Annotated in this window: 39 protein-coding genes; 16 read left to right on the top strand and 23 right to left on the bottom strand. The window is 59.6% G+C overall.

Translation table 11 applies throughout. The annotated features are described in order from the left end of the window. Nucleotides 1-51: 51 nt before the first annotated feature. The 7 genes from RDL77_RS18995 to RDL77_RS19025 form a co-directional block, all read right to left on the bottom strand. Nucleotides 52-1,413 carry an FGGY-family carbohydrate kinase gene (locus RDL77_RS18995; protein ID WP_288194258.1) on the bottom strand — a complete coding sequence of 454 codons (1,362 nt, stop codon included), beginning with the start codon at nt 1,411-1,413 and terminating at the stop codon, nt 52-54. 6 nt (nt 1,414-1,419) lie between these two features. After that, a complete protein-coding gene (rhaM, locus tag RDL77_RS19000; RefSeq protein WP_288194259.1) occupies nt 1,420-1,743 on the bottom strand; it encodes an L-rhamnose mutarotase in 324 nt (107 codons plus the stop codon). Beyond that, entirely contained in the window at nt 1,740-2,741 is a 1,002-nt protein-coding gene (locus RDL77_RS19005; protein ID WP_288194261.1) for an ABC transporter permease, read from the bottom strand. Before RDL77_RS19005 ends, rhaM begins: the two co-directional genes overlap by 4 nt. Further along, nucleotides 2,738-3,736 carry an ABC transporter permease gene (locus tag RDL77_RS19010; RefSeq protein ID WP_288194305.1) on the bottom strand — a complete coding sequence of 333 codons (999 nt, stop codon included), beginning with the start codon at nt 3,734-3,736 and terminating at the stop codon, nt 2,738-2,740. Before RDL77_RS19010 ends, RDL77_RS19005 begins: the two co-directional genes overlap by 4 nt. Before the next feature lie 11 nt (nt 3,737-3,747). After that, nucleotides 3,748-5,268 carry a sugar ABC transporter ATP-binding protein gene (locus RDL77_RS19015; protein WP_223614769.1) on the bottom strand — a complete coding sequence of 507 codons (1,521 nt, stop codon included), beginning with the start codon at nt 5,266-5,268 and terminating at the stop codon, nt 3,748-3,750. 68 nt (nt 5,269-5,336) lie between these two features. Next, entirely contained in the window at nt 5,337-6,332 is a 996-nt protein-coding gene (gene rhaS / locus RDL77_RS19020; protein WP_223614770.1) for a rhamnose ABC transporter substrate-binding protein, read from the bottom strand. Nucleotides 6,333-6,376: 44 nt separating this feature from the next. Next, on the bottom strand, nt 6,377-7,189 hold the full coding sequence (locus RDL77_RS19025) for a DeoR/GlpR family DNA-binding transcription regulator (protein WP_223614771.1): 813 nt from the start codon (nt 7,187-7,189) through the stop codon (nt 6,377-6,379). A gap of 214 nt (nt 7,190-7,403) precedes the next feature. Here RDL77_RS19025 and RDL77_RS19030 point away from each other — a divergent pair, with 214 nt between their 5' ends. The 7 genes from RDL77_RS19030 (at nt 7,404) to RDL77_RS19060 (ending at nt 16,099) form a co-directional block, all read left to right on the top strand. Further along, a complete protein-coding gene (locus RDL77_RS19030; RefSeq protein ID WP_288194265.1) occupies nt 7,404-9,494 on the top strand; it encodes a bifunctional rhamnulose-1-phosphate aldolase/short-chain dehydrogenase in 2,091 nt (696 codons plus the stop codon). Between the two features lie 20 nt (nt 9,495-9,514). Beyond that, complete coding sequence (gene rhaI, locus RDL77_RS19035) at nt 9,515-10,807, top strand: L-rhamnose catabolism isomerase (protein ID WP_288194267.1); 1,293 nt, start codon at nt 9,515-9,517, stop codon at nt 10,805-10,807. 143 nt (nt 10,808-10,950) lie between these two features. Next, a complete protein-coding gene (locus RDL77_RS19040; protein ID WP_288194269.1) occupies nt 10,951-12,480 on the top strand; it encodes an ABC transporter substrate-binding protein in 1,530 nt (509 codons plus the stop codon). 87 nt (nt 12,481-12,567) lie between these two features. Further along, complete coding sequence (locus RDL77_RS19045) at nt 12,568-13,509, top strand: ABC transporter permease (protein ID WP_223614775.1); 942 nt, start codon at nt 12,568-12,570, stop codon at nt 13,507-13,509. Then, a complete protein-coding gene (locus RDL77_RS19050; protein WP_288194271.1) occupies nt 13,509-14,378 on the top strand; it encodes an ABC transporter permease in 870 nt (289 codons plus the stop codon). Before RDL77_RS19045 ends, RDL77_RS19050 begins: the two co-directional genes overlap by 1 nt. A gap of 2 nt (nt 14,379-14,380) precedes the next feature. Then, entirely contained in the window at nt 14,381-15,592 is a 1,212-nt protein-coding gene (locus RDL77_RS19055; RefSeq protein WP_288194272.1) for an amidohydrolase/deacetylase family metallohydrolase, read from the top strand. 9 nt (nt 15,593-15,601) lie between these two features. After that, entirely contained in the window at nt 15,602-16,099 is a 498-nt protein-coding gene (locus tag RDL77_RS19060) for a RidA family protein (protein ID WP_288194274.1), read from the top strand. A 2-nt stretch (nt 16,100-16,101) separates the two neighbouring features. Here RDL77_RS19060 and RDL77_RS19065 read toward each other — a convergent pair whose 3' ends face one another. Beyond that, nucleotides 16,102-16,935, bottom strand: coding sequence for an IclR family transcriptional regulator (locus RDL77_RS19065; protein ID WP_374042759.1), 834 nt, complete (start codon nt 16,933-16,935; stop codon nt 16,102-16,104). 113 nt (nt 16,936-17,048) lie between these two features. Here RDL77_RS19065 and RDL77_RS19070 point away from each other — a divergent pair, with 113 nt between their 5' ends. Together RDL77_RS19070 and RDL77_RS19075 are read left to right on the top strand one after the other, a co-directional pair. Continuing rightward, nucleotides 17,049-18,260 carry an aminotransferase class V-fold PLP-dependent enzyme gene (locus tag RDL77_RS19070; protein WP_223614778.1) on the top strand — a complete coding sequence of 404 codons (1,212 nt, stop codon included), beginning with the start codon at nt 17,049-17,051 and terminating at the stop codon, nt 18,258-18,260. Nucleotides 18,261-18,300: 40 nt separating this feature from the next. Continuing rightward, on the top strand, nt 18,301-20,151 hold the full coding sequence (locus tag RDL77_RS19075; protein ID WP_288194276.1) for an ABC transporter ATP-binding protein: 1,851 nt from the start codon (nt 18,301-18,303) through the stop codon (nt 20,149-20,151). Between the two features lie 4 nt (nt 20,152-20,155). On the opposite strand, the gene RDL77_RS19080 is transcribed toward RDL77_RS19075, so the two are convergent. The 3 genes from RDL77_RS19080 to RDL77_RS19090 are packed head-to-tail and all read right to left on the bottom strand — an operon-like array spanning nt 20,156 to nt 23,135. Next, complete coding sequence (locus tag RDL77_RS19080) at nt 20,156-21,352, bottom strand: ABC transporter substrate-binding protein (RefSeq protein ID WP_288194278.1); 1,197 nt, start codon at nt 21,350-21,352, stop codon at nt 20,156-20,158. A gap of 29 nt (nt 21,353-21,381) precedes the next feature. Next, complete coding sequence (locus RDL77_RS19085) at nt 21,382-22,401, bottom strand: N-acetylglucosamine-6-phosphate deacetylase (RefSeq protein WP_288194280.1); 1,020 nt, start codon at nt 22,399-22,401, stop codon at nt 21,382-21,384. After that, nucleotides 22,398-23,135, bottom strand: coding sequence for a glucosamine-6-phosphate deaminase (locus RDL77_RS19090; RefSeq protein ID WP_288194281.1), 738 nt, complete (start codon nt 23,133-23,135; stop codon nt 22,398-22,400). Before RDL77_RS19090 ends, RDL77_RS19085 begins: the two co-directional genes overlap by 4 nt. A gap of 124 nt (nt 23,136-23,259) precedes the next feature. Here RDL77_RS19090 and RDL77_RS19095 point away from each other — a divergent pair, with 124 nt between their 5' ends. From RDL77_RS19095 to RDL77_RS19110, 4 genes are all read left to right on the top strand, one after another. After that, nucleotides 23,260-24,438, top strand: a complete 1,179-nt coding sequence (locus RDL77_RS19095; RefSeq protein WP_288194282.1) for an ROK family transcriptional regulator — start codon at nt 23,260-23,262, stop codon at nt 24,436-24,438. A 79-nt stretch (nt 24,439-24,517) separates the two neighbouring features. Then, the gene (locus RDL77_RS19100; RefSeq protein ID WP_288194284.1) at nt 24,518-25,708 is read left to right on the top strand and encodes a glycine C-acetyltransferase; all 1,191 of its coding nucleotides are present in this window, start codon (nt 24,518-24,520) and stop codon (nt 25,706-25,708) included. Between the two features lie 10 nt (nt 25,709-25,718). Continuing rightward, the gene (gene tdh, locus RDL77_RS19105; RefSeq protein ID WP_288194286.1) at nt 25,719-26,756 is read left to right on the top strand and encodes an L-threonine 3-dehydrogenase; all 1,038 of its coding nucleotides are present in this window, start codon (nt 25,719-25,721) and stop codon (nt 26,754-26,756) included. A 103-nt stretch (nt 26,757-26,859) separates the two neighbouring features. Further along, nucleotides 26,860-27,966 (top strand): (5-formylfuran-3-yl)methyl phosphate synthase, encoded by a 1,107-nt coding sequence (locus RDL77_RS19110; RefSeq protein WP_288194288.1) that lies wholly within the window; start codon nt 26,860-26,862, stop codon nt 27,964-27,966. A gap of 14 nt (nt 27,967-27,980) precedes the next feature. On the opposite strand, the gene fae is transcribed toward RDL77_RS19110, so the two are convergent. From fae to RDL77_RS19135, 5 genes are all read right to left on the bottom strand, one after another. Beyond that, nucleotides 27,981-28,463 carry a formaldehyde-activating enzyme gene (fae, locus tag RDL77_RS19115; RefSeq protein ID WP_223614787.1) on the bottom strand — a complete coding sequence of 161 codons (483 nt, stop codon included), beginning with the start codon at nt 28,461-28,463 and terminating at the stop codon, nt 27,981-27,983. A 72-nt stretch (nt 28,464-28,535) separates the two neighbouring features. Then, nucleotides 28,536-29,276, bottom strand: coding sequence for an FkbM family methyltransferase (locus RDL77_RS19120; RefSeq protein ID WP_288194289.1), 741 nt, complete (start codon nt 29,274-29,276; stop codon nt 28,536-28,538). A 321-nt stretch (nt 29,277-29,597) separates the two neighbouring features. Then, nucleotides 29,598-30,863, bottom strand: coding sequence for a glycosyltransferase family 1 protein (locus tag RDL77_RS19125; protein WP_288194290.1), 1,266 nt, complete (start codon nt 30,861-30,863; stop codon nt 29,598-29,600). Then, nucleotides 30,860-32,983, bottom strand: a complete 2,124-nt coding sequence (locus RDL77_RS19130) for a capsular polysaccharide biosynthesis protein (RefSeq protein WP_288194291.1) — start codon at nt 32,981-32,983, stop codon at nt 30,860-30,862. The genes RDL77_RS19125 and RDL77_RS19130 overlap by 4 nt, the downstream gene beginning before the upstream one ends. Beyond that, nucleotides 32,980-34,242 (bottom strand): capsular biosynthesis protein, encoded by a 1,263-nt coding sequence (locus RDL77_RS19135; RefSeq protein WP_288194293.1) that lies wholly within the window; start codon nt 34,240-34,242, stop codon nt 32,980-32,982. The genes RDL77_RS19130 and RDL77_RS19135 overlap by 4 nt, the downstream gene beginning before the upstream one ends. Before the next feature lie 462 nt (nt 34,243-34,704). On the opposite strand from RDL77_RS19135, the gene RDL77_RS19140 reads away from it, so the two are divergent. Both RDL77_RS19140 and RDL77_RS19145 read left to right on the top strand, forming a co-directional pair. Then, entirely contained in the window at nt 34,705-35,907 is a 1,203-nt protein-coding gene (locus RDL77_RS19140; protein WP_288194295.1) for a Wzz/FepE/Etk N-terminal domain-containing protein, read from the top strand. Then, entirely contained in the window at nt 35,904-36,650 is a 747-nt protein-coding gene (locus RDL77_RS19145) for an ABC transporter ATP-binding protein (RefSeq protein WP_288194297.1), read from the top strand. Before RDL77_RS19140 ends, RDL77_RS19145 begins: the two co-directional genes overlap by 4 nt. A gap of 17 nt (nt 36,651-36,667) precedes the next feature. Here the strand turns inward: RDL77_RS19145 and RDL77_RS19150 are convergent, their stop codons facing one another. Beyond that, complete coding sequence (locus RDL77_RS19150; protein WP_223614794.1) at nt 36,668-37,426, bottom strand: bifunctional 2-polyprenyl-6-hydroxyphenol methylase/3-demethylubiquinol 3-O-methyltransferase UbiG; 759 nt, start codon at nt 37,424-37,426, stop codon at nt 36,668-36,670. Between the two features lie 53 nt (nt 37,427-37,479). Beyond that, nucleotides 37,480-38,289, bottom strand: coding sequence for an ABC transporter permease (locus tag RDL77_RS19155; RefSeq protein ID WP_288194298.1), 810 nt, complete (start codon nt 38,287-38,289; stop codon nt 37,480-37,482). A 274-nt stretch (nt 38,290-38,563) separates the two neighbouring features. On the opposite strand from RDL77_RS19155, the gene RDL77_RS19160 reads away from it, so the two are divergent. Then, nucleotides 38,564-39,625 (top strand): capsule biosynthesis protein, encoded by a 1,062-nt coding sequence (locus RDL77_RS19160; RefSeq protein WP_288194299.1) that lies wholly within the window; start codon nt 38,564-38,566, stop codon nt 39,623-39,625. Nucleotides 39,626-39,655: 30 nt separating this feature from the next. Here the strand turns inward: RDL77_RS19160 and RDL77_RS19165 are convergent, their stop codons facing one another. The 5 genes from RDL77_RS19165 to RDL77_RS19185 form a co-directional block, all read right to left on the bottom strand. Then, nucleotides 39,656-40,495: a lipopolysaccharide assembly protein LapB gene (locus tag RDL77_RS19165; protein ID WP_288194300.1), complete on the bottom strand. Its 840-nt coding sequence runs from the start codon at nt 40,493-40,495 to the stop codon at nt 39,656-39,658. After that, a complete protein-coding gene (locus RDL77_RS19170; RefSeq protein WP_288194301.1) occupies nt 40,492-41,472 on the bottom strand; it encodes a hypothetical protein in 981 nt (326 codons plus the stop codon). Before RDL77_RS19170 ends, RDL77_RS19165 begins: the two co-directional genes overlap by 4 nt. Beyond that, the gene (locus RDL77_RS19175; protein ID WP_288194302.1) at nt 41,450-43,771 is read right to left on the bottom strand and encodes a glycosyltransferase; all 2,322 of its coding nucleotides are present in this window, start codon (nt 43,769-43,771) and stop codon (nt 41,450-41,452) included. The genes RDL77_RS19170 and RDL77_RS19175 overlap by 23 nt, the downstream gene beginning before the upstream one ends. A 158-nt stretch (nt 43,772-43,929) precedes the next feature. Next, nucleotides 43,930-45,108, bottom strand: coding sequence for a Hint domain-containing protein (locus tag RDL77_RS19180; RefSeq protein ID WP_288194303.1), 1,179 nt, complete (start codon nt 45,106-45,108; stop codon nt 43,930-43,932). A gap of 54 nt (nt 45,109-45,162) precedes the next feature. Beyond that, nucleotides 45,163-45,867: an outer membrane protein gene (locus RDL77_RS19185; protein WP_288194308.1), complete on the bottom strand. Its 705-nt coding sequence runs from the start codon at nt 45,865-45,867 to the stop codon at nt 45,163-45,165. Nucleotides 45,868-45,933 lie beyond the last annotated feature (66 nt).

Here is a 45,933-nt window from a genome sequence, read left to right on the forward strand (position 1 = left end):
GCAGCCGGTGACGACTGAAAGGGGAACGCGGGCTTTTTCGGCCCGCCTTTTTCATGCGAGGTGGTCCCGCCATATTGTCGCATATGTGTCGAATGCGGCATCGAGCGGCTGCACGTTTCCGGTCTTTGCCTGCAGGGGGATTGTCGCGCCCGCCAGAAGGGCCGCGCCAAGGCTGGTTCCGGTTGAACCAGGCAGGGCGGCCACGTCACGCCCTGTCAGGCTGCGCAGGGCAGACAGATACACCGCATTGCGGGCGAAGGGACCTTCGACAATCGTGGTGCCTGCCGCCCCGATCAGCCCGAGGCTGACATGGGTCATCAGCGCGGCATAGAGCGATGCGGCGGCGGTGCGTTCGGCCGTTGTCCGGGCCTCGCCGTTCGGCCATAAGGCCTCCCGGTGCGGAAAGGGACCCGTTCCCCTGACAAGACTGGGCAGCAGCATGATGTGATCGCGGATGACCCGGTCGAGCGTTGCGGTATCGGGCGCGGCGGCATTGCCGCCGGTCAAAAGGTCAAACTCCCGGCCGCCCATGAACCGGGCCGAGGGCACCGGCTTGCCATAGGCGTCGACATTGGCAAGCGTGTCACGCTCCTGATCGAGCTTGTCCAGATGCCCGCCCACGGCAAACAGCACAACCCACGTGCCCGTCGAGACGACGGAAAATGGCGAGCTGCGCGTCATCAGATGCGGCAGCAGCGATGCATTGGAATCGTGAATGCCGCAAAAGACCGGCACAGATTTCTTGACGCCTAGTTGATGCTGATGAGGGGGCAGCAAATCGCCGATATGATCGAAGGCTGGGCGGATCGGCGGCAGGAGCGGGCGCAGGTCCAGCGTGTCGACAAGGCTGGAATAATCACCCTTGCGCGGATTCCACAGATCCGTATGGCAACCGAGCGACGTCACTTCATTGACCGCAATGCCGGTCAGCCGCCACACCCAGTATTGCGCATAGGTCAGGATGGCTTTGACATCCCGGAACCGTTCGGGAAACTGCGTCTTCTGGTAATGGATTTGCGCGCCGACATTCAGTCCGCCGGCCAGATAGGGCGAAGCGGTCTCGGCAAAGTCAGGCCGCAGGTCCGCATAGGCGCGGCGCACCGCGTCGGGATAGCTGTGTTCATAGTCGATGACGGGCATGGCCAGGCCGTCGTCTCCGAGCAGGGCTGCCGCGGCGCCATGGGCGGTGACGGATATCGCGTCGAAACCGGGTGTTGCGGCGAGTTCCGTCAGGGAGGCCAGAAAAAAGGTCCAGAGTGCGTCGATATCGTAATGCGGATAGGGGCCGCCGGTGACCACGCGGTTGGGCGTGCTGCGTGCTGCAAGTTCCACGCCGCTCGCCGGGTCAACGACAACGACTTTGGCGTTGGTCTTGCCGACGTCGATGACAGCGATATGGCGCGGCTTGTTCATGTCAGCTCAAGCCATGTGAAACAGGCAGACCAGATCGGTCTGCACCGGCGAATTGTCCGGGTTCGTCACCATGATATCGGCCATGTGCGCCCACCATTTTTTCATCACGGGATGACCGGGAAGATCAGCCATCCCATGTTCCTTCGGGCGGGTCAGGACACCGAACAGCGTGTGGGTGTCACGATCAAGGTGGATCGAATAGTTCTGCACGCCCGCGTTGTGCAGGAGATCGGCAAGTTCCGGCCAGATGGCATCGTGCCGCCGGCGGTATTCCTCTTCCATGCCCGGAAGGAGCGTCATCTTGAACGCATAGGTTTCCCGGGTGCTCATGCGTGTTTCCTGTGCCTGAAGCGGCGGATGATGATCGGCAGGGTGATGGTGATGATCAAGAGCAGGCCGATGAAGATCGACATGACGATGCCGGGCACGTTGAGCAGCCCGAGGCCGAATGTCACCAGCCCCATGACAAAGGCGGCAATGACCACGCCGCCGATGGTTCCCGAGCCGCCGAGGATGGAGATGCCGCCGAGAACCACCATGGTGACGATTTCGAGTTCCCAGCCTTGCGCGATGGACGGCCGTGTCGAGCCGAGGCGTGACGTCAGGCAGACCGCGGCGATGCCCGACATCAGCCCGGTCATCAGGAACAGCGTGAACTTGATGCGCTCGACGCGGATGCCGGAGAAACGCGCGGCAAACTCGTTGTTGCCGATGGCATAGACGCGACGGCCGAAATTGGTCGCATGCAGGAGAATGGCAAAGAGAATAGCCAGGGCGGCGAACAGGGCGAATTCAAAGGAAATGACCCAGAAGACATAGCCCTGGCCGAAATAGGCGAAAGAGGCGGGATAGCCGCCATAGGCCTTGTCGCCGAGAACGATATAGGCGATGCCGCGAAACAGGCTCATCGTGCCGATGGTCACGACAATCGACGGCAGGCGCAGCCCGGCGACGAGAATGCCGTTGATCACGCCGCAGCCGACGCCGACCCCGAGGCCGATGGCAACAAGGCCTGGCGTGCCCACGCCCATCTGGGCCGCTGCGCCCATGGCCGTCGAGGCAAGCGCAATGATCGCCGCGACGGACAGGTCGATTTCACCGGCGATGATCAGGAGCGCCATGGCGAAGGCCACCATCGCCTTCTCGGTGAAGTTGAACGTGGCGTCGGACAGGTTCCATGCATTGAGGAAGTAGGGCGATGCAAAGGAGTTGGCGATGAAGATCAGGATCGCGACAACCAGCAGCAGCGCTTCCCAGCTGGCAAACAGCCGCGTTGCGGAGGTGCCGAGCCGGTCCGGGATATGACGTTTTTCGCTGACCACACTCATGCGATACCCTCGATTGTTTCCGATGCCCCACGGTCACGCAGGATGATGCGGCCGCGCCGCCGTTCCTGCCGCGCATTGAAGATCACGGCGGCGATGATCACGCCGCCCGAAATTGCCATTTGCGAGAACGGCGAAATGTTGATGACCGGCAGGGCATTCTTGATGACGCCGAGAAACAGCGAGCCCAGCACCGCGCCCGCCACCGAACCGATGCCGCCGAGGGTCGAGATGCCGCCGATGACGCAGGCGGCGACGCTGTCGAGTTCGAAGCCTGCGGCGATATCCACATAGGCCACCGCATAGCGCGATACCCAGAGGTAGCCGCAGAGCCCGGCAAGCGTGCCCGATATGACAAAGGCGAAAAAGCGCGTGCGCCCGACATCGATGCCCGCATAGACCGCTGCCGTCGGATTGCCGCCGGAGGCGTAGATCGCCCGGCCGAGGAAGGTGCGCGACATCACGATATAGATGACGGCGACGATAACGATGGCCGTCCAGCCGAGCACCGGCAGACCGAGGAAAAGCTGGCGCGGCGTCTGCAGGAAAGGCTCGGTCATCTGGTGGGCATTGACCCAGCCGCCACCGGACAAAACGAAGGCCATGCCGCGATAGATGGTGAGCGTGCCGAGCGTCACGACAATCGAGGGAATGCCGAGCTTCCACACGAACAGGCCGTTGATCGCCCCGAGGACCGCACCGATGCCAAGCGCGATGAGAACGATCGGTGCCAGCGGCAGGCCGGGATGCGCCGCGTTGAGCATTGCAACCGCCATGCCGGTAAAGGCCACATTGGCCGCGACGGAGAGGTCGATCGATTTCGTCAGGATGACGGTCATCTGCCCGAGGGCCAGAATGATCAGGATCGACGTGTCGTTGAAAATATTCGACAGGTTCGACGGGCTGGCAAAGCCGGGCGAGCGGGAAGAGAAAACGCCGAGCAGCACGGCGATGATCACCACCAGCAGCATTTCGCGAAATTTGAACAGTTGCTTGATCATTCCGATCCTCACGCGTTGCCCGTTGCGGCGCGAACCAGCGTCTCGGCGCTCATGTCGGCCCGCTCGAAGAGACCGGCGGACAGGCCTTCGCGCATCACCAGCACGCGGTCCGACATGCCAAGGATTTCCGGCAGTTCCGACGATACCATGATGATGCTGAGGCCTTCGCCGGCAAGTTCGCTGATGAAGGCGTGGACCGCTGCCTTCGAGCCGATGTCGATGCCCTTGGTCGGTTCATCCAGAATGAGGATTTTCGGTTGCGTGGCGAGCCACTTGCCGATGACGACCTTCTGCTGGTTGCCGCCGGAAAGCGTGCCGACCGGCACCGACAGTGCGGCGGCCCTCAGGTCGAAGCGTTCGGCGTATTTTCGCGCCAGCGCCAGTTCTTCGGCGGCGCGCAGGAAACCCGAACGGGATGTCCGTCCAAGCGACGGCAATGAAATGTTCTGGTAGATCGGCAGTTGCAACACGGCACCATGGCGGCCGCGCTCCTCCGGCACATAGACGATGCCCGCATGGATTGCATCGCCGGGCGAGCGGATCTGGATCTCTTTGCCGTCCAGTTCCAGCCTGCCGCCGGACGGCCGGGTCACGCCGAACAGGGACTGGCAGATTTCCGAGCGGCCGGCACCGACCAGCCCGTAGATGCCGAGGATTTCACCCTTCCGAAGGGCAAAGGAAATGTCGCGGAATTCGGTGGGATGGCTGTAGTTCTCGACTTTGAGCACCGTTTCGCCGAGCGGGATGTCGACTTTCGGAAAGGCGTGCTCGATGGAGCGGCCGACCATGAGGCGGACAATGTCGTTCTGGCTGATCTCAGCGAGAACCCCGCTGCCCACGGCCTTGCCGTCACGGAACACGGCATAATTGTCGGCGATCTCGTAGACCTCGTCGAACTTGTGGCTGATGAAGAGAATGGCCTTGCCCTGCGCCTTCAGCCGCTTGACGATCTGGAAGAGGTCGTCCACCTCCTTGCGCGACAGGGCGGCCGTCGGCTCGTCCATGATGACGATGCGCGCGTCGACCGACAGCGCGCGGGCAATGGCAACAAGATGGCGCTGGGCGATGGACAGGTCCTTCAGACGGGTGCGCGGATCGATATTGCTTTCGAGCGAATGGAGGAGGGCAAGCGCCCTGGCGTTGACGCCCTTCCAGTTGACCAGACCCAGCGATGTCTTCGGCGCATGGCCGATGAAAATATTCTCGGCGACCGAGAGCTCGTCAAACAACACCGTTTCCTGATGGATGGCGGTCACGCCGTGATCGATGGCATCCTGCGCGTTGCCGAAGGTGACGGGCTTGCCGTCGATATGGATCTCGCCTTCGTCGGACTGGTAGATGCCGGTCAGAATCTTGACGAGCGTGGATTTGCCCGCACCGTTCTCGCCGATGAGTGCCGTCACCTCGCCGGGAAACAGGGCGATGTTGACGTCATTCAGGGCTTTCACACCCGGAAAGGTCTTGGAGATGGCCCGCATTTCCAGAATGGGGGTTGCAAGGGGTGATTCAGCAAGGGCTGCGGTCATCATGGGCAATACCGAAGGGTTAAAAAATGCCCGGCAGAAGGCCTGCCGGGCTTTGCGGCGCGATTGCCGGATCAGAAAATCTTGGAGAACTGATCGATGTTCTTCGCGTCATAGACGAAGGGATCAGCCATGGCCGCCTCGCCATTGTCGCCGATCTTGATCTTGCCCATGCGGCCGGCACTGATGTCGCTGCCGGGTTTGCCGTCGGTATCACCCTTGACCAGGTGATAGGCGATCTGCGTCGCGGAGTAGCCGAGATCGATCGGATTCCAGATGGCGAATTCCTTGGTGGCGCCTGATTTGATGGCGCCGGCCATTTCCGAGGGTAGGCCGAGGCCAGTCACGTAAACCGTGCCGATCTTCTTGGCATCGGATACCGCCTGCGAGGCGGCCAATACGCCAACCGTGGTCGGTGCAACGATCACCTTCACATTCGGCTGCGAGGTCAGGAGGCCCTGCGCTTCGCGGTAGCTCTTGTCGGCGAGGTCATCGCCATAGACTGTCGTCACAAGATTGAGGCCGGGAAAGTTCGGCAGCTGCTTTTTCATCTCGGCAATCCAGGTGTTCTGGTTTGTCGATGTGGTCGTGGCCGAGAGGATGGCGAAGTCGCCCTTGCCATCAGGCAGATGGGCAGCGGCAAGCTGCAGGCACATCTTGCCGATCAGCTCGTTCGACGATGGGTTGAGGTGGACGATGCGGCCGTCCTTGGCCACGGCGGAATCCCACGAGATCACCTTGATGCCGCGCGCCATGGCTTTCTTCAGAGCCGGTACGACAGCGTCCGGGTCGTTGGCGGAAATGGCGATGGCATTGACGTTCTGCGCGATCAGCGCATTGATGACCTCGATCTGGCCTTCGGCCGTCGTCGATGTCGGTCCGGTATAGATGACTTCGACGCCGCCCAACTCCTTGGCGGCTTCCTGCGCGCCCTTGTTGGCTGCTTCAAAGAAGCCGTTGCCGAGTGATTTGGCGACGAGACCGATCTTGATCGTTTCCGCCTGTGCATGCGATGCGAGCATGGCAAGGGCCAAGGCCGATCCCAGTGCGAGTTTCTTCAACAGTTTCATTTCATCCTCCCTAGATTGAAATACGCCGCTTCGGCGCCTGGTTTTTATGCGATCGAAGCGGAATCCCTTGATTTGTCCTGAGCTCCCACCTTTGCGACGATGAGCTCGACCCCGGCATCCTCCACCATCTTCCGGTCGGCATCCGCAATGCCGTCATCGGTGATGATTGTCGCGACCCGCTGCAGCGGACACAGGATCAGGCTCGACCGGCGCTCGAACTTGCTGGAATCCACCAGCAGCACCAGTTCATCCGCCTGATTGATCAGCTTCTGCTCGCCCTGAATGATCAGCGGGTCCGATTCCATGGCACCGAACGGACCGACCCCGACGGCGCCCATGAACATGCGCTTGCCGTAGAAATTGCGGGTCACGTCATTGTCGAACGGCGAGAGGATCATGCTCTGCTCGCGATAGATCATGCCGCCGGGAATAATGACCGTGCTCTTGGAGTTCTTCACCAGATGTTCGGCAATGGCGAAGGAATTGGTCATGATCTGCAGGCGGCGGGTGGCGAGATAGTGCACCATCTGGAATGTCGTGGTGCCGCCGTTGAGAATGATGGCGTCGCCCTCGTTGCACAGGCCCACGGCTTCACGGGCAATCGCCCGCTTCTTGTCGATGTTCTCGGCTTCGGAGACGCGAAATGGCCGACCGGCAAGCGCCGTCTGCTGCGGCGGGTGAATGGCTTCCGCGCCGCCGCGCACCCGGCGCAGCTTGCCCTGGACATGCATGGAGGCAATGTCACGACGGATCGTTGCTTCCGACGCTTCCGTCAGTTCGGCAATGTCCTGAATGGTGATGAACGGCTTTTCCTGAACGGCACTCAGGATAATTCGTTGGCGCTCACGTTCGTGCATTTTTCCCTCCACTATCGCAAACATTGCGCAAATAACACGGTGCTGTCAATCAACTTCAGTCAAAATTATTCATACTGCACTGCACAATTGCAATTTTATGATTGAATTTGATCATTTGTGATTGACAGCAAATCACTCCCTGCTTCATAGCTAGAGAAAATTCACATGGCTGCGGCGTGTTGTCAGGCCATCAGATCGTCTTCGGGAGGCAAGCATGGCGAACAAGGTCCAACTTCTGGATAATCGTTGGGATGATCAAAAGGCTGCCGCGCTGGATGAGCCCGGCAAGCTGCTCTACCGCTCCAATCTGCTGGGTGCCGACAAGCGCATCACCAATTACGGCGGCGGCAACACCTCGGCGAAAGTGACGCAAACCGATCCGCTCACCGCTACGCCGGTGGAGGTGCTGTGGGTGAAGGGATCGGGCGGCGATGTCGGCACGATCAAGCTCGATGGTTTCGCCACGCTTTATATGGAAAAGCTGGAATCGCTGAAGTCCATCTACAAGGGTGTTGCGGACGAAGACCGCATGGTGGGTTTTCTTCCCCATTGCACCTTCAATCTCAACAGCCGCGCCGCATCGATCGATACGCCCCTGCACGGTTTCGTGCCGTTCAGGCATGTGGATCACATGCACCCCGATGCGATCATCGCCATTGCCGCCTCGAAGAACTCGCGCGCGCTGACAAAAGAGGTGTTTGGCGACGAAATCGGCTGGCTGCCCTGGCGCCGTCCGGGTTTTCAGCTCGGCCTCGATCTCGGTGCCTATGCGGCGGCGCATCCCAATTCAAAAGGTGTCGTGCTGGAAAGCCATGGCCTGTTCACATGGGCCGATGACGCCAAGGAATGCTACGAGCTGACGCTCGATATCATCAACAGGGCGATTGTCTGGTTCGACGCCAAGACGGCGGGCAAACCCGCATTCGGCGGGGAGGCAACGGCGAGCCTCGACGCGCCCGCACGCCGCGCCATCGCCGCACGGCTCATGCCGGAAATCCGCGGCAAGATCGGTGTAGCCGAACGCAAGCTCGGCCATTTCGACGATCAGCCGGCGGTGCTCGAATTCGTCAATTCCCGCGACCTGCATCCGCTGGCGGCACTCGGGACCAGCTGCCCCGATCATTTCCTGCGCACGAAAATTCGCCCGCTGGTGCTGGATGTCGATGCGGCCAATCCGGACGCCGCTGTCGAAGCGCTCGATGCGGCGCTGGAAGCCTACCGCACGGATTATGCCCGCTACTACACCGCCTGCAAGCATGCCAATTCACCTGCCATGCGCGATCCCAACCCGGTGATCTTCCTCATTCCCGGCGTCGGCATGCTGTCCTTTGCCAAGGACAAGGCAACGGCGCGCATTGCCGGGGAATTCTATGTCAACGCCATCAATGTGATGCGCGGCGCGTCGTCTGTCTCGGACTATCAGGGACTGCCGGAACAGGAGGCCTTCGATATCGAATACTGGCTGCTCGAGGAAGCCAAGCTGCAGCGCATGCCCAAGCCGAAATCCCTGGCGGGCCGGGTGGCTTTTGTCACGGGCGGCGCCGGCGGCATCGGCCGCGCCACGGCAGAACGGCTGCTCGGGCAGGGCGCCTGTGTCGTCCTTGCGGATATCGATGCGGAGGCCCTGAAGGCCGCCCATCAGGATTTTGCCGCGCGCTACAGCGCTGATGCGGTGCGCGGTGTGCAGCTCAATGTGACGGATGAAGCGGCGGTGATCGCCAGCTTCGCCGAAGCGTCGATTGAATTCGGTGGTATTGATATTCTCGTTTCCAATGCTGGCATCGCCTCGTCTGCCCCGATAGAGGTCACCGAGCTTGCCATGTGGAACCGCAACATGGACATTCTGGCGACCGGCTATTTCCTTGTATCGCGCGAAGCCTTCCGCCTGTTCCGGCGGCAGAAGATCGGCGGCAATGTTGTCTTCGTCGCATCGAAAAACGGTCTTGCCGCCTCGCCCAATGCCAGTGCCTATTGTGCCGCCAAGGCTGCGGAAATCCACCTCGCCCGCTGCCTCGCGCTGGAGGGGGCGGAAGCCGGTATCCGGGTCAACACCGTTAATCCGGATGCGGTGCTGCGCGGCTCGAAAATCTGGAACGGCGAATGGCGCGAACAGCGTGCCGCCTCATCCAACCTGCAGGTGGATGAGCTGGAAGAGCATTACCGCAAGCGGTCGCTGCTCAAGCTCAACGTGCTGCCGGAAGACATCGCCGAGGCGATCTATTTCCTTGCCTCCGACGCGTCCGCCAAATCGACGGGCAATATTATCAATGTCGACGCTGGCAACGTGCATAGCTTCACGCGATAAAGCAGTCCGGGGAGGACATCATGGCTGAACTGCAAATATCCGGCGATCTGATCGCGTCCGAAAACAATAAGCGCGGTGCTGCGCACAGCAGCGATTTCGAGGCGCTGGGCGCGCATCTTGCCCGCCGCAACATCGATATCGAGGCGATCACCGCCAAGGTGGCCGATTTCTTCGTCGCGGTTCCCTCATGGGGCGTCGGTACCGGCGGCACGCGCTTTGCCCGGTTTCCGGGGCAGGGCGAACCGCGCGGCATTTTCGACAAGCTCGATGACTGCGCGGTCATCCACCAGCTGAGCCGCGCGACGCCGACCGTCTCGCTGCACATCCCCTGGGACAAGGCTGATCCGCAGCAGCTCAAAGCCCATGCGCAGGCGCTCGGCCTAGGCTTCGACGCGATGAATTCCAACACCTTTTCCGATGCGCCGGATCAGGTGCATTCCTACAAATACGGCTCGCTCAGCCATGCGGATGCGGCGACGCGCAAGCAGGCCATCGCGCACAATATCGAGTGCATCGAAATCGGTAATGCCATCGGCTCGAAGGCCCTGACGGTATGGATCGGCGATGGATCGAATTTTCCCGGTCAGAGCCATTTTGCCCGGTCATTCGAGCGCTATCTCGACGCCATGGCACAGGTCTACAAGGCGCTGCCGGATGACTGGCGCATTTTCTCCGAACACAAGATGTTCGAGCCCGCCTTCTATTCGACCGTGGTGCAGGACTGGGGCAGCAATTATCTGATCGCCCAGACACTGGGGCCGAAAGCCTTCTGCCTGGTGGATCTCGGCCATCACGCGCCGAACACCAATATCGAGATGATCGTGTCGCGGCTGATCCAGTTCAAGAAACTGGGCGGCTTCCACTTCAACGATTCGAAATATGGCGATGACGATCTGGATGCGGGTTCCATCGATCCGTACCGGCTGTTCCTGGTTTTCAACGAGCTGGTCGATGCGGAGGAGCGCGGCGTCGAGAATTTCCATCCCGCGCATATGATCGATCAGTCGCACAATGTGACCGACCCGATTGAAAGCCTGATCTCCAGCGCCAATGAGATTCGCCGTGCTTATGCGCAGGCCCTGCTGGTCGACCGGGCGGCTCTGGATGGCTATCAGGACGGCAATGATGCGCTGATGGCATCGGATGCGCTGAAGCGCGCTTACCGGACGGATGTCGAGCCGATACTCGCCGAAGCCCGCCGCCGGGCAGGGGGCGCCATAGATCCCATCGCCGCCTACCGGGCCAGCGGCTACCGGCAAAAGGTCGGAAAAATCCGGCCGGCCAGTACGGGTGGCAGCGGCGGCATTATCTGAACGGATTACCGACCGGTTGCATGATCAAGGCAGCGCCCCTCGCGCTGCCTTTTCTTTTTTGTTTGACAGCGCCTGATACATTTGGTCTTATTCTACTATAAAACATTATATAACATAATAATAGAATAACAAAGGGAACTGTCATGAAATCACTGAAACTCGCACTCCTGTTGGGTTCGGCGCTGGTTGCCCTAAGCCCTGCGGCCTTTGCCCAGACCAAGGGCGGCGTCATCAATGTCGCGACCATCGGCGAGCCGCCGACACTTGACGCCATGGCATCGACGGCCGATCTGGTCGGCATTGTTTCCCAGCACATTTTCGAGACACTCTACACCTTTGATGAAAACTGGAACCCGACCCCGCTGCTGGCGGCAAGCCTGCCGGAGATTTCGGCGGATGGCAAAATCTACACGATCAAGCTGCGCACCGGCGTCAAGTTCCATGACGGCACCGACATGGATTCCGCCGATGTCGTCGCCTCGCTGAAGCGCTGGACCCAGATCGCCTCGCGCGGCAAGCAGGTTGCGCCTCTCATCATATCCATTGACGCGGTTGATGCCTCCACCGTCCGCATCACGCTCAATGCCCCGCATGCACCACTGCTGTCGCTGCTGGCGTTCAACAATGCCGCAGCAATCATCCTCCCAAGCGAAAAGCAGCAGAACCCGATGACCGACCCGGTCGGCACGGGCCCCTACAAGCTGAAGGAGCGCAAGGCGGACCAGTATATCCAGCTCGTCCGCTTCGACGGCTACAAGTCTCCGGAAGGGCGCGAGAATGGTTATGGCGGCGCCCGCCACCAGTATCTCGACGAAATCCGTTTCGTTCCTGTTCCCGATGCCAATACCCGGGTCGAAGGCGCGATTTCCGGCCAGTTCGACTATGCCGACAGTCTGCCTGTCGAGGCCTATGACCGCCTGAAGGGCCAGAAGGTCACCGAGCCGGTGCTGCTGAAGCCCTTCGGCTGGCCGGTCTTCGTGCTGAACACGGCGCAGGGCCTGACCAAGAGCCAGGATATGCGCCTGGCGATCCGTGCTGCGCTCAACGTGGAAGACATGCTGGCCGCCGCTTTCGGCAGCAAGGACTTCTATGCGCTGAATGGATCGTTCTATCCGGCATCCTATAGCTGGGCGAGCGATGCGGGCGTCAAGGATGGCTATAATATCGGTGATCCCGAAAAGGCGGCGACGCTTCTGAAGCAAGCCAATTACGACGGCAAGCCGGTGCGTATTCTCACCAGCCGCCAGTATGAGTTCCATTACAAGATGGCACAGGTCGCTGCCGAATATCTGAAGGCCGCCGGGATCAATGTCGATCTGCAGGTGGTCGACTGGGCAACGCTGACGCAGCGCCGTGCCGACCCGGCACTCTGGGATATTTATATCAGCCACAGCCCGTTCCTGCCGGAGCCTGCCTTGATCGGCGCCCTGTCGACCAGTGCGCCCGGTAATTGGGATACACCGGCCCGCAAGGTGGCGGTGGATGCCTTCAATGCCGAAACGGACCCGAAGAAGCGTATCGCGTTGTGGGCGGACGTTCAGAAGGTGATCTATGCGGAAGCGCCGATCATCAAGATCGGCGATTTCAACGCGCTGTCGGCCAAGTCGCCCAAGCTGGAGCACTTTACCCCGGCGCCCTGGCCCTATTTCTGGAACGTGTCGCTCAAGCAGTAATCTGAAGCGTTCGGGCGCGGGCGGCCGCAAGCCGCCTGCCGCCAGTCGCTTCGTATCGTAGCTCCCGCAGCAGGATCCAACCGGCCCATGCTCCGTTACATCTTCCAACGCTTTATCGGCATGATTGTCGTGATGTTTCTGGTGGTGACCATCGTGTTCATCATCGTCCGCGTCACGCCCGGCGATCCGGCGGCCGTCATGCTCGGACCGGAAGCAACCGCTGCCGATATCGCGCAGTTGCGGACAGCGCTCGGGCTCGACCGCTCCATCCTCGTCCAGTACGTCTATTTCATCGGCCAGTTACTGCAGGGTGATCTCGGACGGTCGATCTTTCTCGACCAGCCCGTGCTGACGGCATTGGCGCAGCGCGCCGAGCCGACATTTTTCCTCACGGTTTTCTCGATCCTCATCGCCAGTGCCATTGCGATCCCCATTGGTGTCTATGCCGCCTACCGGCGTGGATCGATCTTCGATCAGGCTGCAACGGCACTTGCCATGCTGGCCGCCAGCATTCCGAGTTTCTGGCTCGGCCTGATCCTGATGCAGGTGTTTGCCGTCCGCTTCGGCATCTTCCCGGTCTCGGGCTATGGCGGACCGGACACGACGCTGGGCGAGCGGCTGTATCATCTCGTTTTGCCGGCTTTTGCCCTGGGAATCGTTTCATCGGCGCTGATCATGCGGTTTACCCGCGCTTCGATGCTGGATGTGCTGGGCGATGACTACATCCGCACCGCCCGGGCCAAGGGTGTTGTCGAGCGCAGTGTCGTGCTCAAGCACGCATTCAAGAATGCGCTGATCCCGATCATCACCGTCGTTGGCCTGACAGCCGCCGTGCTCATCTCCGGTGCGGTGGTAACGGAGACGGTGTTCGGGTTGCCCGGTGTCGGCAATCTCGTCGTCTCGGCTGTGCTGCGCCGCGATTACCCCGTCATTCAGGGCGCGCTCCTCATCATCGCCGGGCTCTACGTCCTCATCAATTTCGCCATCGACATGCTTTACCTCGTCGTTGATCCAAGGGTGCGCTACTGATGACCGATATCGTTTCACCCGTTCCCGCCAGCGAGCGCCGCAAATTCCTGCGCGTTCTCCTGCGGCGCAAGACCGTCCTGTTCGGCCTGATCGTTCTGGCAATCTTCATCACGCTTGCCATTCTCGCGCCGCTCATCGCTCCTTACGCGCCGAACAAGCTGTCGATCGTCAACCGGCTGAAGCCGCCGAGCGCCCAATGGATTTTCGGCACGGATGAATTCGGGCGCGACGTGTTTTCGCGCACGATCTATTCCGCCCGGTTGTCGCTGCTGGTTGGTTTTGCCGTGGTGGTGCTCGCCTCGCTCATCGGCGTGACCCTCGGTATTCTCGCCGGTTTCTTTCACAAGCTGGATGCGCCGATCACCCGGCTGATCGATGCGATGATGGCATTCCCCGACATCCTGCTTGCCATTGCGCTGGTTGCGGCGCTCGGTCCGTCGTTGACGACGGTGATCATCGCGCTCAGCATCGTCTATGCGCCGCGGCTTGCCCGCGTGGTGCGGGCCTCGACACTGGTCATCCGCGAACTGCCCTACGTGGAAGCCGCCCATGCGCTTGGCATTTCGACGCCGCATATCCTGACGCGCCACATCCTGCGCAATCTTCTCTCGCCCATCCTCGTCCAGGGAACGTTCCTGTTTGCCCATGCCATGCTGGCGGAAGCCGGCCTGTCCTTCCTCGGGCTTGGCGTCAGCCCTGAAGTGCCGACCTGGGGCACGATGATTGCCGCAGGGCGGCAATATGTCGGTCAGGCCGACTGGATGACCCTGTTTCCCGGCATTGCCATCGTCCTCTCCGTTCTCTCCCTGCAGATGGTCGGCGATGGCTTCCGCGACCTCCTAGACCCCCGCCTCAGAAAGGATCTCTGATCATGCCCCCCCCCGCCGCAACCGACGGCCGTTTGCTGCTGACCAATGTCAAGCCGGTTGCCTTTGGCCCCAATACACCTTCCGGCACCATCGATATCTTGATCGGTGCGGACGGAAAAATCGCCGAATTCGGCCCCTCCCTGAACGTCGCCGGCGATGCCAGGCGCATTGACATGAAGGGCGCCTGGATCTCGCCCGGCTGGACCGACCTGCATGCCCATGTCTGGCATGGCGGAACCGATATCTCGGTTCGCCCGCAAATCTGCGGTGTCGAGCGCGGCGTGACGACCATCGTCGATGCGGGCTCGGCGGGTGAAGCGAATTTCCACGGCCTGCGCGAATATATCATCGAACCGGCAAAGGAGCGCATCAAGGCTTTCCTCAATCTCGGCTCGATTGGCCTTGTCGCCTGCAACCGCGTCAGCGAACTCAGCGATATCCGCTCCATCGATCTCGACCGCACGGTCGCCTGCGTCAACGAGAACCGCGACCACATTGTCGGCCTGAAGGTGCGTGCCAGCCATGTCATCACCGGCTCCTGGGGTGTGACTCCGGTCAAGGTCGGCAAGAAGGTGGCAAAAATTCTCAAGCTGCCGATGATGGTGCATGTGGGCGAACCGCCTGCGCTCTATGACGAAGTGCTGGAGATTCTGGGACCGGGCGATATCATAACCCATTGCTTCAACGGCAAGGTCGGCGCCAGCATCATCGAAGACGAGGATCTGTTCGAACTGGCGGAACGTTGCGCCGGTGAAGGCATCCGGCTCGATATCGGCCATGGCGGCGCGTCGTTCTCGTTCCGCGTGGCGGAAGTCGCCATCAGCCGCGGCCTGCTGCCTTTCTCCATCTCGACCGACATCCACCTGCACAGCCTGAATTATTCCGTGTGGGATCTGGGAACGACGATGTCGAAGCTGCTGAGCGTCGGCATGCCGTTCGACAAAGTTGTCGAGGCCGTGACGCTCTCGCCGGCATCCGCCATCGGCCTGCCGACCGACAATCTCCTCTCCGTCGGCAAGCCGGCCGAGTTCACCATCTTTGAACTGGTCGATTCAGATCTCAGCGTCATCGATTCGCTGGGCTATGAAGCGACGCTGCACAAACTGTTCGAACCGCGCATGGTGGTTCTGGGCACCGAAACCATCGCGGCGAGCCGCTATCAACCGGTGAAGCCTGAGCTGGTCAATCACCGCCATACCCATTCATACCGCTAAGGAGCTCGCGTGAATCCCTCATCCAGCCCGGCTGTCGACGCCGGCACATCTCCTTACACCAGGCTGAAGGCGCTGGGCATCGTGCTGCCGCCGGCACCGCGTCCGATTGCCAATTTCGTTACCCACATTCAGGAAGGCAACATGCTGTACCTCTCGGGCCAGGGCCCGCGCGAGGATGACGGCTTCATGCATACGGGCAAGGTGGGCGATAACGTCAGCGTCGAGGACGCCTACGCCCACGCCCGGCTGACCGGCATCAACCTGCTGGCGGTCCTGCATTCCGCCCTGGGCGATCTTGGCCGCGTCAAGCAGGTGGTCAAGCTGCTCGGCATGGTCAATGCCGTGCCTGACTTTGCCGATCATCCGCTGGTGATCAACGGATGCTCCGATCTGCTGATCGACGTGTTCGGCGATGCGGGACAGCATGCCCGCTCGGCCGTGGGCTTCGGCTCGCTGCCGGGCAACATCACCGTGGAGATCGAGGCGATCATCGCCTTGAGGGACTAGGATCAGGAATGACTGCGCCAGCCCATCACCGTTTCGATCCGTTCGGCAGATGCCTTGACCTCGGCCGTATAGCGCTCGGGGTCATCGGCAATCTTCTGCTCGGGCAGAACGATGGAGATGGTGGCAACGCAGGTGCCCTTGTCGTCGCATACGGGCGAGGCAACACAGGCAACGGCGTAGTCGGATTCGCCCGCCTGGATGGAAATGCGCGATTGCAGCGCCTCGGCAGCGGCTTTCGACAGCGCTGCCGGTTCGATGACGGCACGGCCGGTGGGCGAGGATTTGGCGCAGCGCTTGAACAGATCCAGCCGTTCGGCTTCGGGCAGATGGCCGACAAGCAGGCGGCCGGATGCGGTCCAGTTCAGCGGCACGCGCGTACCGACGCGCGACGTGACATGGAAATGGCCGGGACCATCGGCCATGGCCAGAACCATCATGTGATCGCCGTCGCGGCCGCAAACCTGCACCGTTTCACCCGATACGCGGCTGAGATTGTGCATTTCGTGGTTGGCGACGTCGAGAAAATCCAGCGAGCGGGCATAGGCGAGTCCGTAGTGGTAAAGCCGTGCACCCAGCCAGACGGAGCCGTCATTGTTGCGGGAGAGAAGGTTCTTCTCAACCAGATCGTCAATGATGACATAGACGGTGGACAGCGGCGCGCCGATGGCCTTGGCAATGCCGTAGACACCGGCCGGACTGCCGGTTTCGTAGAGATAGTCCAGGACCTGCAAGGCACGGTCGATGCCGCTGACGCGGGAACGGCGGCCCGTCGCTTCCGGTTGTTCGGTTGTCTCAAGACCGGGGGCAGCGCCCATGTCTGATGTCTTTGCGTCCACGTTCAGGCTCCTGGCAGGCTCGATTGATGTTCAAACAGTTTATTACATTATAATGGCATATATGCCTAGAAAATGGAATGTGTTGCAAGCGGCAACATTTCGAGGAGATTAGCATGACAGACTCTCACAACCCCGACGATATTCGCGAAACGCTCGGGTTGCGACCCGTTATCAACGTGTCCGGCACGATGACCTCGCTGGGAGCGTCGATCGTGGTTCCGCAAGCGGTCGCCGCCATGACAGCAATCCTGCCGCAGTTCGTCGAGGTCAACGACCTGCAGAAGAAGGCAAGCCCGGTGATTGCCCGGCTGACCGGCGGCGAGGCCGGTTTTGTCACGGCGTCCTGCTCCGCCGGCATCAGTCTTGCGGTGGCTGCGGCCATGACGGGGAACGATCTTGCCGCCATCGAGCGCTTGCCTGACACCACGGGCCTGAAGGACGAAGTCATCATCCAGATGGGCCATGTGGTCAGCTACGGCGCTCCGGTCGATCAGGGTATCCGGCTCGCCGGTGCCAAAGCCGTCCTGGTCGGTCAGGCAACATCCTGCTACCCCTATCATCTCGATGGGGCGATCAACGAGCGCACCGCCGCTGCCGTCTTTGTTGTCTCGCATCACACGGTTCAGTACGGCCTCGTTGCCCTGCAGAAGTTTGCCGAAGTCTGCCACGCCCGCGGCGTGCCTGTTATCGTCGATGCGGCGTCCGAATATGATCTGAAGATTTTCCTGGAGCAGGGGGCCGACATCGCGCTTTACTCCGCGCACAAGTTTCTCGGCGGCCCGACCGGCGGTATCGTCGCCGGTGCCAAGGATTTCGTCCGCAACACCTTCCTGCAGAACATGGGCATTGGTCGCGGCATGAAAGTGGGCAAGGAGAGCATCCTTGGAACCATCGCCGCACTCGAAGCCTGGGAAAAGCGCGACCATGCGGGTATCCGCGAGCGGGAAACCGGCTATCTCAACCTCTGGCAGCAGACGCTTGCGGGCAAGCCGGGCGTCACGGCAGTCATCGAGCCCGATCCGACACACAATCCGCTCGACCGCCTGCGCGTCACCATCGAACCGCAGGCCGCCCATATCTCCGCCTGGGATCTTGCCGATGCATTGGCACAGGGCGCGCGCCCGGTGATCGTCCGGGACCACGAGGTCGAACATGGCTACTTCTATATGGACCCGTGCAATCTGCATCCCGGCGAAGAAACCATTGTGGCCAGCCGTCTGACGGAAGAACTCGGCAAGGCGCGCGCGTCCAATGCGATCATCTCGACCCCGGTTGAAAACCGCTACGCACGGCGCATGGCCGGTCTCATGCGCTGGCCCGACTGACCGGCGCATCGCCATCTGCCAACGGAAAGGATTTGTACTCATGGACAATCGTCAGCCTTCCCATCCCGGCAACAGGGGCAATGCCCCTGCGCCGGTCCTGTCGGTCGCCAATCTGACGACATCCTTCCAGTCCGACGGCAAGTGGCGGCCGGTTGTGCGCAATGTCTCGTTCGACGTGGCGCCGGGGGAGACGGTGGCCATCGTCGGCGAATCCGGTTCGGGCAAGAGCGTGACATCGCTGTCCATCATGCGACTGTTGCAGAAGGACAAGAGCCGCATCGAAGGCCGCATCATGCTCGGCGGAAAGGACATTCTTGCGCTTCCCGAAAGCCAGATGCGGGCGGTGCGCGGCAATGATGTCGCCATGATCTTTCAGGAGCCGATGACTTCGCTCAATCCGCTGTTCACCGTGGGCCAGCAGATCAGCGAAGCCCTGCTCTGCCATTCTTCCATGTCGCGGGCGGAGGCCAAGGCCGAAACGATCCGGCTTCTGGAAAAGGTGCGTATTCCCGCGGCGAAATCGCGCTTCGACGAATATCCGCACCGCTTCTCCGGCGGCATGCGCCAGCGCGTGATGATTGCCATGGCGCTGGCCAGCAAGCCGAAGCTGCTGATTGCGGATGAGCCGACGACGGCGCTTGACGTGACGATCCAGGGGCAGATTCTTGATCTGATCAAGCTGCTGCAGGAAGAGGAGGGCACGTCCGTCCTCTTCATCACCCACGATATGGGCGTGGTCGCCGAGATCGCTGACCGCACCGTTGTCATGTATAATGGCGAAGCGGTGGAAACCGGCAGGACCGAGGACATCTTTGCCCGCCCGCAGCATCCCTATACCCGCTCGCTTCTTTCCGCTGTTCCCATTCTCGGCTCGATGAAGGGACACAAGCGTCCGTTGCGGTTTCCGGTGGTGGACCGGGCAACCGGCACGTCGGATGTGCCTGTCGAGGCCGCCGACACCGTCAAATCGCAGGTAAAGCCACTGCTCGAGGTGAAGAACCTCACCACGCGCTTCAATATTCACTCGGGGATGTTCGGACAACTGGAAGGCCGCGTGCATGCGGTGGAGAATCTGTCCTTCACCCTGCAGCCGGGCGAGACCCTGTCGCTCGTCGGCGAGTCCGGTTGCGGGAAGTCGACGACCGGACGCTCGATCATGCGTCTGGTGCAGCCGCTAAGCGGCGAGGTGCTGCTCAACGGGGAAGACGTGCTGACCATGGAGCCGAAGCGGCTGCGCGATATGCGCCGCACCATGCAGATGATCTTTCAAGACCCGTTCGCCAGTCTCAACCCGCGCATCACGGTCGGCGCTGCGATTGCCGAACCCTATCTCGAACACAAGCTGGGAACGCGCGCGCAGGCAAAAGAGCGTGTCGCCGATCTTCTGGAGCGGGTTGGGCTGACCGCGGATATGGCAAGCCGCTATCCGCATGAATTTTCCGGCGGTCAAAGGCAGCGCGTGTGCATTGCCCGCGCACTCGCACTCGATCCGAAACTGATTGTCGCCGATGAATCCGTCTCGGCGCTGGACGTGTCGATCAAGGCGCAGGTCATCAACCTTTTGCTCGATTTGCAGGCGAGCCTCAACCTCGCCTATCTCTTCATCTCGCACGATATCGCCGTGGTCGAACGGGTCAGCCATCGCATCGCGGTGATGTATCTCGGTGAAATCGTCGAGATCGGATCGCGCGAAGCCATCTTCGAGAACCCGCAGCATCCCTATACGCGCAAGCTCATTTCAGCCGTGCCCGTGCCCGATCCGGCGCGGCGCGGCATCAAGCGGCCAGTCTCCAATGACGAGATCAAGAGCCCGGTGCGCACGCCGGACTTCATTGTGCCTGTGCGGCAATACAATGAAGTCTCGGCGGGGCACCTGGTTCAGGTGCAGTAAGCCCTTACTTCGCTTTCTTGGAACCGATCAGTTCATCCCATTTGCGGAAGGCAATGACCATCTTGTCGGGCTTCAGTGGCAGTTCGATCGGGTTGTTGGCGATCAGCCCGGCATATTCCTCCCGGCCGAACTGCTTGATCACGTCCTGGCTGTGCTGCGGTGCCATGGACAGCGGCACGCTCTTCACCGCCGGACCCGGATAGAGATAGCCCTCGTCATAGGAATAGGCCTGCGCCTTGGGGGTGAGCAGGAAGGCCATCAGGTCGAGGACGACCGCCGCCTTGTCGTCGGCAATGCCCTTGGGCATGCACATGAAGAAGGCGTCGGAAACCCAGTGGAACCCCTTGAGGGTGCCGATCTTTGCCGTTTCGGGCACGATGCCGAGCGCGCGCGGATTGATGTCCCAGCCGGTGGTGCTGATGATGATATCGCGCGATCCTTCGCCGAATTCCTTCATCGTCGCGCCGGTTCCAGCCGGATAATAATCGATGTATTGGCCGAGATCGGCGAGATAAGCCCAGGTCTTGTCCCAGCCATTGACCGGATCCTGCGGGTCCTTGTCGCCGAGAATATAGGGCAGTCCCATCATGAAGGTGCGGCCGGGACCGGAATTGGTCGGGCGGGCATACATGAAACGGCCCGGATTTTCCTTGGCATAGGCCAGAAGTTCTTCCGCGCTGGTCGGGACCTTCTTGACCCGCTCCGGATCGTATTCGATCAGCGGGCCCGAGGGGTAATAGTTGACGACGACACCGTAGCCGTCGCCCTGCGCCTTGTGCAGGGCGAGCGCGGCGGGTTCGTAGTTTTCCTCGATCCCCGGAAACTTGTCGGCGAAATCCGGCAGGATTTTCAGCCATGTCTCATTGGCAAGCCCGGCCGCCAATCCGTCGCTGCCGGTCAGAACGATATCGATATCGACGCGGCCCGCGCTCTGCTGCGCCTTGAGCTTGCCGGCGAGCTCCGTCACCGGCGCCTTGGTGAAGATGATCCGCGATGCCCGTTCCGGATAGGTCTTGGCATATTCCTCGAATGCGGGCTGGATCAGCGCCAGCGCACCGCCCACGTCCATCACGGTGATGACAACCGGTGCCGCGGGCAGGGCGGGTGTCTTGGCCCAGGCGGGCATCGCGCCCGCCATTGCCGATGCGGTCATGCCACCGAGCAGTACTCGGCGGTTGATTCGAAACTGGTCATTTCCCATTTGCATTCCCCTTATTGTTCTTGGATGTTTCAGTTGCAGTGTCTGATCTCGTCGCCGATGCGGACGCTGCGGATGGCCATGCTGTCCGACCAGTCGATTTCCGCATGCGGCAGGGTGATGTTGCGGGCGCGCAGGGCTGGTGCCAGTGCAACCAGCAATCGCGTCGATGCCATTTCAACGGCCTGTTCGAAGGACGCGATGCCCCAACGGATAAGGTTGCGCACCCCGTCATCGAGACAAAGGGACGATCCGGCCAGCCCCGTCGTTCCGGGCAGGCGCACGGTACCGTCTGTGGTGCGCTCGATGCGCATGTCGGCGAAATCATAGATGCCTGCGGGAACGGCGGCTGCGGCGACGGCGTCGGTCACCAAAGCGCAGCGTTCGAAACCCTTGGCCCGCATCAGCGATTTCAGCGCCTTGGGTGGAAGATGAATACCATCGGCAATGAAGGTCGCCAGCAGCCGGTCTTCCCCGAGTTGCGCGAACAGCGGGTTGTCGAGCTTGGGCATGATCTGCGGCAGGCCGTTGCCGAGATGCGTCGACAGGGTCGCGCCGGCCAGCGCCGCGGCCTCGACCATGGCGAAATCCGCAGCGGAATGGCCGATTGAAACCAGAATATCCCGTGCCGCCATGGCCCGGATGAAATCGAGGCCGCCGGATATTTCCGGCGCGATGGTCACGAGAAGAATCGGCCGCTTGATCGCGTCTTGCAGACGCGTGACCAGGGCAGGATCAGCCGATGTCATGGCCTGTGCGGGATGGCACCCGGAGTAGCCCTGCGCCGGATTGAGAAACGGCCCCTCCAGATGATATCCCGGGCACATCAACGGGCCGAGACGGCTGGCGTTGACGCAGCGGTCGAGCGCGGCAAAGCGTGCTTCCAGTTCATCGGGATAGGCGGTGATGATCGTCGGCAGGCATGTGGTGACGCCCGTTGCCAGCATGGCCTCCAAGGCGTGGTCCAGCGCCTCGGGCGTCAGGCTGGCGGCGTTGAAATCCACCCCGGCAAACCCGTTGACCTGGATATCGACGAGGCCCGATGTGATCATGACAGTTTCGACGCCGAGTCCGGATCGAGCAGCAGGATTGTCTGCGGATGGGTCTGGACGATCGAGGCGGGATGACGTGGGTCGACCGGACCTTCCAGCGCATCCTTGACAGCCTGTGCCTTGCGTTCGTCCGGCACGGAAAGGATAATGAGGCGGCTCTTGAGGATTTGCCGGATGCTCATCGAGATGGCCTGCTCAGGCACGGCCTCCAGCGACGGGAACCAGCCTTCACCCATCTGCTGCTTGCGGCAGGCCTCGTCCAGCGTCACGACGATATAGGGCTCTTCCGTATCGAAATCGGCGGGCGGATCGTTGAAGGCCAGATGGCAGTTTTCGCCGATACCGGCAAAGCAGACATCGATATCGTGTTCGGCGATCACGGCGCTGAGCCGCTTTGCTTCGGCCTGCGGATTGCCCTCGGCATTGACCGGATGAAACGTTACATTGCCACCGAGCGGTGCAACGAACCGCTCCTGCAGATATTTGCGGAAGCTGGCGGGGTGGGTGATGTCCATGCCGACATATTCATCGAGATGGAACGCCGTAACCCGCGACCAGTCGATATCCTCCGCCGCAACGAGATTTTGCAGCAGTTCAAATTGGCTGGCGCCCGTTGCGACGATGATCGACGCCTTGCCCTTTTGCGCAATCGCCTGGCGGATCGCCGCCGCGCCAAGCGCAGCGCCGGTCGCGCCGAGGACCTGCTTGTCAGATAAAATACGCGTATCGACCATGGGCTTTACCAACCTTCTTGCATATGCTTTTCACCGTGGCCGCCATTGTAAGCATAGCTGTCCATGGCACTGCAAGGTATTTTAGAATAATATTATTCAAAAATAAGAATGAGGGCGTTTCCGTATGATTCTGACGATTGACGAGACACATTATGACGATGCCCACCAGCGTGACTGCGCCCGGGTCGTAGCGTTTGTCTCCGACGGCGGTCAGCATTCCCGCCCCGGCATTGCCGAAGCGCTCGACATGACCTCCACCACCACGTCAAAAGTGGTGGGGGACCTGATCGCCCGCGGCCTGCTGGTGGAGACGGCGGGCGAAAAAAGCGGTCGGGGCCGCCCCGCCGTCCGGATCGGCCTCAACACGCAGCGTTTCGCAGCAACAGTCATTCACGTGTCGAGCCGTTCCTTGCGCGGCACGCTGGTGGATTTCGGCGGCCGGACGCTGGAACGCCTCAGTCTCGATATGCGGGCCGACGCCGACTGCGGCCAGATGACGGCCGCCATGCAGGATCTGGTCACGCTTCTGGCGGACAAGTGTCCGGCGGGAATGCAGCACATCGGGACATCCGTGTCCGTATCCGGCGTCGTCGATGTCGAAAGCCGCACCTGGCTGCTCACCTCGCGCTGGCCGAAGATCCGTGATTTTGACCTGGCGGCGGCGCTGGCGCCGGTCACCCCGGAGGTACTCGTCTGCCGGCACCTCGATGCCGAACTCAATGCCCGCATGCTGCAGGACCCGGTTTACGGCACCGACAATACATTGCTGCTGCACTGGGGCTGGGGCATCGGCCTGGCCTATAGCGTGAATGGCGATCCGTTCATCCGTGCCGGCGGACCGTTTGGCGAAATCGGCCATTGGCGTTTCAACCTGCTGGAAGACCGCCCCTGCGGTTGCGGCAATCATGGCTGTCTTGAAACGGCGGCGTCGCTCTGGGCGCTGCTGCCCCGGATGCTCGAACAATGGCCGTCCCTGTCCGAGAACGAGGAAGTGCTGGCCGGGCAAATGGCCCGGCGGCCCCTGCTCGACATGGAAGATATGCGCACCGGGGTCGACCTCATGGCGCGATCCCTCGCCAATGTCTGCCGCCTGCTTTTTCCCAAGCGGGTTATCGTGACCGGGCCGTTCATTGCCAATGCGGAGGTCTGGCAGGCGTTCGAACAGGCCTTTCAGGCGGAAGGCCTGATCGGAACGCTGGAACTGCCGGTCCTGATCGCGGACAAGTCAAGCGAGGAGTTCGCCATTCTCGGTGCCGTCCGGCCGCTGTTCAATCTGGGGCTTGAGACATTCATCCGATCGTGAGATGACACAGCCTGCGAATATCCGATTGCACCAACGCCACGGCCCCGCCGGAAGAACACAGCAGGACACCATACGGATCATGACCCAGCAATTCATCGATCACCTCACGAGCGAGCTGAAAGGCTTGAAGGAGTCCGGGCTTTACAAGTCCGAACGTGTCATCACCTCCAAACAGGCCGGGCAAATCGAGGTCTCCGGCGGTGCCAGGGTCCTGAATTTCTGCGCCAACAATTATCTCGGTCTTGCCGACAATGCAGAGCTGGCGGAAGCCGGAAAAACCGCACTCGACCGTTACGGCTATGGCATGGCTTCGGTCCGTTTCATCTGCGGCACGCAGGAAGAGCATAAGCAGCTTGAGTCGCGCATCTCCAGCTTCCTCGGGCTGGAAGACACGATCCTCTATTCCAGCTGCTTCGATGCCAATGGCGGCCTGTTCGAGACCCTTTTGGGTGAAGAGGATGCGATCATTTCCGATGCGCTGAACCATGCCTCGATCATTGACGGCGTGCGCCTGTCGAAGGCAAAGCGCTTCCGCTATGCCAACAACGATATGGCGGCGCTGGAAGAAGAACTGAAGAAAGCCGAAGGCAGCCGGTTCAAGCTGATCGCCACCGACGGCGTCTTTTCCATGGACGGCATTATCGCCAATCTCGGTGGCGTCTGTGATCTCGCCGAAAAATACGGCGCCATGGTCATGGTCGACGACAGCCATGCGGTCGGCTTTGTCGGCAGGCATGGCCGTGGTTCCGCCGAGCATTGCGGCGTCGAAGGCCGGGTTGATATCATCACCGGCACGCTGGGCAAGGCGCTGGGCGGCGCATCGGGCGGCTACACCTCCGGGAAGGCCGAAGTGATCGACTGGCTGCGCCAGCGGTCGCGGCCCTATCTGTTCTCCAACACGCTGGCGCCGGTCATCGCGGCAGCCTCGCTGAAGGTCTTCGACCTGATCGACCGGGGTGCCGGCCTGCGGGCGCGCCTCAGCGCCAATGCCGCGCATTTCCGCAAGGATATGAGCAAGCTTGGCTTCACGCTTGCCGGTGCCGATCATCCGATCATCCCGGTCATGCTGGGCGACGCATCGCTGGCGCAGGAAATGGCGGCGCGCATGCTGGACAAGGGCGTCTACGTCATCGGTTTTGCCTTCCCGGTCGTGCCGAAAGGCCAGGCGCGCATCCGCACCCAAATGTCTGCTGCCCACACCACGGAAGATGTCGCCCGCGCTATAGACGTCTTTGCCGAAGTCGGGCGTGATCTCGGCATCACCAAATAGGAAAAACACCATGTCGAACATGATGAAGGCACTGGTAAAGGCCAAGGCGGAACCCGGCATCTGGATGGAACATGTTCCCGTGCCGGAGCCGGGTCCCAACGATGTGCTGATCCGCGTGAAGAAATCCGCGATCTGCGGCACCGACGTTCACATCTACAATTGGGATCAGTGGGCGCAGGCGACGATTCCCGTGCCGATGGTTGTCGGGCATGAGTTCTGCGGCGAGATTGCCGATATCGGCTCGGCGGTCACCAAATACAAGGTCGGACAGCGGGTTTCCGGCGAGGGGCATATTGTCTGCGGCACCTGCCGCAACTGCCGGGCGGGCAGGGGGCATCTCTGCCGCAACACGCTGGGCGTCGGTGTGCATCGTCCCGGCTCGTTCGGCGAATATGTGTGCATTCCGGAATACAATGTCGTGCCGATTCCCGACGATATTTCCGACGAGATCGCCGCGATTTTCGATCCGTTCGGCAATGCGGTTCACACCGCGCTGAGTTTCGATCTGGTGGGCGAGGACGTGCTGGTCACGGGCGCCGGGCCCATCGGCATCATGGGCGCGCTGGTTGCCAAGCGCTCGGGCGCCCGCAAGGTCGTCATCACCGACATCAACCCGTCCCGCCTGGCGCTTGCCAAGCAGCTGGGCATCGATCACGTGGTCGATGCGTCGAAGGAAAACCTTGCAGATGTCATGCGCCAGATCGGCATGACGGAAGGTTTTGACGTCGGCCTCGAAATGTCCGGCGCCGCGCCGGCCTTCCGCGACATGATCGACAAGATGAACAATGGCGGCAAGATTGCCATTCTCGGCATTGCGCCGACCGGCTTCGAGATCGACTGGAACAAGGTCATTTTCAAGATGCTCAACCTGAAGGGCATTTACGGTCGGGAAATGTTCGAGACCTGGTACAAGATGATTGCCTTCGTGCAAGGGGGGCTCGATCTGAGCCAGATCATCACCCATCGGCTGCCGATCGATGATTTCCAGGCGGGCTTCGACGCCATGCGCTCGGGAAGCTCGGGCAAGGTTGTTCTGAGCTGGCACTGAAATACGTGCCCTGTTTCGCAATGACGCTATTTCATGGCGTCATGATCGGCGCGGACATGCGCCGATACATGTAGTTCATGGTGCATCCGGAGGTTTTTTGCCCATGACCAAGATGCTTGCCATTGTCCGCAGTCCTGAAGAGGCGGACATCGTCCTTCAGTGCGGCGCCGACATCATCGATGTACCGGCATCTGATCTGCAAGCGCTGCAGCCCTATGCAAAAGCCGCGCGCGGCAAGGCCGTGCTGTCCGCAACACTGCCAGAGGCGGCGCTCGCATCCCATGCCGGGGAACTGGTGGCCGCAGGACTTGGGTTCATCGGCATTCCGGTCGAAACGTCCACGCCGCTTCACGCCCTCCCCGACTTGCCCGCTCCGGCAAAGTGGATGGCAGTCGTTCATGTGGACCTGATGAGCGCGTTGCCCGACGTGTCCAGCCTGTCGTCCCAGGGCTTCGCCGTGATCATGCTGGATACGAGCAACGGATCGCGGCTTTTGAACCATGTGGCTCTCGCCCGAATCGATGCCTATGTCCGGGAGTGCCACGCGCTTTCGATCCTGGTCGGCATCGCCGGTGCGCTTGAAACGCCGGATATTCCGCGTCTTCTCAGTTTTCAGCTGGATATTCTGGGTTTCAGGCAAGCATTTTTCGAGAATGCCCATGCGGGCACGATCAACATTGAGGCGGCTTCGCAAATCCGCGAGCTCATTCCTGCGGAGCGGCAGGACAGTCTTGCGCCCGGTGTCGATTATCAATTGCTGGCGGCGCGCGGCTATTTCCCCGATCCGGCCGAAGAGGGGCTTGGGACAGACAAGATTTTCGTGCGTGATTTCGTCCTGCCCGTTCATATCGGCGCGTACAGTTTCGAGCACGGCATTGCCCAGAAGATGCGTTTCGACGTCACCGCCGATGTCCTGCGGGTAACCCGCAATCCCGAGGACATGCGCCACATCGTGTCCTATGACCTGATCATGGACGGTATTCGCGCCATCGTCGCGCGCGGCCATATCGAGCTGTCGGAAACACTGGCCGAGCGCATTGCTGCGTTCATCCTCGAAAATCCGCGTGTCACCCGCGTGGTGGTGCGGGCGGAAAAGCTGGAACTGGGGCCGGGGGGCGTGGGCGTCGAGATCGAGCGCAGGCGCGAGACACAGATCGCGCCGGTCCTGCCTGCCAACGCACCCGTATCGCATCGCAGGCGCGATCACTGATCATCGGGCGGCGGTTATGATTTCAGGCCAAGTATCTCCGCGGCCGTCGGCCGTCCGGTAACCGCGCGCTGAATGGCCTCTTTTGTGGCCTGATAGTTGTAGTCGTGTATCCTGCTGTCGTCGCGCGCCTGCCAGTGAATGAAAACACCGACGCAGATGAAGAGATTGTCGGCTTCCTCGAGCGGGATCACACCTTCCGCCACGCAATCGCGCACCGCCTTGGCAATACCCGATTGCGCCGGCCCGAACAGCTGCATGGCCTGGCCGGATCCGCGGATCGTGACCTTGTTGTACATCACCGTATTGGGCTTGCAGGGCAGGTTCGGTTCGATCACGGCCAGAACCGAGGTAAAACCATCCTTGTTGTTGGTCAGCGCGTTGCAGAACGCGGTTTCCACTGCGCTGCCGCGCGGGCCGATCAACAGGTCGATATGGGCAACCTCATTGCCTTCGCCGACCAGGGATTCGCCCACCATGACTCTGTTGATGATCTGCATGCCGATTCCTCCATCTCGCGCAGCTATAGCCCAAGATGCGGAAGCGGGGAAAGAATTGTATTCTGCGGCCCGTCAGAGTGTCAGATCGAGCGCTTTCAGCCGTTGCGCGACGTCCTGTTTGCGGTCGGGGTGGACGGCCAGGATGTTCGCCACATGGCCGGCCGGAAAGGCCATGCTTGTGGCGTGAGCGGTCGTCAACGGCCTGAGTGCCCCGGGGAGGACCTCCCACATGTCGTAACCCCAATCGGCCAGGTGTTCGAAAATCTTGCCGGGCGTTGTCTTTGACAGATTGGCAAGGAGCTCGCGATTGATCTCGACGAGGATCGTTGGCTTTGAAGCGCGAATTGTGGCCGCCGCGCCGATGAGAAACAGCCCTTCGGCTCCCTCGATATCGACCTTGATGGAGTCGGGTTTCAGCTTCTTTGCCAGGGCATCGAGCGTTTCAACCTTGGTGCTGCGCTCGCATTGCGCGCCACCGGAGCCGGGGACGAGACTCGTCGCTCCGGCATTGATCGTGTATTCGGCGCTGTTCAGCTGCATGGTGCCCGACGCGTCGGCCAGCGCAAGCTTGTGCAGCTTTATGGTTTTTGCAAGCCTGTTTTCGGCAATCGATTTGTTGAACAGATCCCACAGATACGGCAGTGGTTCAAACGCGACGATCTTGCCGCGGAAACCGGGTTTGGTGGCCAGCGACAATGAATAATATCCGACATTGGCGCCCACATCGACGAATATGCCGTCATCGGGCGTAATCGCCTTGATGATCTCGACGTCGAATTTCTTGTGCTGGCCACTGAAAATGCCGAAGCTCATGTAATACTGGCGAAGGTCCAAATATATCTTGAAGTTATTTTTTGTTTCGTAGAGTACCTCTACGCTGTCGCGCACGAAGTTCTCGAAAACAACATCCGCATGCCTGTGGTGAAATTCCGGGGATGAGAGGAAGCGCCGCCGGTGCTCTTCAAGTGATATATCCGAGACATCAAGCAAATTCTCGGAAATTAGTTTTATCTCTTCAGCATTTGCTTCGCGTCCAAGAATAAATTTGTAGCAACTCATAATGTCATTGTAACTCGTCATGACGCCTTCACATTTATTCGAATTGACCTGCTACGGAAATAGAAATTCTGCCTGCTAGCGTGCAGTCTGAACAGCACTTGCTAACAATTCATCCAATACTTGGAAATGCCCGTTCCAATCTTGTGGTGTGTGTCGTGATTTACTTCGGTATTCGCCGGCATGCGCTTCGATTGCCGCCCGCCAGCCAAGGCCGTCGCAGGGATCGAGCAGCGTTGCCTGGTCGCCGACAATTTCCTTGTGGGACGGAATGTCCGATGCGATGACAGGCGTTCCCGTCGCCATGGCTTCGGCAACCGGCATGCCATATCCCTCGACGAAGGAGGGGGCGAGCAGGGCAGCGGCACCGGACATCAGATCGGCCAACGCGGCATCGCCCAGATCCGGCACTTCGAGCACCATGTTGCGCAGCTGGGGGCACCGGTCCAACGTGGCAAAGACCTGCGCGTTTTCCCAGCCGCGCTTGCCCGCGATCACCAGGCGCGGCGCGCTGTCGCCATCGCGCTCGACGAGCCAGCGCCACAATTGCAGGAGCAGGATGTGGTTCTTGCGCGGTTCAATGGTTCCGACAATGACGAAATAGGGGTTTTGGGTGCGGGGAATGCCCGCGCGGCGGACCTGGCGAAAGCTGTTCTCGATGCCTGGAGGCAGAATCGCCATGGGCGGTGCCACGCGTCCGCGTTCGTCGGCAAATGACCGCAGCGAACGCGCCGTTGTCTGGGAATTGCACAGGATAAGACCGGCATGCCGCAGCACAGTCTCCATCCGCTGCAGGTGGCGCTGGGGCTCCTTCCTGCGGACAAATTCGGGATGGGTGACGGGGATGAGGTCGTGGACGTAGAAAACGCCGCTGCGGCGCTTTCCGTCAAGCCATGAAAAAGCGGCAGGCCTGTCGAGGTTCGTATGGGAGACATGGACGAAAGGGGTGTTCCGTGCCATCGGCCCGGCCGGAAACAGGGTCCGCAAGGCCTTTCCGGCGACCAGACCCCATTGTTTCACCTTTGCCGGCTTTGATCCGGCCGGGGCGGGCCTGATATCACACCAGGATATCCGTCCATCGATGGCCGCATAGAGCTGTTCCAGCTCGGCAGACTGCTTCGGGCTCAGCGCCGTGCCGGACCAGCGCGCGCTCAGGTCGTTTATCAATCCCGCTGCACGGCCCTCATTGATCGCAATCGGCTTGTTCCGCCCCATTTCGACAAAAAGCGAACTGCGTGCCCTGGCCCAATGGGCGTATTGCAGTTCAAAGCGATCAATCCCGGTCGGCGTCGAATAATGCGTGCGCCCGATCAGGCGGGAGATGTCCATGGCTATTGCGTTCATCGTGCCCACCCAATCCGGCGTAGTGACCGGCGCAACACGCCGGTCTTGTTGTGTCGCGTTGCGTGAATTTCATCGATAACGTCTTCCACCTCGCAGGGCAGGCCGGTGTTCCCGGAGAGATAGCGGGGATAGAGAATGAGAACGCCTGCCATGAGCGCATCGAGCGGCAGCGTACGGCGCGGGCGAAGCGGCGTGACGGCGTCATGGGTCAGGCCCCAGCCCGCGTAAAACGGCAATCCGTAGCACCACACCGGCCGTTGCCGGATCAGGGCTTCGAAGCCCAGCTGCGACGTGGCGACATGCACCTCGTCACTCGCATCAAGCAGGGTGTCGAGCGCGGCATTGCCGACGACAAGGTCGGCCAGCTTGCCAAGTGCGGCGGCATCGGCAAGGCCTTGCCGCTTTCCCGCCAGCAGATCGGGATGCTCCTTGTACACCACGAAGGCATCCGGGCGGCGCGTGCGCACCATCTGCAGCAATTGGAGGTTCGAGATGCCGCCGGTGAGGCCAAGCCGCAGGGAGGCATCGTCCGGCACCTGTCCGGCAACGGTGACGATGCGGCGGCCGCCGGCGAGCGTGCGGTAGTCGGGCGATGTGGTGGCGTCGAGATTGTATTTGCTGATCCCGTATTGAATGATCCGCTGGCGCAGGCGGGCCGCCCGGGCGAGCAGCAGCGGGTCGAACGATGCCGTGCGCAGCAACCTCTCCAGACCGCTTTCGCGGGTGGCATCGTAATAAAGCGCCTCCCGGTCGATACAAAGCGAGGAGGCGGGTGTCAGGTTGGCACCAAGCCCCGCAGACCGGATGAAACCATCTTCGATGCGCAGAACCGGCAACGGTGCGGGAAGGGCTTTCCCCCGATGGGGTTCGTCGGCATTCTGACCCCAGCGCACGAGACAGTCCGCCTGTGCCAGCTGTTTTTTCGTCGGCACGTCACCGCAGAAACTGACGCTGGACCAGGGCCCCTGCAGCAGACGCCGGATTGTTTGCCGCTTGTGGCGCGAGAAGCCCGCGCAGAGATAGTTGCCGCGCCGTTCCAGTGCGTGGTGCCGCCAGGCGACAAGCCGGTCGATGGCCTTTTCGGCTGTGGTTTGCCGCTTTGTCACGGGGTCGACATAGAGGGGGTACTGAAGCAATGTTGCCGCGACAAAAGCATCGAGACTCACCCGGTGTGTGCGGCGGTTCAAAGCGGCATTGGCAACCGGGCTGTCGGCCCAGTCCCGTGTCAGACCCCAGCCGGCATAAAACGGAACGCCAAACGTCGTGACGGGGATTGACCGCAACAGCGCGTCGAAACCGAACTGGCTGGATACCGTCCAGACTTCATCGACGACATCGAGCAAGGCATGCGGCGATACGTTCTCGTCGATAAAGCGGATATTGGGCCTTCCCGCGAGATGGCCGAGATACCCCCTGGCATAACCGGCAACACTATCCGGATGGCTTTTGACCAGGACCGTTGCCCCGGGCACGGCACAGGCTTCATTGGCCATATGCCGGAACGCGTGTTCATCGGCACCCGCTCCCCTCACCGAATGATCGCCGGCCACCTGATCGATGAGCAGGATCCGCCGGCCATGGGTTGCGGGCAGGGCGATCGGCCGGTCCGGGAAATGATTATACTTCGTCAGCCGGTGTTCAACGATCATGGCGCGCAGCGTGCGGGCGCGGGCGAGGTCCGGCCTGTCGGCACCCCACTGCAGCAATTCTTCCAGGCGCGATGGCCTGGCGGCATTGAAATAGATGCCGAGATCGTCCGCCACCATCGAAACCGGCGGCACCCCTGCCTTGCCAAGCCCAACCGACCGGAGAAAGCCGTCTTCCAGCGACCAATAGGGAATGCCGCGCATGGCGGCCAACCCCTTTCCCAGCCGGGCAAGCGGCTTTTCACCCCAGCCGACAACACCGTCGGCGCGGTTCCAGGCCATTTCCGCCGACCTTATCGCGGTGGCGCCGAGCGCTGGTCCAATGAGGGGAAATCGCAGCCTCGTCGGCAGAAATGCCAGCAGCTCGGCGCCCTGCGGCGGCAGCCAATTCGCCTGCTCCGCAGCTCCAATGGCCGCCGCGCCGGCGTTTGCCGGGCCTGTTGCTTGCAGGGGGAGTGATCGGGCGAAACTCATGGCGTTCCGTTCGGAGTGTCGGGCGACAGCGCGGGAATATCGACGGCGATCATCTTCAGGTCGCGCTGGATGCGTTGCACGACGCGTTTGCTTGTGGCTTCGGTCAGGTTGCGCAGGTAGAAACTGCCGTTGACGAGGCTTTCCTCGTGCATGCGCGCATTGAATGCCTTGACGGCGTCGCGGCGCGGCGGAACCGGCGATATCCAGAAGCCATCCATTCCGGCCGTGTCACCCGGCTCGCCGCCATGTCGGCGGCCCCAAACCAGATCGCGCTTGTTGTAGATTGCTTCGCCGAGGGAAAGCACGGGTTTGCCATGGTTCAGGGCCAGCAGCCCCGAGGTGCTGTTGACCGTTATCAGCCCAAGGGAGTGCCGTATCAGCAAGCCGATGGAGCCATCATCGACGACATGGACCCGCTCCGCGCAGCCGGCGATCCGCGCCAGTTCCATGGCAAATGGCCGGTAGCTCTTGTGGCCGCGGTCCATCGGATGCACCTTGATCACCAGATGGTGCGCCGGGGCGGCATGCCGCCGGAATGAGCGGATGCTTTCGGTGATGAGCTTTTCCATTGTCCAGCCGCGGCCATGCCGCAGCAGCTGCTGGTCGTCGTGGACCTGCAATGCAATGACGAAATACTGGTTCTCCAGATTCTCGATCAGATTGAGCATCATCGCGTTGTTCGCGGGATAGTGGCGTATTTTCCGGCAGAAATTCCGCGTCCAGAGAACAGCTTCCGACAGAATGCCGCGGCTGCGATGATGGATGTTGCCGCGAAAGAACACGGCACCAGCCGTCTTTGCCAGGTAGTAGCGGATGGCAAACAGGGTCATGGCGCGGAAAAGGTTGCCCTTGACGGGTTCTATCGGGAGCGACGACGATGCAGGCCGCGCCGGCTGGGGCCTGCGAAGGGGCGACAGCGCATTGTTGCCATCCCATTCGCAGGTAATGAAATTGGGGCGGATATAGCCTTCCTCAAAGCAGGAGACGGGCACGCCGGCGCGCAGCGCAACCATGATCGCCTGGCGGTGGTAGGGCCGGCTGTCGCCGAACAGGATGATTGCCTCCGGCCGCCTGCTGCGTATGAACGCGTCCAGCCAATCTGACCAGGCATCCATGGAACCGCAGAAGTTGAGCGTGCCGGGACCATGCGAAAACAGCCAGTCGCCACCGTTGAAGTTGATCTTGAGGACATCAAAGCCCTGTGTTTCGAATGTGCTGGAGAGGATGCGAAAGAATGGGCCGACGGGGCCCTGAAGCAACAGGACAAGGGGCTTTTGCGAGGAGATGCAACGGTTTGCCCGTCCGCGGATCGGAAAAGGAACGATTGTGCCAGATTGCCCGGATTTCTCCTCCACAGGTCGTCAAGCCCCTTCGCAATCGGTTCTGACTTGACGTTATGTCAGCAGAACCCAAAACAAACGCAATTTCAGGTAGTTATTTCATTCGGATTTTTGCGGCGCTATACTAATTCCGCCAGAACAAGTATATTTACGACAATAAGATGTGTATTTGTCTTTTCATTGTTGTTGATGAACATTTGTATTTTATCATATTTGATTATATCAATAGTTATATTCAGTTGTAATTGCAGAATATTTAGTTTCATTATATCTTGGCGTTGTAGTGGATGGCATCAGGCCGCTGGCGGAGATGAATATGAGTTTGGCATTATCCGGCAAACATTCTGAACCCGATGCCGCGACAACCCGGCGCTTCTTGGCATGACGCGGCTCAGTCCCAACGACGAATTCATCGACTACCTGACGCTGGTTGATCTCAGTCAGTCCGAAGCTGAGAAAGCGCGCAAAGACCATTGGACGATACGCCTGATGGCGCTGTTGCGCCGGCATGTGCTGCTTATCCTGATGGTCATTCTCCCGACGACGCTTGCCACGGTGTATTACGGGGTCATTGCTTCGCCCCAATATGTATCGGAAACGCGCTTTGTGGTGCGCAGCCCAAACAGAAATGCAGCGGGCCTGCTCAGCGGATTTTTGCAGAGTACAGGCTTCGTTCGCGCCCAGGACGACAGTTATGTGGTGATGGAATATATTGAATCGCGCGCCGCCGTTGCCACGCTTGAAGCGAAAACCGATCTGCGCGCGATACTGTCCCGGCCCGACATCGATTTTCTGACGCGCTTTCCCCGCATCTGGGGCGATGCGACGGAAGAGGCGCTTTACAAGCACTATCTCAAAATCATGAAAGTCGGTACGGATTCGGGCGGCGGCATCACCACCCTTGAAGTGCGCGCGGCGCGGCCTGAGGACGCGCAAAAGTTGACGGAAGTGCTGCTCGACGGCGCAGAAGCGCTGATCAACCAGCTCAATGAGCGGGCGCGCCAGGACGCCATACGCTACGCCAAGCTCGAGGTTGCCGACAGCGAAAACCGGATGGCGGAGGTGCAGAAGTCGCTGACGGAATTCCGCAACAAGGTTGCAATGATCGACCCCGGCAAGCAGTCGGCGGTCATGCTCGACATGATTGCGAAGTTGTCGGACGAGGTGGCCAAGAACAAAGCCCAGTACACGGCGCTGATCCAGCAGGCGCCGCAAAGCCCGCGGATTCAGTCGCTTCGCAGCAGCATCGATGCAATGGAGACGCAGATCAGCATGGAGCGGGCCCGGGTCGTTGGCGGGGATGCTTCCATGGCGCCATTGATTGCTCAGTATGAGCAATTGCTCCTGCAGCGCGAACTTGGCATGCGGATGCTGGAATCGTCATCGACGTCGCTCGAGAATGCAAAGATCGAGGCGCAAAGGCAGCAGCTTTATCTCGAGCGGATCGTTAATCCCAACCGCCCTGACCATGCCTTGTATCCAAGGCGCCTGTGGTCGATCCTGCTGACCTTCGTGATGTGCTTTGCCGCATTCTGGATCGTCCGTTTCATGCTCAACCAGATCAACGAGCACGCAGAGACATGAGCAATTCGGACACACTGACGTTCACCCATCCCGGTGGTGCTCCGCCTGCATTCACCGCCAATATCCCGTCACCCGACGGATTGCCGAAAGACGGCACCATCGGCGTGTATAACCTAGTCAAGGAATATCCGGTCCACGGCGGAACCCGGCGCGTGCTTGACGATATCACTTTCGAAGTGCACCCCGGGGAGAAGATCGCGATACTCGGCCACAATGGTGCGGGCAAATCCACGCTGGTCCGGTTGATTGCGGGCATTGAAAAGCCAACGGCCGGCCGGGTCGTACGTTCCATGTCGCTTTCATGGCCCATCGCCTTGAGCGGTGGTTTTGGCGGATCGATGACCGGATATGACTGCATGCGGTTTCTGTCACGCATCTATGACAGGCCGCTCGATGAGATACGCGACAGTGTCGAGACCTTCAGCGATCTCGGCAAATATCTGCAGATGCCGATCAAAACCTACTCCTCCGGAATGCGCGCGCGCCTCTCCTTCGGTCTGTCCCTTGCGATCGATTTCGACTGCTACCTGATCGATGAAGTCATCGCGGTTGGCGACCAGCGCTTTCAGCGCCGGTCATTTGACGAGCTGTTTGTGAAGCGCAGGGATCGAGCGATGATCATCGTTGGCCATACCCTTGATATCATCGCCGACCAGTGCAAATCGGCGCTTGTCCTGAAAAGCGGAAGAGGCCGGGTCTTCGACGACGTCAAGTTCGCGTTCAGTATTTATGCTTCGTTGTAGATGGTGCAGGCGCTCGTTCAATCGCGCCGGGCGATGAAGTAATAGGCATGAATACCCGTTGCCGACTGATCGTGGAGAAGATGGACATTCGTCATCTGGTTCTTGTGGAAGAGAGCCAAAACCGTATTCGCATCATAGTCATACATCTGGATGTCCGGATGGCTGTAATTATCCCGGTCAACGAAGACTGTCTCGTTCTTGTAGTAGTCGTTGCGAAAATACATGACCCGGTCATTGTAATACTCGGCCTTGTTCGCCGTCTTGAACAGCGGGATATGCAGTGAAGCAACCCCTCCGCTTTTCACACATTGCAACAGGTCGTTGATGATGAAATAGCCGCGACGCGGCTCAATATGCTGCAACACGATGTAGCTGTTCAACCAATCGACTTTGACACCTTCCTTGACGAGCGTTTCAGCACTTTCAACACATCGGACGTTATCAAGGCCATGACGGGCAACGTTCTGCAGGGTGATGGAGCGCATGGTCTCCGATATATCGATGCCGATGGCGTTCTTGGCCTGCTCGGCCAATGGAATGAGCAGCCTCCCGACGCCGCAGCCAAAATCGATGACGGATTCCGTTGGCGTCGTAAAACCGGGAATAAGACTTTTGATCTTTGCCCGAAGGTTCGCTACATCGGCGCGGCCCCTGGCAAAAAACGTCTGCAGATGTTTTTTTGTCAGTTTCTTTGATTTGAACTCGTCCTCGGTCAGCACCGCCCAATAGGCATTGTCTTGCGCCAGTTTTTCCCAATCTTCATTTGTATCGCGCATGGGATCCTCCGCTGTTGCTGGTCCGCGTGTTTGGTAAACGGCAGCCTCTGCTCTCATTCAAACTTGACGTGCCCTTTGACGCGTTCAATGAGGTAAAAGCCCACGGCATTTGTGAGCAGGCAAGCCGCAAAAATGTATGAGACATCATAAAAGGGCTTGATCGTATTGCCAAAAGTACCTGCCCGGAACATCTCGTAACAATGCACTGTCGGCACGTAAAGCGCCAGTTTCTGGGCTTCGTGGGGCAGCCAGGACACCATGAAGAACATGCCGGAGATAGGCAGCATCAGATACTGAAGCGGCGCGACCAGCTTTTCAACAACCTCAAATATTTCCGCCAGCGCTGCCAGAACGAGCCCGACGGAAAAGGCAAACCATGCCATGAACAGCCAGCCGGCCAGGACGAGGCCAAGATCGGCAAACGGTTCGATAAATCCTGCCAGATAGGCGCCGTGATAGACAACCAGCAGGGCGAAAGTGGTTCCGCCGATCTCCAGCAAAGCCCGGGACATCAGCGCATCGGCGAGGCCGATCTGCCGGTGGTACATCAAAGGCAGATTTTGACGGATACAGCTCACCATGTAGGACGAAACGTGCCGCCACAGGGTCAGGGGCATATAGCCGCTCAGAACGAAGGCAATGACTGTCAGCCCGTGCGCTTCATGACGCATCAGGGTCCACATCAACATGACGCCGCATGTCAGAATCATCGGTTCAAGTATCAGCCAGAGGAAGCCGATATTTTCGCGTCCATAGCGGGTTATCATCTCCCGCATGACCAATGCGCCCAAAACACGCCCCTGCGCGCGCAGGCCAGTAAAAAAACGGGATCTCGGGTTGTATTGAGGCAAGACAGCTTTCATTGAATGTCTTCTTCAAGTTGTATCCACTGAACGTCAAATGAAACTTTATACGTTCTTTTCATCGGTGCAAGGGCGATCTAAATACTTCACAAGTCATATATTTTAGACATATACTCTTTTTGTTTCAGTCTGAATGAAATGAGGCGTGCAATATTCAATTTCGTTGCTGCAAAGGATTAAAATCATAAATAGTCTGGCGCATAATTCTTTTGTTCCGTCCTCAAGGGGAAGAAAATGGGGCGCATTTGCCAGGCTTTGGCAGATACGGCTGCCCTTGGTCGTCATCGTGCTTCCCGTTCTGTTGGTCAGCGTCTACTACGCATTTGTCGCGGCGCCGATTTATGTTTCACAATCGTCTTTTGTTGTGCGTGTCTCGGCACCACCCTCGTCATCAAGTTTCGGCAACCTGCTGCAGAACAGCGGCATTACCCGATCCCAGGACGATACATTCTCCGCGCAGGAATACATCCGGTCCCGCGACGCCTTGCAGCGGATGAGTGACGACCTGCCCATCCGCACCTATTTCGATCGTCCGGAGGCGGATGTTTTTGCGCGCTTCCCGGCACCGTGGCAAACCGGCCTGTTCGAGGAGCTCTACCGGTATTTCTCGCAGCGGGTGCAGGTCATTCACAACGACACAACCGGCATCACCGTTCTCAGGACATCGGCGTTCCGGCCGGACGATGCCTATGAGATGAACCAGAAGCTGCTTGACCTCGGCAGCGAGCGGCTTCTGAAAATGAATGAGCGGGCGCGCGGCGATGCCATTCGCTTCGCCACCACCGAGGTGGGCAATGCCGAGCAGCGCATGATCGATGCGCAGAAGGCGATCACGCTTTTCCGCAACAGGGAATTGATGATCGATCCGGGGCAGAACTCCGTATCGCTGGTTGAACTGATGAGCCGGCTGAGCGCCGAGCTGGCCGCGTCGCGCGCCAGTCTTGCCGAGACGCGGGAAACCGCGCCGGATTCCAGTTCGATCCCTTTCATCACCAGCCGTATCAGCGCCTTGGAAGAGCAGCTGAAACTCGAGCAGCAAAAAGTTGCGGGAACGGACAGCTCCATCGCCCCCAGAATTGCGGATTATGAAGGGCTGATCCTGCAGCGGGAGTTTTCCAACAAGGCACTCCTGTCCGCGCTCGATTCGCTGAAGACAGCAAGGGCCGATGCCAGGCGGCAGCAGCTTTATCTGGAGGTTGTCGTGCCTGCCAATCGTCCTGACAAGGCGGAACTGCCGACGGCCATACGGAACATCACGATTGTTCTGCTGGTGACGTCCATCGGCTACCTGCTCGCCTGGCTGCTGCTCACCGCAATCCGGGATCACAGCAACTAGGGTGCATTGAACTGAACCGCCCGCCATCGTTCACGCGGAGAAGCAGGTGTATATCTCGCTGATGCAGGCTTGAATTTCGCGCTCATGCGATGAGGTTGCGTCAACGTAGCCGGAACGTTTGAATTGATGATTCCGCGCCCTGATGTAGTGGGTGAGCGCTGTTCGATAGTCGCCGGCAATCTTGTGCAGATGCCCGAGCTGAACCTCCACATCTTCCAGGCTGTCAGGGTTGAAGGCATTGGCATAATCGCGGTACTGGCCATAGAGCTTCAGCGCCGCGTCGAAATCTCCGTCTTCCTTCGTGACATTGGCGAAGACGGCAATCATGTCGGCCTGGCCATTGTCGACGACCAGTGCACGCAGGGCGGCGCGGGCCTGTGACCATTTGTTTTCCGCCACAAGCCGCATGGCATCGCGGCGGCTCTGGTCGAGGCCGGGGCGGCTGGAGCCGTTGCGCGCGATATTGACGTGGCGAGCGATTTCCCGATCATCGGGGGCAAGCTGAAGGGCTTTTTCATACCAGATGAACGCGGCCTTCAAGTCACCCCTGCGATTGAAGAGGTGGCCGAGCTGAACGTGAATATCGACATTGCGGGGATGCAGGCCCTGATATTTGCGGTAGGCCGTTTCTGCGCGATCGTAGTTCCCGAGTTCCTTTTCGGCGTGGCCAAGCTGCACGAGCAAGTCCGTGCGTGCCGGGCTATCGGCAATGGCGCGCCGGTAAAACGTCGCTGCGCTTTGCCAGTCACCGCGATTGCGGGCGGCATCCGCCTGTGCCCCGGCGGACAGCTGTGTCTCAACCGCAGCACCGTTGTCTGCCGGTTTCGGCTGGCGTCTGGCCGCTTGCCCGGAGAATGGCAGGCGGATCATGACTGTGCCTCGCGAACCATCGATATATCGCGCAGCCGTACCCACGACGTCTCGCTGTGTGTATCAACAATCTTCACACGCAGTTCAACGAAGCGGTGTTCGGCACGGATCTCGGTTGAAAGATTGCCGGTGAAAGAGCCTGCTATCGTCACTTCCTGAAGAATATCGAGGCCGGAATTGGCAACCAGCTGTATGGCCAGCTTGGCATTCATTTCCTGCACCAGATCGATCTGGATACGCCACGACCCCGTCTGAAAGCTGCGTTTCGGCCCGACGAGCAGCCAGCCAGGGCTAACCTTCCATCCATTGTCGACAACGTTGACCGGCTGGCGCAACAGGTCCGGCCCGATCATCCAGCCGGACCCCGGTACCTCGCGCACGAAAATCAGCGTCTCCTGACCATTCAAATCATAGGAGAGGCCAGCCGGCATGGTTCGTGCGGCACTGCTGTCGTCCTGCACGCCTTGCGCATGGCCCGATTCCGCCATTGTATCCCAAAGCGACACCCGGCCTTCGCGGCGGGCAATTCCAACAATCGTCTTGACGACCTCCTCGCGCGCCATCGTGCCCCGCCGCAGGTCGAACTCGAATGCGAGCCGCTCCTTGTCGGTGGGCTCGCGCCCGAGAATCTTGGAAAAACCGTACCGCAGAAATGCCACGTCGCTGTCGGGTGCAAAACGGGCAAAATTTTCAATCAGCGCGAACTGATCGGCGGGTCGCCGTATGACCTGTGCCGAGAAGTCGCCAATCTTCTCGGTGGTCTCGGGGGCAACGGACCGAAGGGCGTCGATGACTTTCATCCTGTTGGTTCCATTGCGAATGGCCTGCGCCAGATCATGCCGGTCGTCCGCGCTCAAATCCGTTTCTGCGAGGTTGAAGGCGGCGGCCCAGGCGTCGACGAATGCGTCGGCCGGCAAGGAAAAGACATCCTTGGGCAGGGCTTGCAGCGGTATCTTATGCAGCTCGGCGATTGTCATGTTTGCGTCCCAACATCTGTTCGATCATCACAACGTGCCGCGCAGCGACGCGCGGATAGGAATTCCATTCCGCCGCCTGCCGGCGGTCGGCGTCGCGCAAACCCAGAAGGTCGGGGTTCTGGGCGAGACTGACAAGAGCTTCGGCAACGCAATCCACATCCACCGAGCGCACGACATGGCTGATGGGCCACATGTCCCGCAACACCGATGAACGGGAGCACAGGAGGGGGCGATCCGCCGTCATGGCAATCCGCGCCGCGCCGGTCGCCGTCTCGGTCGAGGCGCCATAGAGAAAAGCCAGCAGGTTGCATTGGGCCAGCTCGTCGCTCAGCTCATTCTCGTCGATGAAATCAAAGCGGGCTGTTGCAACGTCATGCAGGTCAAAGTGTGTCAGGAGATTCTCGATCAGCACCCGGGATGCCCGGGACTCATCATTCGGAACCATGCAATTGAGCAGTTTGAGGCGCAGTCGCGGTTCGAAAAGCCGCGCTTTTGCAAATCCCTGCACCAATATGTCGATGTTCTTGTGCGGCATCAAAAAGCCGAACGAACCGATGGTGAATGCGGATGGATCTGGTTGCGCGCCCCCGCCCGTCGCCTCACGCACCCCGTGAGGAACAACAATGGCGTTGGGATGTCCCGCCTTGGCCAGGAGCCCCGCGTCTTCAGCGGAATGGACAAACACGATATCGAAGCTCTTCGTCCAGTCCAGATTGCCGCCGCGCAGCGTTTCCTTCACGCTGTGCATGGTTATAACGCGCAGCTTGTGGTTGATCTGCAGCAGGGTTTTCAACAACAGTTCCATGTCTGATGTTGAGAAGTGGCCGGGATGATGCTGCATCCACAGGACGTCGCCCTTTGCCTCCTCGATTTCCGCGATGAACCGCATGAGCGAGGTAAGATCATAGCCCCACGGCCGCGATGTGATATCCGCGGTTTCGGCCGTCCTGGCGGCTGCGCTGTCCGGCAAGGCATCATCGAGAATGCGGCGCGCATAGATATGCGAGAAACGGCCGGCCAGTGCCGGGGTGGAAAACAGGTGTCCGGCATAGGTCGCAAGGCCACACTGCTGTTGCCACGACGAAACGAGGTCGACAGTCCACGGCCGTTTGGGGGAGACGATCAGTTTTACCGGTTTGGCGATGGCCGCAAGAACCCTGGCAGCCACCGCATTCCATCCGGTATGTGCGTCCAGAAAACGTTGCGCATTTTTGCTGCGCATGCGTGCCTCCTCCTCATTGTCGAGCGCTGCGCGCATTTGCGCGCCAAGATGCAGGGTGGAAGGCTCGGCCCACAAGCTCAATGAACCCGATACATGGGCCAGCGACGGCGCCATGTGGTAGTCAACCAGCCATGCGGTGGAAGGGGTGCAGAAATCCACCTGGCCGCTGTAGCCGGTGGTCACGACGGGGATCCCCAGGCGCATTGCCTCCGCCAGGGGCAGGCCGAACCCTTCGCCCCTGCTTGGCGCAACGACAAGCGCTGCGGTCCGGTACAACGCAAGCAATTGCTCGGGATCGCAATAATCTTCGATCAGGATGACGGGTGGCGCCTGTTTCAGTTGCTCTTCGAAGCGGGCCATGACGGATTTGAGGATGTTGTCCGGATTGGGAAAGGTTTTGATGACGAGCTCAACCGGCTCATCGTGTTTGAATGTCCTGGCGTAGGCCTCGACAAGCACATCCACGCCCTTGCGCGGGAAGCAGGATGACACGTGCAGAATCCGTGCCTTGCCATGCGGCGGCAGCGGCGATTCCGCGGCAAGTCCGGCATGGGCCTGGATATGGTCCGTCCCGTTGCCGACAACTTCGACAGGAATGGTCAATCCGGATAGTACGAAGGCTTGTTTGACGAAATTGGACGTGACCATCAAGAGATCGAGATCGCGGTTGAAACGCGAGACAAGATATTGCGGTACTTCCAGCTCTTCCCAGGCAAAATTGACATAGGCGTTGAAGCGTCCAAGCATGTCATGGGTCGCCGGCGGCCAGGTGTTGCGCACGTGAATATCGAATGTTTCGCCGGCCGGATAATGGGCAAGCAGCCGGCGTCTGACGTCTGGCATGGCATTCAGGCGGGAATCGGTTTGCCAATCGGATTCGTGCGTGTAGCAGACGATTTCAACGCCTGATGCAATCAGTGCTTGTGCCAGGCAACGGTTGACGATGGCCAGGCTGTAGTCGCCCTTGAACACGCCATCAAAGAAAATGCGCTTGCCTGCAAACCTGACAAGCAAACCTCTCATATCGTCTATATTTGCATCGAGCGAATAAGGTGAAGTAAATAATTCACTGCGCATTCACTGCTCTCCAAGTATCTTTGAAGCTTATTCCATACTGAAAAATAGAATTTGTAAATGAAATATATTGTTTTTTACAAGAATATTATTGTAATATATAGTTAAAATTATAGATTGCAGCGATATATACCGCTGCAATCTGTATTTATGTTTTGGTATTAAGATGCTTTTGCTTCACTCGTGGTGTAGCCAAGAGCGGTTTCACGTTCGGCGATCAATGCGCGTGCTTGATCAACGGCAGGGCCCCAGTAAGCAAGAGGGAAGCTGGATTTTACTTCCTTGGCCTTTATCGACGTGAATTGCAGGATGCCTGGTTCGAGAAATGCTTTTCTGTTTCCAAGATCCAAATATGTCTCCGCTTGAGCACCTTCAGCCCAAATGACATCGTGTTCTTCAAGTTCGATATGGAAGTATTCAATCGGATCAAGAACAATTTCCTGGGTAATCGTCGTTCCGTTTATCAACAGCTTCGCAGGAATGAGCGAGCCGTTGATGAACATGCAATGATCTGGTGAAACGAAGAGGTCCCGATGCGGAACGTTGTCAGCGATGGCGCCAGCGTGGATATGCACCGGGAGTTCATCGCGTGGCTTATCCATCAGTTTCGGATCGACTATCCGCTTTCCTATCCATTTTACTTCTGTAGCACCATTGTTGAAGCTGAGGATCATATCGCCAACGCTCAAATACTCGACGGGAATTTCCCCCTCAGGAGTAGCCACACGCGTGCCTCGCACGAAGCAAGGGAGTGTAAAGGTCAACGTATCTGAAGTATCGCTGTACGTGTACTGCGCTCCAGCAGGAATAGTGTATTGGGCAAGCGTAATTAAGCCACCCAGTCCACCATGGAAAGTGATTACATTGCCGCTTTGCGTAACGCTGGATGAGCCCGTTACAGTTACCTGATCTCCAGCATTGGCATTGATGATGTTCGGCGCGGCGCTGAGGGAAAGTCCGAGTGCCGGTGGTGTGAAAACGAAGTGCCCTGTCCCGCCCGAGCCGAGAAAGTCAACGGTCGTATTCTGAATAAGATCTACGCTGATGAGGCCGGATTGCAATGTGAGCGTGGTTCCGGCGCCAATCAAATAATGAAATGTAGACCCCGCGGATACGCCAGCAAGGGCCGGGTTTACGGTGACGTTTGCGCCATTCTCCAACTGAATTGTCGTGTTGGTAACAACACCGCCGCCAACAAGGCTTGTAAGATTTACCGTTGCGCCATTAACGATCAGCGTTCCGCTCGATACAAGTCCAAGTTCAAGAGTATTGCTGGAATTCCAGCTACTATCGATAGTTGTTGTAGAATTGTTTATGAGATCAAGATGTATGAGAGCCATAGGACAAACACCTTCTGTTGAAAGTCAATTTATTGTGCTCAGCTGCTTTTCTGATCAGAACTTGTAGTTCAGGCCGACGCGCACGCTGTGGAAATCAGACGTTGCGTCTGTCGAAATAAAGTCATTCCCGACCGTGTGCGTGCCGAAATTGATGTACTGGTATTCGAGTTTGGCTGTCAGGTGGTCTGTGAAGGCATGTTCGATACCGGCGCCTGCGACCCAGCCGGCCCGGGTCTTGCTCTCGCTGGCGGCGTTGCCGATGCTGTCGGAAATCGAGTATTTGACATTGCCGTAAGCCAGGCCGCCCGTTCCGTAAATCATCGTGCGGTCAAATGCATAGCCAAGACGCGGACGAACGGTACCGAACCAGTCGACCTTTGAGTGGGCATTGAAGTTCAGGCGGCCAAGCGGACCGGAAATGCTGTCGCTGATGTCGCCGCCCTGGAAATCCGCTTCCAGGCCGAGAACGAAATTGTTGATCTGATAGTTGTAGCCGACCTGCGCGCCGCCGAGAAAGCCGTTATCCTCCAAGGTGCCGATGCTGCCGAGGAAGTTTCCGCCCTCGCGAAATCCAACGCGATCATTTCCAGAAAATGCATAGCCGGCGTTCACACCGGCATAGAAACCCGTCCAGGTAAAAGCCGGTGCCGTGAACACTGCTTCCGGGGGAGCTGTATCAGTGACGGCATCGGCGGCATAAGCATTGCCCGATAAAACAGCGGCTGCAAAGAATAGACCGATAGCACCAAGTTTCTGCATAACTTTCACCTTCAAAAGACCAACTTCGAGGTGAAGATTGCCATAGATTATAATTAAGATATATAC

The sequence above is a fragment of the uncultured Phyllobacterium sp. genome, from assembly GCF_902479695.1.
Classification (GTDB): Bacteria; Pseudomonadota; Alphaproteobacteria; order Rhizobiales; family Rhizobiaceae; genus Phyllobacterium; species Phyllobacterium calauticae.

Excerpts from the sequence above, each read along its gene's own strand:
- RDL77_RS18995 (WP_288194258.1), bottom strand. The coding sequence starts at position 1,413 with ATGAACAAGCCGCGCCATATCGCTGTCATCGACGTCGGCAAGACCAAC.
- rhaM (WP_288194259.1), bottom strand. The coding sequence starts at position 1,743 with ATGAGCACCCGGGAAACCTATGCGTTCAAGATGACGCTCCTTCCGGGC.
- RDL77_RS19005 (WP_288194261.1), bottom strand. The coding sequence starts at position 2,741 with ATGAGTGTGGTCAGCGAAAAACGTCATATCCCGGACCGGCTCGGCACC.
- RDL77_RS19015 (WP_223614769.1), bottom strand. The coding sequence starts at position 5,268 with ATGATGACCGCAGCCCTTGCTGAATCACCCCTTGCAACCCCCATTCTG.
- rhaS (WP_223614770.1), bottom strand. The coding sequence starts at position 6,332 with ATGAAACTGTTGAAGAAACTCGCACTGGGATCGGCCTTGGCCCTTGCC.
- RDL77_RS19025 (WP_223614771.1), bottom strand. The coding sequence starts at position 7,189 with ATGCACGAACGTGAGCGCCAACGAATTATCCTGAGTGCCGTTCAGGAA.
- RDL77_RS19030 (WP_288194265.1), top strand. The coding sequence starts at position 7,404 with ATGGCGAACAAGGTCCAACTTCTGGATAATCGTTGGGATGATCAAAAG.
- rhaI (WP_288194267.1), top strand. The coding sequence starts at position 9,515 with ATGGCTGAACTGCAAATATCCGGCGATCTGATCGCGTCCGAAAACAAT.
- RDL77_RS19040 (WP_288194269.1), top strand. The coding sequence starts at position 10,951 with ATGAAATCACTGAAACTCGCACTCCTGTTGGGTTCGGCGCTGGTTGCC.
- RDL77_RS19045 (WP_223614775.1), top strand. The coding sequence starts at position 12,568 with ATGCTCCGTTACATCTTCCAACGCTTTATCGGCATGATTGTCGTGATG.
- RDL77_RS19050 (WP_288194271.1), top strand. The coding sequence starts at position 13,509 with ATGACCGATATCGTTTCACCCGTTCCCGCCAGCGAGCGCCGCAAATTC.
- RDL77_RS19055 (WP_288194272.1), top strand. The coding sequence starts at position 14,381 with ATGCCCCCCCCCGCCGCAACCGACGGCCGTTTGCTGCTGACCAATGTC.
- RDL77_RS19070 (WP_223614778.1), top strand. The coding sequence starts at position 17,049 with ATGACAGACTCTCACAACCCCGACGATATTCGCGAAACGCTCGGGTTG.
- RDL77_RS19075 (WP_288194276.1), top strand. The coding sequence starts at position 18,301 with ATGGACAATCGTCAGCCTTCCCATCCCGGCAACAGGGGCAATGCCCCT.
- RDL77_RS19080 (WP_288194278.1), bottom strand. The coding sequence starts at position 21,352 with ATGGGAAATGACCAGTTTCGAATCAACCGCCGAGTACTGCTCGGTGGC.
- RDL77_RS19085 (WP_288194280.1), bottom strand. The coding sequence starts at position 22,401 with ATGATCACATCGGGCCTCGTCGATATCCAGGTCAACGGGTTTGCCGGG.
- RDL77_RS19090 (WP_288194281.1), bottom strand. The coding sequence starts at position 23,135 with ATGGTCGATACGCGTATTTTATCTGACAAGCAGGTCCTCGGCGCGACC.
- RDL77_RS19095 (WP_288194282.1), top strand. The coding sequence starts at position 23,260 with ATGATTCTGACGATTGACGAGACACATTATGACGATGCCCACCAGCGT.
- RDL77_RS19100 (WP_288194284.1), top strand. The coding sequence starts at position 24,518 with ATGACCCAGCAATTCATCGATCACCTCACGAGCGAGCTGAAAGGCTTG.
- tdh (WP_288194286.1), top strand. The coding sequence starts at position 25,719 with ATGTCGAACATGATGAAGGCACTGGTAAAGGCCAAGGCGGAACCCGGC.
- RDL77_RS19110 (WP_288194288.1), top strand. The coding sequence starts at position 26,860 with ATGACCAAGATGCTTGCCATTGTCCGCAGTCCTGAAGAGGCGGACATC.
- fae (WP_223614787.1), bottom strand. The coding sequence starts at position 28,463 with ATGCAGATCATCAACAGAGTCATGGTGGGCGAATCCCTGGTCGGCGAA.
- RDL77_RS19120 (WP_288194289.1), bottom strand. The coding sequence starts at position 29,276 with ATGAGCTTCGGCATTTTCAGTGGCCAGCACAAGAAATTCGACGTCGAG.
- RDL77_RS19125 (WP_288194290.1), bottom strand. The coding sequence starts at position 30,863 with ATGAACGCAATAGCCATGGACATCTCCCGCCTGATCGGGCGCACGCAT.
- RDL77_RS19130 (WP_288194291.1), bottom strand. The coding sequence starts at position 32,983 with ATGAGTTTCGCCCGATCACTCCCCCTGCAAGCAACAGGCCCGGCAAAC.
- RDL77_RS19140 (WP_288194295.1), top strand. The coding sequence starts at position 34,705 with ATGACGCGGCTCAGTCCCAACGACGAATTCATCGACTACCTGACGCTG.
- RDL77_RS19145 (WP_288194297.1), top strand. The coding sequence starts at position 35,904 with ATGAGCAATTCGGACACACTGACGTTCACCCATCCCGGTGGTGCTCCG.
- RDL77_RS19150 (WP_223614794.1), bottom strand. The coding sequence starts at position 37,426 with ATGCGCGATACAAATGAAGATTGGGAAAAACTGGCGCAAGACAATGCC.
- RDL77_RS19155 (WP_288194298.1), bottom strand. The coding sequence starts at position 38,289 with ATGAAAGCTGTCTTGCCTCAATACAACCCGAGATCCCGTTTTTTTACT.
- RDL77_RS19165 (WP_288194300.1), bottom strand. The coding sequence starts at position 40,495 with ATGATCCGCCTGCCATTCTCCGGGCAAGCGGCCAGACGCCAGCCGAAA.
- RDL77_RS19170 (WP_288194301.1), bottom strand. The coding sequence starts at position 41,472 with ATGACAATCGCCGAGCTGCATAAGATACCGCTGCAAGCCCTGCCCAAG.
- RDL77_RS19175 (WP_288194302.1), bottom strand. The coding sequence starts at position 43,771 with ATGCGCAGTGAATTATTTACTTCACCTTATTCGCTCGATGCAAATATA.
- RDL77_RS19180 (WP_288194303.1), bottom strand. The coding sequence starts at position 45,108 with ATGGCTCTCATACATCTTGATCTCATAAACAATTCTACAACAACTATC.
- RDL77_RS19185 (WP_288194308.1), bottom strand. The coding sequence starts at position 45,867 with ATGCAGAAACTTGGTGCTATCGGTCTATTCTTTGCAGCCGCTGTTTTA.